At 57.0% G+C, this 57,671-nt stretch carries 45 protein-coding genes and 1 riboswitch (1 of these 46 running past the window's edge); of the genes, 29 read left to right on the forward strand and 16 right to left on the reverse strand.

The genetic code is table 11. The features are described 5' to 3' along the window. The first annotated feature begins 225 nt into the window (after positions 1-225). The 3 genes from ACQCLF_RS14655 (at position 226) to ACQCLF_RS14665 (ending at position 3,131) form a co-directional block, all read left to right on the forward strand. Positions 226-1,596 (forward strand): MFS transporter, encoded by a 1,371-nt coding sequence (locus ACQCLF_RS14655; protein WP_426988591.1) that lies wholly within the window; start codon positions 226-228, stop codon positions 1,594-1,596. Between the two features lie 63 nt (positions 1,597-1,659). After that, entirely contained in the window at positions 1,660-2,214 is a 555-nt protein-coding gene (gene ssb, locus ACQCLF_RS14660; protein WP_426988593.1) for a single-stranded DNA-binding protein, read from the forward strand. A gap of 44 nt (positions 2,215-2,258) precedes the next feature. Next, positions 2,259-3,131, forward strand: coding sequence for a sugar nucleotide-binding protein (locus ACQCLF_RS14665; protein ID WP_426988595.1), 873 nt, complete (start codon positions 2,259-2,261; stop codon positions 3,129-3,131). 74 nt (positions 3,132-3,205) lie between these two features. Here ACQCLF_RS14665 and fabB read toward each other — a convergent pair whose 3' ends face one another. From fabB to ACQCLF_RS14700, 7 genes are all read right to left on the reverse strand, one after another. Beyond that, positions 3,206-4,423 (reverse strand): beta-ketoacyl-ACP synthase I, encoded by a 1,218-nt coding sequence (fabB, locus tag ACQCLF_RS14670; protein ID WP_426988597.1) that lies wholly within the window; start codon positions 4,421-4,423, stop codon positions 3,206-3,208. Between the two features lie 137 nt (positions 4,424-4,560). After that, positions 4,561-5,085, reverse strand: a complete 525-nt coding sequence (gene fabA / locus ACQCLF_RS14675; RefSeq protein WP_426988599.1) for a 3-hydroxyacyl-[acyl-carrier-protein] dehydratase FabA — start codon at positions 5,083-5,085, stop codon at positions 4,561-4,563. Between the two features lie 121 nt (positions 5,086-5,206). Next, positions 5,207-6,169 (reverse strand): polyprenyl synthetase family protein, encoded by a 963-nt coding sequence (locus ACQCLF_RS14680; RefSeq protein ID WP_426988693.1) that lies wholly within the window; start codon positions 6,167-6,169, stop codon positions 5,207-5,209. A 220-nt stretch (positions 6,170-6,389) separates the two neighbouring features. Then, positions 6,390-7,463 (reverse strand): efflux RND transporter periplasmic adaptor subunit, encoded by a 1,074-nt coding sequence (locus ACQCLF_RS14685; protein WP_426988601.1) that lies wholly within the window; start codon positions 7,461-7,463, stop codon positions 6,390-6,392. 85 nt (positions 7,464-7,548) lie between these two features. After that, positions 7,549-8,799 (reverse strand): ABC transporter permease, encoded by a 1,251-nt coding sequence (locus ACQCLF_RS14690; RefSeq protein ID WP_426988603.1) that lies wholly within the window; start codon positions 8,797-8,799, stop codon positions 7,549-7,551. A 15-nt stretch (positions 8,800-8,814) separates the two neighbouring features. Next, positions 8,815-10,035: an ABC transporter permease gene (locus ACQCLF_RS14695; RefSeq protein WP_426988605.1), complete on the reverse strand. Its 1,221-nt coding sequence runs from the start codon at positions 10,033-10,035 to the stop codon at positions 8,815-8,817. Positions 10,036-10,069: 34 nt separating this feature from the next. Next, entirely contained in the window at positions 10,070-10,753 is a 684-nt protein-coding gene (locus ACQCLF_RS14700; protein WP_426988695.1) for an ABC transporter ATP-binding protein, read from the reverse strand. 361 nt (positions 10,754-11,114) lie between these two features. Here ACQCLF_RS14700 and ACQCLF_RS14705 point away from each other — a divergent pair, with 361 nt between their 5' ends. The 3 genes from ACQCLF_RS14705 to ACQCLF_RS14715 all read left to right on the forward strand — a co-directional run bounded on the left by ACQCLF_RS14705 (position 11,115) and on the right by ACQCLF_RS14715 (position 16,594). Then, entirely contained in the window at positions 11,115-12,785 is a 1,671-nt protein-coding gene (locus tag ACQCLF_RS14705; RefSeq protein ID WP_426988607.1) for a serine/threonine protein kinase, read from the forward strand. 133 nt (positions 12,786-12,918) lie between these two features. Next, positions 12,919-15,681 carry a TonB-dependent receptor domain-containing protein gene (locus tag ACQCLF_RS14710; RefSeq protein WP_426988609.1) on the forward strand — a complete coding sequence of 921 codons (2,763 nt, stop codon included), beginning with the start codon at positions 12,919-12,921 and terminating at the stop codon, positions 15,679-15,681. Positions 15,682-15,877: 196 nt separating this feature from the next. Further along, the gene (locus ACQCLF_RS14715; RefSeq protein WP_426988611.1) at positions 15,878-16,594 is read left to right on the forward strand and encodes a hypothetical protein; all 717 of its coding nucleotides are present in this window, start codon (positions 15,878-15,880) and stop codon (positions 16,592-16,594) included. A gap of 122 nt (positions 16,595-16,716) precedes the next feature. On the opposite strand, the gene ACQCLF_RS14720 is transcribed toward ACQCLF_RS14715, so the two are convergent. Both ACQCLF_RS14720 and ACQCLF_RS14725 read right to left on the reverse strand, forming a co-directional pair. Continuing rightward, the gene (locus tag ACQCLF_RS14720) at positions 16,717-18,009 is read right to left on the reverse strand and encodes an NAD(P)/FAD-dependent oxidoreductase (RefSeq protein WP_426988613.1); all 1,293 of its coding nucleotides are present in this window, start codon (positions 18,007-18,009) and stop codon (positions 16,717-16,719) included. Positions 18,010-18,020: 11 nt separating this feature from the next. Then, positions 18,021-19,013, reverse strand: coding sequence for a Gfo/Idh/MocA family protein (locus tag ACQCLF_RS14725; protein WP_426988615.1), 993 nt, complete (start codon positions 19,011-19,013; stop codon positions 18,021-18,023). Between the two features lie 332 nt (positions 19,014-19,345). Between ACQCLF_RS14725 and ACQCLF_RS14730 the strand changes: the two genes are divergently transcribed. The 6 genes from ACQCLF_RS14730 to ACQCLF_RS14755 all read left to right on the forward strand — a co-directional run bounded on the left by ACQCLF_RS14730 (position 19,346) and on the right by ACQCLF_RS14755 (position 27,180). After that, entirely contained in the window at positions 19,346-20,971 is a 1,626-nt protein-coding gene (locus ACQCLF_RS14730; protein WP_426988617.1) for a HAMP domain-containing methyl-accepting chemotaxis protein, read from the forward strand. Between the two features lie 48 nt (positions 20,972-21,019). After that, positions 21,020-21,126: riboswitch (TPP riboswitch) on the forward strand. 126 nt (positions 21,127-21,252) lie between these two features. Then, positions 21,253-23,370 carry a TonB-dependent receptor gene (locus ACQCLF_RS14735; protein ID WP_426988619.1) on the forward strand — a complete coding sequence of 706 codons (2,118 nt, stop codon included), beginning with the start codon at positions 21,253-21,255 and terminating at the stop codon, positions 23,368-23,370. Positions 23,371-23,423: 53 nt separating this feature from the next. Further along, entirely contained in the window at positions 23,424-23,678 is a 255-nt protein-coding gene (locus ACQCLF_RS14740) for a hypothetical protein (protein WP_426988621.1), read from the forward strand. A gap of 13 nt (positions 23,679-23,691) precedes the next feature. Beyond that, on the forward strand, positions 23,692-24,330 hold the full coding sequence (pnuC, locus tag ACQCLF_RS14745) for a nicotinamide riboside transporter PnuC (protein WP_426988623.1): 639 nt from the start codon (positions 23,692-23,694) through the stop codon (positions 24,328-24,330). A gap of 13 nt (positions 24,331-24,343) precedes the next feature. Continuing rightward, positions 24,344-25,081, forward strand: coding sequence for a phosphotransferase (locus ACQCLF_RS14750; RefSeq protein ID WP_426988625.1), 738 nt, complete (start codon positions 24,344-24,346; stop codon positions 25,079-25,081). Positions 25,082-25,191: 110 nt separating this feature from the next. Continuing rightward, positions 25,192-27,180, forward strand: a complete 1,989-nt coding sequence (locus ACQCLF_RS14755; RefSeq protein ID WP_426988627.1) for a PhoX family protein — start codon at positions 25,192-25,194, stop codon at positions 27,178-27,180. Between the two features lie 484 nt (positions 27,181-27,664). Here the strand turns inward: ACQCLF_RS14755 and ACQCLF_RS14760 are convergent, their stop codons facing one another. From ACQCLF_RS14760 to ACQCLF_RS14770, 3 genes are read right to left on the reverse strand one after another with little or no spacing between them, the layout of a single operon-like run. Beyond that, entirely contained in the window at positions 27,665-27,952 is a 288-nt protein-coding gene (locus ACQCLF_RS14760) for a YebG family protein (RefSeq protein WP_426988629.1), read from the reverse strand. 57 nt (positions 27,953-28,009) lie between these two features. After that, complete coding sequence (locus ACQCLF_RS14765) at positions 28,010-29,260, reverse strand: PepSY-associated TM helix domain-containing protein (protein WP_426988631.1); 1,251 nt, start codon at positions 29,258-29,260, stop codon at positions 28,010-28,012. Between the two features lies 1 nt (position 29,261). Further along, on the reverse strand, positions 29,262-31,361 hold the full coding sequence (locus ACQCLF_RS14770) for a TonB-dependent siderophore receptor (RefSeq protein WP_426988633.1): 2,100 nt from the start codon (positions 31,359-31,361) through the stop codon (positions 29,262-29,264). Positions 31,362-31,537: 176 nt separating this feature from the next. Here ACQCLF_RS14770 and murJ point away from each other — a divergent pair, with 176 nt between their 5' ends. The 7 genes from murJ (at position 31,538) to ispH (ending at position 40,864) form a co-directional block, all read left to right on the forward strand. Beyond that, positions 31,538-33,127, forward strand: a complete 1,590-nt coding sequence (gene murJ, locus ACQCLF_RS14775) for a murein biosynthesis integral membrane protein MurJ (RefSeq protein WP_426988635.1) — start codon at positions 31,538-31,540, stop codon at positions 33,125-33,127. A 51-nt stretch (positions 33,128-33,178) separates the two neighbouring features. Beyond that, positions 33,179-34,927 (forward strand): DUF342 domain-containing protein, encoded by a 1,749-nt coding sequence (locus tag ACQCLF_RS14780; protein WP_426988637.1) that lies wholly within the window; start codon positions 33,179-33,181, stop codon positions 34,925-34,927. A gap of 150 nt (positions 34,928-35,077) precedes the next feature. Further along, on the forward strand, positions 35,078-36,028 hold the full coding sequence (gene ribF / locus ACQCLF_RS14785) for a bifunctional riboflavin kinase/FAD synthetase (protein ID WP_426988639.1): 951 nt from the start codon (positions 35,078-35,080) through the stop codon (positions 36,026-36,028). Positions 36,029-36,116: 88 nt separating this feature from the next. Beyond that, positions 36,117-38,915 (forward strand): isoleucine--tRNA ligase, encoded by a 2,799-nt coding sequence (gene ileS / locus ACQCLF_RS14790; RefSeq protein WP_426988641.1) that lies wholly within the window; start codon positions 36,117-36,119, stop codon positions 38,913-38,915. Positions 38,916-38,962: 47 nt separating this feature from the next. Continuing rightward, the gene (lspA, locus tag ACQCLF_RS14795) at positions 38,963-39,448 is read left to right on the forward strand and encodes a signal peptidase II (RefSeq protein ID WP_426988643.1); all 486 of its coding nucleotides are present in this window, start codon (positions 38,963-38,965) and stop codon (positions 39,446-39,448) included. Continuing rightward, entirely contained in the window at positions 39,441-39,893 is a 453-nt protein-coding gene (locus ACQCLF_RS14800) for an FKBP-type peptidyl-prolyl cis-trans isomerase (RefSeq protein WP_426988645.1), read from the forward strand. Before lspA ends, ACQCLF_RS14800 begins: the two co-directional genes overlap by 8 nt. A gap of 38 nt (positions 39,894-39,931) precedes the next feature. Then, complete coding sequence (gene ispH, locus ACQCLF_RS14805; protein ID WP_426988647.1) at positions 39,932-40,864, forward strand: 4-hydroxy-3-methylbut-2-enyl diphosphate reductase; 933 nt, start codon at positions 39,932-39,934, stop codon at positions 40,862-40,864. A gap of 10 nt (positions 40,865-40,874) precedes the next feature. On the opposite strand, the gene ACQCLF_RS14810 is transcribed toward ispH, so the two are convergent. Further along, positions 40,875-41,405, reverse strand: a complete 531-nt coding sequence (locus tag ACQCLF_RS14810) for a GspH/FimT family pseudopilin (RefSeq protein ID WP_426988649.1) — start codon at positions 41,403-41,405, stop codon at positions 40,875-40,877. Positions 41,406-41,581: 176 nt separating this feature from the next. Here ACQCLF_RS14810 and ACQCLF_RS14815 point away from each other — a divergent pair, with 176 nt between their 5' ends. From ACQCLF_RS14815 to ACQCLF_RS14840, 6 genes are read left to right on the forward strand one after another with little or no spacing between them, the layout of a single operon-like run. After that, the gene (locus ACQCLF_RS14815) at positions 41,582-42,166 is read left to right on the forward strand and encodes a GspH/FimT family pseudopilin (protein WP_426988651.1); all 585 of its coding nucleotides are present in this window, start codon (positions 41,582-41,584) and stop codon (positions 42,164-42,166) included. Between the two features lie 31 nt (positions 42,167-42,197). After that, on the forward strand, positions 42,198-42,665 hold the full coding sequence (gene pilV, locus ACQCLF_RS14820) for a type IV pilus modification protein PilV (protein ID WP_426988653.1): 468 nt from the start codon (positions 42,198-42,200) through the stop codon (positions 42,663-42,665). 9 nt (positions 42,666-42,674) lie between these two features. After that, positions 42,675-43,730 (forward strand): PilW family protein, encoded by a 1,056-nt coding sequence (locus ACQCLF_RS14825; RefSeq protein WP_426988655.1) that lies wholly within the window; start codon positions 42,675-42,677, stop codon positions 43,728-43,730. Positions 43,731-43,741: 11 nt separating this feature from the next. After that, on the forward strand, positions 43,742-44,317 hold the full coding sequence (locus ACQCLF_RS14830) for a pilus assembly PilX family protein (RefSeq protein WP_426988657.1): 576 nt from the start codon (positions 43,742-43,744) through the stop codon (positions 44,315-44,317). 40 nt (positions 44,318-44,357) lie between these two features. Further along, positions 44,358-48,716: a pilus assembly protein gene (locus ACQCLF_RS14835; RefSeq protein ID WP_426988659.1), complete on the forward strand. Its 4,359-nt coding sequence runs from the start codon at positions 44,358-44,360 to the stop codon at positions 48,714-48,716. Between the two features lie 20 nt (positions 48,717-48,736). Further along, the gene (locus tag ACQCLF_RS14840) at positions 48,737-49,135 is read left to right on the forward strand and encodes a type IV pilin protein (protein ID WP_426988661.1); all 399 of its coding nucleotides are present in this window, start codon (positions 48,737-48,739) and stop codon (positions 49,133-49,135) included. A gap of 30 nt (positions 49,136-49,165) precedes the next feature. On the opposite strand, the gene ACQCLF_RS14845 is transcribed toward ACQCLF_RS14840, so the two are convergent. Both ACQCLF_RS14845 and ACQCLF_RS14850 read right to left on the reverse strand, forming a co-directional pair. Beyond that, the gene (locus ACQCLF_RS14845; protein WP_426988663.1) at positions 49,166-50,542 is read right to left on the reverse strand and encodes a sigma-54-dependent transcriptional regulator; all 1,377 of its coding nucleotides are present in this window, start codon (positions 50,540-50,542) and stop codon (positions 49,166-49,168) included. Positions 50,543-50,575: 33 nt separating this feature from the next. Next, the gene (locus ACQCLF_RS14850) at positions 50,576-52,192 is read right to left on the reverse strand and encodes a sensor histidine kinase (RefSeq protein WP_426988665.1); all 1,617 of its coding nucleotides are present in this window, start codon (positions 52,190-52,192) and stop codon (positions 50,576-50,578) included. A 121-nt stretch (positions 52,193-52,313) separates the two neighbouring features. Here ACQCLF_RS14850 and ACQCLF_RS14855 point away from each other — a divergent pair, with 121 nt between their 5' ends. Next, on the forward strand, positions 52,314-53,939 hold the full coding sequence (locus tag ACQCLF_RS14855) for an NAD+ synthase (RefSeq protein WP_426988667.1): 1,626 nt from the start codon (positions 52,314-52,316) through the stop codon (positions 53,937-53,939). A gap of 41 nt (positions 53,940-53,980) precedes the next feature. Here ACQCLF_RS14855 and ACQCLF_RS14860 read toward each other — a convergent pair whose 3' ends face one another. Further along, a complete protein-coding gene (locus ACQCLF_RS14860; protein WP_426988669.1) occupies positions 53,981-54,892 on the reverse strand; it encodes an outer membrane protein assembly factor BamD in 912 nt (303 codons plus the stop codon). A gap of 120 nt (positions 54,893-55,012) precedes the next feature. Between ACQCLF_RS14860 and rluD the strand changes: the two genes are divergently transcribed. From rluD to clpB, 3 genes are all read left to right on the forward strand, one after another. Then, the gene (rluD, locus tag ACQCLF_RS14865) at positions 55,013-55,960 is read left to right on the forward strand and encodes a 23S rRNA pseudouridine(1911/1915/1917) synthase RluD (protein ID WP_426988671.1); all 948 of its coding nucleotides are present in this window, start codon (positions 55,013-55,015) and stop codon (positions 55,958-55,960) included. 54 nt (positions 55,961-56,014) lie between these two features. After that, entirely contained in the window at positions 56,015-56,806 is a 792-nt protein-coding gene (gene pgeF / locus ACQCLF_RS14870; protein WP_426988673.1) for a peptidoglycan editing factor PgeF, read from the forward strand. 109 nt (positions 56,807-56,915) lie between these two features. Beyond that, positions 56,916-57,671 carry the 5' end (the start) of an ATP-dependent chaperone ClpB gene (gene clpB / locus ACQCLF_RS14875; RefSeq protein ID WP_426988675.1) on the forward strand. The gene runs 1,890 nt beyond the window's last position, so only the first 756 of its 2,646 coding nucleotides appear in the window; the start codon lies at positions 56,916-56,918; its stop codon lies beyond the right edge, outside the window.

Raw genomic sequence — 57,671 nt, forward strand, 5'->3', positions numbered from 1 at the left:
ACGACGCTCTTCCGATCTCTGGTGGTGTATGCCCTTTGGGGGCTCTTGGAGGCATGGATGCCGACATGAAGCCTACAGGGATGTATTTACGGCGGGTCTCCCGAATTCACACTGGGTCACAAGGCGGAGGTGGTGGAGAAAGACGAAGTTTCATGGGAAGAAAGCGGTAATCGTTCTATATGTTAGAATCCGCCTCCCACTTTCCCTACGCATCAGGAGCTTGCCTTGTCCATCGCCCAGGCCCCCTTCGAGCGCCGCACCGTGGCCTCCCTGGCCATGCTGTACGCCTTTCGTATGCTCGGCCTGTTCATGGTGTTGCCCGTTCTGACGCTTTACGGCGACAGTTACAGCGGAGCCAGCCCCCTGCTGCTCGGCCTCGCACTGGGAGCCTACGGTTTCAGTCAGGCGATCCTGCAAATTCCCTTTGGCGTTCTCTCCGATCGCATTGGTCGCAAGCCGGTAATCGCCGCGGGTTTGTTGGTGTTTACTATCGGCAGCGTGCTGGCGGCACAGGCCGACTCGGTGTACGAACTGATACTGGGGCGTCTGTTGCAAGGTGGTGGTGCCATAGCTGGTGCCGTGATGGCGCTGCTGGCCGATTTGACCTCTGAGGAAAACCGGACCAAGGCCATGGCTACCATTGGTGGGGCTATCGGTCTTTCCTTTTCTCTGGCGCTGGTGATCGGGCCGTTGCTGGCCTCCTGGGGTGGCTTGGCGGCGATTTTCTGGTTGACCGCCCTGTTGGGGTTGGTTGGGCTCTGGGTGCTGTGGAAGCTGGTGCCGAGCGTCAAGCGCCCGCCACGGCGTCGCCGCGAAGTGGGCGCCGTACCCGAGCTGATTCGTGACGTTCTGCGTGATCGCGAGTTACTGCGTTTGAATCTTGGCATTTTTGTTCTGCATTTTGTACTCATGGCGCTGTTTCTGGTCATGCCCGGGCGCTTGGAGGGGGATCTCGGAGTGACTCGCGACCATCACTGGTTTGTGTATTTGCCGCTGCTGGCAGGGGCATTTATTGCGATGTTGCCGTTCATCATCATCGGTGAAAAGCGGCGGCAAATGAAGCCAGTGTTTCTGCTGGCTGTCGGGTTGCTGGGCGTGTCGCTTTTGGCGCAGCTTTGGGCTCACTCCGTGGTGTGGGTACTGGCGACGCTGTTTCTCTTCTTTATGGCGTTCAACTTACTGGAGGCCAGCCTTCCATCGCTGGTGAGTAAAACGGCCCCGGCCGGGGCTAAGGGAACGGCGACCAGCATTTATTCCAGTTGTCAGTTCTTCGGCGCCTTCGCTGGTGGTTCCCTCGGTGGCTGGTTGCTGCAAAGCGGTGGGCCGGCGTTGGTGGCTGGGGTCTCCCTCGGGCTAGTGATGCTCTGGTGGCTGGTCGCCGCCGGTATGCGTCCACCCCGGTATCTGGCCAGCCTGTTGATGCCGTTGCAGGGGCGTGTGAGTGAGGAGTTCAGCGAGCGGCTTTATCAGGTGCCGGGTGTAGAAGAGGTGGTCGTGGTGGAAAGCGAGGGCACTGCCTACCTGAAAGTGGACTCCCAACGGGTGGATCGCAAGCAATTGACCGCCATTGCGGAGCAGTGTGTATTCCCCCGCTGACAGTCTCAGGCCGCTGGTGTATGCTGACGGCCATTTAACACGTTTTAATGCTAGGAGGCCAAAATGGCTCGCGGAATCAACAAAGTCATCCTGATCGGGAATCTGGGGGCCGACCCCGAAACCCGCTATATGCCCTCGGGGGGAGCCGTCACCAACGTCAATCTGGCGACCAGTGAGCAGTGGAAAGATCGTCAAACCGGTCAGCCCCAGGAGCGCACGGAGTGGCACCGGGTGGTGTTTTTCAATCGCCTGGCGGAAATCGCCGGGGAATATTTGAAAAAAGGCAGTAAGGTTTATGTGGAAGGATCGCTGCGCACCCGCAAATGGCAGGGGCAGGATGGTCAGGATCGCTATACCACGGAGATCGTAGGCAACGAGATGCAAATGCTCGACAGCCGCGGCGGTGAAAGCGGCGGTTTTGGTGGCGGTTATGGCAACCAGTCGGGTTCGTCAGATGATTACTCTTCCCCCCAAGGTAGTGCTCCTCAGGGTGGCAACTTTGGTGGTGGGCAGAACGCGCCGCAAGGCGGTGGTCAGGGTGGACAAAGTAATGCGCCTCGCGGTGGCCAACAGCCAGCGGGTGGCTTCGATAGTTTCGATGACGATATTCCCTTCTAGCCTCTTCATCGCTAGCCCATTCATCGAAAGGTGCATAACCCGGTTTGAAGCTGCTGTTAACTGATTCCTCTCACGCCTTGGGGCAAGCTCTGGAGCACGAACTGGAGCGGGAGCCCTTTGGGCTCATTTTGCCTCGCTCGGCGCAACTGACCTGGACTGACCCCGGAGAGGTTCGCGCGTATTTTGATCATCAGTCTCCAGGGTTGGTGATCAACACGCTCGGCTGGGCGGATAACCCGGATACAGCGCAATGTCGCTTGATTCGCGATGCGGCTCGCCTGCTGGCAGAAGTCTGCCATGAAAGAGCGCTGCCGATGATCCAGCTCTCCAGCTACCGGGTTTTTGGTGGCAATACCAAGAGCAGTCATTCGGAGAAAGATGTGCCAGCTCCCCAGAGCGAGGCCGGACAGGCCTGGTTTGATGCAGAGCAGGTGGTAGCGGAACGACTGAAGCAATACGTGACATTGCGGTTAAGCTGGGTGATCGACAGCCATGGCAATAATCGCCTTACCCGTTTGCTGGAGGGCTTGTTCTCCAGCGATACGGTATCCGTGAATGCGAGGCTGAAAGGTTGTCCCACGGCGCTCTCCGACGTGGCTCGTGTCGTGGTGGGCGTCATACGCCAAATCGATTGCGGGGCGGACAACTGGGGAGTCATGCACTATGCCAGTCGCGATGCCTGCACGGAGCAGGCGTTTGCAGAGCGAGTGCTGGAGGTCCTGGAGCAATTGGATGCCTGGCCGCCGCAGGCGAGGTTGGAGTCCACAGATTGCCTCTCTCAGGATGAACCCGTGAGTGCGGTATTGGGTATTCGGAAGCTGCGAGATGGATTTGGGGTTCAGGCTCGTTCGTGGGAGCCGTATCTGGTCCCGATGGTGCGCCAGTGGCTGCACCATCGGTCCAGTGAATCGCTCTAGTGAGTTAAAGAGAGCGGCGCTTGAAAAGGCTCTCGCCCCCTCTGCCTCTGTGGCGGCCAGCGGCCGATTGAGTTTCAGTCTTCCAGACGCTGGAACACGAGGCAGGCGTTGGTGCCGCCAAATCCGAAGCTGTTGGAGAGAATCCGGTTTAGCGTGACGTTATCCTGCCGCTCAATCGCAATGGGCAGCCCCTCTGCTTCGGAATCGAGCGCTTCGATATTGGCCGAGGCACAAATGAAGTTGTGCTGCATCATCAGGAGGCTGTAGATCGCTTCCTGAACGCCGGTCGCCCCTAGCGAGTGTCCTGTTAGAGACTTGGTGGAGCTGATGGTCGGCACGTTGTCCCGAAAGGTTGCCCGGATCGCTTTCAGCTCGGCCAGATCCCCAACGGGTGTGCTGGTGCCGTGCGAGTTGATGTAATCGATGGGGCCGTGCGTGGTGGCCAGCGCTTGCTGCATGCAGCGAATAGCGCCTTCGCCGGAGGGGGCCACCATGTCGTACCCATCGGAGTTGGCACCATAGCCAACCAGTTCGGCGTAGATTTTGGCGCCGCGCGCCTTGGCGTGTTCATACTCTTCCAGTACCAGGCAGCCACCGCCGCCGGCTATCACAAAGCCGTCTCGATGGGCATCGTAAGCCCGGGAGGCTTTCTCTGGTGTGTCGTTGTACTGCGTGGACAGAGCGCCCATCGCGTCAAACAGGCTGGTCAGCGTCCAGTGTTCTTCCTCGCCGCCACCGGCAAATACCACATCCTGTTTACCGAGCTGGATCTGCTCCATGGCGCTGCCGATGCAGTGAGCACTGGTGGCGCAGGCCGAGGAGATGGAGTAGTTGAGTCCTTTGATCTTGAACGGAGTGGCCAGACAGGCAGAGGTCGTGCTGCCCATGGTTTGGGTGACTCGGTAAGGTCCGACCCGCTTCAGGCCCTTTTCACGCAAGACATCCGCAGCCTCCACTAGGTTTTTGGAAGAAGCGCCACCGGAGCCCATGATAATGCCCGTGCGCTCGTTGGATACCTGTGACTCTTTCAGGCCGGAATCGGCAATTGCCTGCTCCATGGAAAGGTAAGCGAAAGCGGCGGCATCGCCCATGAAACGTAGAATCTTGCGGTCAATACGCTCTTTCAGGTCAATATTGACGGACCCAGCCACCTGGCTGCGGAAGCCGCGCTCGGCGTAACTGTCCTGAAAAGTGATCCCCGAACGTCCCGCGCGCAATGCCTCTAGAACGGTGGCGATTTCATTACCTAAGCACGACACAATGCCCATGCCGGTAACTACAACGCGTTTCATAGGCTACCTCTTATCTCTGTTTGTAGCGGAAGCTGTGAGCGCCATTATGCCACACAACCTGGCCCCAAGTGCCGGTCTTGGACCGGTTCTGGGGGGCAAAGTTTAACGCCAGTGGCATGGTTGGGACACCGCTTTAATTAAAAGGAATCGGTGTTCTGGAACAGCCCGACGCGCAAGTCGTTGGCAAAGTAGATGTCTTTGCCATCCACGGCGACGCGGCCATCGGCGATGCCCATAATCAACTTGCGTTCGATGACCCGCTTCAGGCTGATGTGGTAGGTCACTTTCTTGGCTGTTGGCAGAATCTGGCCCGTAAATTTCACTTCGCCACACCCCAGGGCTCGACCACGCCCGGGATTGCCCCGCCAGCCGAGGTAAAAGCCGACCAGTTGCCACATGGCATCCAGTCCCAGGCAGCCGGGCATAACCGGGTCACCCGGGAAGTGGCACTCAAAGAACCACAAGTCCGGAGCGATATCCAGTTCGGCGACGATTTCGCCTTTGTTGTATTCGCCGCCGTTTTCGCCGATATGGGCAATGCGGTCCAGCATCAGCATATTGGGCACGGGCAGCTGGGCGTTGCCGGGGCCAAACATACGGCCGTGGCCACATTCGAGCAGTTCTTCACGGCTATAGGCGTTCTTCTGGACAAAGGCGTTCATAATCTGGGCTCTGTTGCGGTCTGAGTCAGTCCCGTCGCGTGCCCGCTTTCCGGGCCGACGAAACGGCAAAGGTCGCCATTCTACCGTCTGTGGGGCGGTTGTCTAGGGGCTGTTATCAGCCTCAATGAGTGCGAGCGAGGGCAAAGTCGGCCACGTCTGCCATTGCCCGGGTGTAAGCGTTCTCCGGGAGCAAGGAAAGCCGCTCCCGGGCTTTGCTGACCTGAGCGCGTGCGGCCTGAAGGGTGTAGTCCAAAGCGCCAGTGGTTTCGACGATGGACAGAATCTCTTCCAATCGATTGGCATCACCGGCACGGATGGCGGTGGCGATCAACTCGGATTGTGCGGAGGTGCCATGCTGCATGGCGTGAATCAGCGGCAAAGTGGGCTTGCCCTCGGCGAGATCATCGCCAACGTTCTTGCCAAGTGCCTCGGCGTCACCTCTATAGTCCAGCGCGTCGTCTACCAGTTGGAACGCCGTCCCGACATGGTGTCCATAATCTCGCAATGCCTCGCGTTGCGCATCGCTGGCATCGCTGAGCAGTGCCGCCACTTCACAGGCTGAGGCAAATAAAATGGCGGTTTTCTTTTCAATGACCGAATAGTAATCGGCCTCGGTGACGGCGGGGTCCTTGGCATTGGCCAGTTGTTGTACCTCTCCTTCGGCAATCCGGTTCGTGGTCTCTGACAGCACCGACATGATATCCATGCGGCCAATGGCCACCATCATCTGAAATGCACGGGAGTAAAGAAAGTCGCCTACCAATACAGCCGGGGCGTTGCCCCATTGCGCATTGGCCGTAAGGCGGCCCCGGCGCCGCTCGGAAGTGTCAACGACATCGTCGTGGAGCAGCGTGGCGGTGTGGATAAATTCAATGATGGCGGCCAAGTCCAGGTGGTCCCGGCCTTTATAATTGAGGGCGCGGCAAGTGAGCAGAACCATCAATGGTCGAAGTCGCTTGCCGCCAGCGTCGATCAGATAATGTCCGATGTTTTCGACCAGTTCGACGTCGGAGTACAGCTGTTCGAGAATGCGCCGGTTAACGGCTTCGAAGTCGTCGGCGACGACCTGATGAAAAGGCAGCATGAGTGGTCTGGCTCTGTAATTCATTTCGGAAACGCATCCTAGCAGGCCGGGGGAGACTGTCAAGAATGTCGGCGATGGGGGCAGGGTGCCGCTGAGGGGGAGGTGGGGCGGTTGAAGACCCGCCGTGAATACATCCATGTAGGCTTCATGTCGGCATCCATGCCTCCAAGAGTCTTCAACCGCCCCACCTCCCCCTCAGCAGCACCCTGGCATCAGACGCCTATTGCTTTTTGAGCGTTTCGTCTTCGGTCAGGCCCTCAACAATCTCAATATTAATACCATCGGAAACGCCTGTGACCACTTTGCGCTTTTCGAACTGCTGTGGACCGGTTTCCACTTCCACATAGGTGCCATCTTCTTCAAATAACAGGTTTCCCTCGTTGATCGCCAGAACATCTTCGCGCTGATTCAAAATAATGTCGGCGTTTGCGCTGTAACCGGCCCGCAGGAAATCTCCCTTTTCGAGAGTGATGGCGGCGCGAATCTCAAAGTTAATGGTGCCTTGCTCTTCAATCCCTTTGGGCGATATGTACTCCAGCGTAGCGGGGAAGGTCTCGCTATCGAGTGCACCAATGTTCAGTATCAGGTCCATTCCCTCCCGCAATTTGCCGACTTCAGATTCGTCGACTTTACCTTCGAAAATCAGGTCGGTCATGTCAGCAATAATGGCGATGGTGGTGCCTTCGTTGAAGGTGTTGGACTCGATGACGAACACCCCTTCCTTGACCGGCACGTCCAGCACCATGCCCGAGGAGGTGGCACGCACACGGTTGGAGGTCTGGTCGGCGGTGGTCGTGGAGCCTTCGGTAATCAGTGAGACATTGTTCTCGGCGGAGCGCACGGCTTCCTTTTGCAGGTTGTAGGTCAACATGAACTGGTTGAAATCAGACTCTGAAATCAGTTTACGTTCGAACAGGCTGCGCTGCCGGGCCAGCTCCCGCTCGGCATTGAGCAGGTTCAGCCGGGCACTTTCCAATTGCGACTGCGCTTGGTTCAAGTGTTCCATATTCGGGATCAGGCGGATCAGCGCGATCAGGTCACCTTCACTGACTTGCTCTCCGCCCTCAAGGTACAGCTCCTCCACGACGCCCGGCACCTGGGATTTTACATTGACTTCCCGGCGTGGAACGATGGTGCCGATGGCTACCGTTTTCTGAGTAATATCGGTTCTGAGCGGCGTGTCTGTGCTAAATACCACGGGGCTTTCCTGAGACTTCTGGTACAAAAACCAGGTGGTGCCGACAAACAGCGCCAGAACCAGGATCAGAATGCCGAACGACAGCAGTTTTTTCATGGAATCTCCTTACGACCTAAAGTAAGCCGGCCATAGTATTTTGTGTTATCAGTATCTTGTGTTATCCGCCGTTGGCGGCGGCCGGTTATTCATCTTGTAGAGCAATAATTGGATCGACCCCGGCCGCTTTTTTGGCGGGCAGCCACGCCGCCAGCAGGCCCGACAGAATTAACACCGCGATGGCAATCATCGCTGTGCCGAAATCAATTTCGGGGTGACGGAAGGTGCCATTCCCCGGCAACAGGTTACTGATGGCCTCCAGTAAGGCGACGCCAGCGACCAGCCCGAGGTAGCCCGCCAGTGCCGTGATGACCAGAGCTTCCAGCACGATCATTCCGGTTATTGACGCGGGCGTTGCTCCCAGTGCTTTGCGCAGACCGATCTCTCGTGTTCGCTCGCGCACGACGATCAGCATGATATTGCCGACACCGATGGCACCCGCCAGAATGGTGCCAATCGCCACCAGCCAACTGAATACGCGAATACCAATAAACAGCCCCTGGATACGGTCAAAAAAGGATTGCATGTTCCAACTGCCAAATACCGCCCGGTCGTCCGGGTGCACCTGGTGGTAGCTTTGCAGTAACGCTCGAACTTTGTTCTCCACCGCCTCAGCGTGGTGCCCCGGTTTGGGGACAATCGTCAGGCTGCCCACCCAGCCCACCTGATTGAAGGCATAGCGCAGAGTCCGGTTGGGAATGAAAATGGAGAGTTCCTCATTGGCCGCATTGTCGCCGGTGAGCATGGATGTAAACGTGCCCACGACCAGAAAGTTGACGCCGTGGATATCAATATTCTGGCCGATGGGGTTTTCCCAGGGCGCGAAAAGCACCTCTTGCACCCCGTGGCCAATAATGGCGATTTTACGCTTCTGCTCGTGATCGTTCTGATTGATGAAACGACCGGACACATTGAGTGAGTGCAGGTGTTGGGTGCCTGGGTGTGAGCCCCGAACCGTAAAGGTGCCGCTGCTGCTGCCCCTGGAAATATATTGCTCATTCCCCCAGCCGCCCAGCCGGTTGAACCCGGCTACGAACGCGACCTCGTCAGAAAGCCTCGCTCGAACCAGTTCGGCATCAATGGGTTTGAGGGTGATTTGCCGTCCTTTGGAAAGCCCGGCATAGGGGATCTGGGTTGGTCGGGCTGACCATAAGAAAATGGAATTGGTCACTTCACCAAAATTGGAGGTCATCCCATTTTCCAGTCCGCGCCCGGCACCGAGCAGAATTACCAGCATGAAAATACCCCAAAACACCCCGAACGCTGTCAGTATGGTGCGTAATTTATGCTGCTTGAGCGTCGCTGCGATCTCCTGCCATTTTTCCCAATCAAACATAATCGTCATCGCCCGCTATTCAGCGCGCATCGCCTCCACCGGAGAGATGGCGGCGGCTTTCAGGGCAGGAGCCAGTCCCGCGAGCGTCCCTACGCCAATCAGCAGCGCAAGCGCTGTTAACGCCAACTGAAAGTCCACCTCTGGCTGCGCGAAGAACGTCATTTGCAGGTTGAGCGTACGCAGCACATAGCTCACCAGCTCCAGCAGGCCCACGCCCAGCACCAGGCCCGCGTAGCCGGCCAGGCCGGTGATCAGCACTGACTCCAGCAGCAAACCGCTGACGATTCCGATGGGGCGGGCACCCAGCGCCTTGCGCACACCGATTTCGCGAGTACGCTCCTTCACCGTAATAATCATGATGTTGCTGACGCCGACAATGCCGGCCGTGAGCGTCCCCAGGCCGACAAACCATAAAAAAGCGTTCAGCCCGGTGAATACCTGATTCAGGCCCTCGGCCTGTCGCGCTAGGTTGTTGATGCGAATGGCTTGCCGGTCATTGGGAGACACCTGGTGGCGGCGCTGCAGCAGCTCTTTTACACGTTCCTCCAGCGCGTAGCCATCTTCGCCGGGTGCCGGACGCAAAGCGATGGTACTGACGCGTTCCCCGCCGCCAAAGGTGGCCCCGAACGCGCTGCGGGGTAAATAGATACGCTCGGACATACGGCCTTCCCGCCCGCCATCGTAGAAGACGCCGACCACGGTAAACGTAATGCGGTTGATGCGAATGTCTTTCCCGAGGGCGGGCACTCCCATGGGAAACAGCGCGTCGCGCACCGTCGTGCCGATGGCGGCCACCTTGCGTCGCTCCTCTTCGTCGAGCTCATGCAGTTTGCGGCCATCGGGGAAATCGATATTGCCTTTAATCTGGAAATACTCGTCGGCTACGCCCAGCACATCGAAATTTGCCGCGCGATCGCCAAAGGTGATTTCTGCGCTCGCCTGCCGGAAGGCGCCCAGCGGTGTTTCGCTGGAGAGCACGCCCACACCGGGAATTTGCTGGCGAATGGCCCTCATATCGCTTTCTGTCAACACAATTTGCCGGTCTGGTCCCAGGCCGCGGTAGGGGATGGCGGTTTTGCCCGCGTGAACCCAGATGGTGTCCGTCAGATCGTGGATAAAGCTCCGCTCGGCGCCATGCTGCATGCCGCGACCTGCACCGAGCAGCAAGACCAGCATGAAAATCCCCCAGAAAACCCCAAAGGCGGTGAGGGCGGTGCGTAACTTGTTACGCCGCATCGTGAACAGGATTTCCTGGAAGGCGTCTATCATCTCAGGCCGGCTCGGCGGCCGGGTCCGCGATAATGCGACCATCGCGGAGCACGATGCGGCGCTGGGTTTGCGCGGCGATTTCCGGCTCGTGCGTCACGATGATCAGGGTGTTTCCCTGGCGATGCACGGAATGCAGCAGTTCCATGACCTCGTGGGTGGTAACGCTATCGAGGGCGCCGGTGGGCTCATCGGCCAGAATGACCTTCGGTTGCGTGACCAGGGCCCGAGCGATAGCAACGCGCTGCTTCTGGCCACCGGACAGTTCGTTCGGCATGTGATGAGCACGGTCGGCCAAGCCGACTCGCTCGAGATAGTGCCGAGCCTGCTCATTCCTCGCCTTGCGACCCACGCCTTGGTAGTACAGAGGCAACGCCACGTTTTCCAGGGCATTTTTGAAGGGCAGAAGGTTGAAAGACTGGAACACAAAACCAATCAGCTGGTTGCGGAACTGGGCGGCCCGCCGCTCGCTCAGCCGTTCCATGGGCTGATCCGCCAGGCGATAGTGACCTTCGTCGTAGCGGTCCAGCAAGCCGAGAATGTTCAGCAGGGTGGATTTGCCAGAACCGGAGGACCCCATGATGGATACCAGTTCCCCGGCGCGGATATGCAGGTCTATACCTTTGAGAACATGCAACCGCTGCTGGGCACTGCCGTAGTATTTATGGATATTATCGAGGTGAATCATCGCGTCTGGCATTGTGGAGTAATAGTTGTGGGCACCATTTTGCCTGTATTTGGTGCGTAACGCCATGGTCAAATGATTGACGCTAACCGCTGCGCTTCCCTCCTCGTCTCCCTACCTGAAAGTCAGTGTCCGCTCGCCTCGACTCCCCTTCCAACCGCCGACGATCAACAGGTCTTCCGGTCCGTCATAAAACCTTCATAAAAATGACGCTTAAGGTTCACAAATCTTGTTGAACATAGGCGCCACGAGAGAGAAGCAGGACGTTTCTCATGCCGGTGCCCGTGAGGCGGGAAAGCCTCCGGTGGCTTCGGCCTCAACCGTTTTTCCAAAAAAGCGATCCACACTTGGGAGTGCTCTGTTTATGAAAATCTTGAATCTGGTGAGCGTAACAGCTCTAACGGCGGTACTGGCCGCCTGTGGTGGTGGCGATATTGAGATCGACGCCCGCAACCAATCCAATACTGATAACTCGGTGGGCGATGGCAGCAATAACTCAGGCGGCGGTGGTAATGGCGGCGGCAATGGCGATAACAACCCCTGTGCGGCCTATAGCGAAGAAGGCACGGATTACCAGGGCACTTACGATGGGCAGCATTGTACCTATGGTTCCGACTTCGTCAGCCTGAGCAACCCCTATACGGGTGATGAAGAGCTGGTGTTTGCCGATCTGCCCAACGACGGCGCGCATATCTTTAACGACAGCCTGATGATTGGTCGTAATTATGACAACGACGCCGATATGGCGGAGGCCGGCATCACCCAGGGCGGGGACGGTTCGGTGCTGCGACTGGAAGCTGGCACTATCCTGGCGTTCCGTTCCAACGACGACTACTTCGTTATCAACCGCGGCTCTCAGGTATTCGCCGAAGGTTCTGCAACCGCACCCGTGACGGTAACCTCCACCTCTGATATCGATGGTGCTGTGGGTGCCGAAGATGTTCAGGAGTGGGGCGGTATGATCATCAACGGTTTCGGTGTGACCAACAAGTGTGGGTATACCGGCTCTGTTGACGGTGGCGACCTCGCGACTTCCGACTGTCATATTGCGGCGGAAGGTAAGGCCGGTGCCGGTCAGACTTTCTACGGTGGTGATAACAATGATGATAATTCCGGTGTTCTGAACTACTTCGTGCTGAAGCATTCCGGTGCGCAAGTGGCTCCGGATAATGAGCTGAACGGCATTTCGTTTAACGCTGTAGGTCGTGGCACAGAGGTGGACTACCTGCAAGTGTACTCAACCTATGATGATGGTATTGAGTTCTTTGGCGGTGCTGTCAACGTCAGCCACTTTGTCGGACTGTATGCCCAGGACGATACCATCGATATCGACGAGGCTTACTCGGGAACGATTGATTATGCGTTGGTTATCCAGGGCGAAGACAATGGTGACCACTGCATCGAGTCCGACGGTATCGGTAGCTGGGACGACCTTGATCAAGCGACGATTGCTGATTTCATCAGCCGCGGTCTGAACTCTCGTGCCACGGTTAAAAACCTGACCTGTATCGTATCGCCGAACGAGCTGGGAACGCACGCAGCTGGCCACGGCTGGCGTATTCGCGAGGCACATTTCCCTGTTATTCAGAACTCGATCCTCACTACGGCGTATATGGCCGACAGCAGCGAGGATAACTATTGTGTCCGAATTGACTCGGACGAAGGACTGCAGGCGGCGGAAGATGGCGACCTGGTGATTGAGCAATCTCTGATTGCCTGTCATGACCTGACAACCGGTAATGACCTGCCGGGCGGACAAACCCAGCTGCAATTCCTGCAAGCTAGCAACGATGTGGTTCAGACTGATGCCGCTGGAGAAGATCCCACCATGGCAGGCAATCCCGGCCTGCAGATCCTGAACGGCTTCTACTCTCTGCCAATCGGTGATGTGCAAATCAATGGGGGTGCGCCCACGATTACTCCGACCGAGAGTCGCGGCTTTGTCGGTGCGGTGACGGCTGATGATGATTGGACTGCTGGCTGGACTTACGGTCTGCATCAGGACAATCGCGGTCAACCGCTGTGGTTTGAGTAAGCACAGGCCCTGACCATCCCAATCGAAATACTCTTCGATTGCCGTAATGAAAAGGGCGCCGCCAGGCGCCCTTTTTTCTGACGGAATTGTTAAAGCCTAATTGTGTTAAAGCCTAATTGATAGGGCCGTTCATATGAACAGCAAATATTTTTCTCATCGCAGTGCTCTGGCAGGATTCAGCGTCAGTTTGCTCAGCGTACTGGTTAGCGCTTCTGTGCAGGCGCAGGATAACGATGAAAGCGAGCCGCCGGTGGTGGCACCGCCCGTTATGGAAGAGCTGCTGGTGACGGGGGGGCGTTTGATGAGCGGAGCGGAAAGCCTGGCCGTGGAACGCCAGGAGGCTGCGGTCGCTACGGATCTGCTTGGGGCTGACCAAATCAGTCGTATCGGGGATTCCACCGTGGCGCTGGCGCTCACTCGTGTCCCCGGTGTAACACTGGTGGACGACAAGTTTGTGTTTGTCCGAGGGCTGGGTGAGCGGTACTCAAGCACCACGTTGAACGGTGCCATGGTGCCCTCGCCGGATTTGTCACGCAACGTGCTGCCGCTGGACATCATTCCCACCTCCATTGTGGATTCGCTGGCGATTCAAAAAGTGCCATCGGCGGACAAGCCTGCGGCGTTTGGCGGGGGCAGCGTGGATATTCGCACTACGGGGATTCCCGATGAGCTGCTGTTTTCCCTGGAGCTTGGGACGGGTACCAATACGGCATCGTCCGACTTTCTCACCTATTCCGGCGGCGGTGATGATCGCTGGGGCAGCGATGATGGCACTCGTGCCTTGTCGGCTGAGCTGAACGGTGCGCTGGATAATTACCGGGGTAACCTCAATGCCGCCAATATGCATCGCCTGGGTGACTTTGCCTCCTTGTCTGATGCCCGGGCGGCGAACCGTGAGCTGGCCTCGACGCTGAACCGGGACATTTCCCCCCGTGAAACATCGGGTGACCCGGACATCAAGGCCGAAATCAACCTGGGGAACAACTTTGAACTGTCCAACGGCATGGAGCTGGGCTTTCTGGCGGGTGCGGCCTACGATAGTGGCTGGCGTAATCGGGATGTGATCCAGAGAGCCTTTTTGAATCCCCAGGAACAGGTAACGTTTGAAGACGAAACCATCTATTCCGTAGATATTACCGGCAACCTCAGTTTCGGTCTGCGCCTCAACTCGGAGAACACCATTGAAACCACCAGTTTGTGGCTGAGGAACACCGATGATGAAGTCTCCGTGCGGAATTATTTCAATGCAAACCGGTTCCTGAGTGATGGTCGCGGATTCCGCGCTACAGAGCTGCGCTACGAAGAGCGTGAAATGGAAGTTCACCAGATCCACGGTGAGCACGAACTGGGCTGGGAAACTCTGGATACCCTGGGGCTGGAGGACACGCTGGGCTTTCTGCGAGGCCTGACGTTTAACTGGTATATCTCGGAGAGTGAAGCCACCACGGACTTGCCCAATGAAGTTAATGCGCTGGGCAGTACGACCACGGACCCGAATACCGGTGAAGTGCTGTCCAGCTCGTTCGATGGGGCCAACTCCAGGGCGGTCAGCTATCGTTTTTCTGATCTCCAGGATAACGTCGACAGCAATGGCTTTTCGGTGACCATGCCCATTACTACTGACAGCTGGGATATCAAACTCACTGGTGGTATGGACTACTGGCAAAAATCCCGGGCCTATCGCCAGTACGAGTTTTACCTTGGCAGTACTTCCCTGGGGAACAGCGACCCGCTCTTCACCCAGGAACTGAGCGATATCCTTGCCAATGAAAACATTCTGAATCCGGATAACGGTTTCCAAGTTACCAACAGCCAGGACAACGCCAACAGCTATATTGCGGCAAATAAGGTCAATGCGGCCTTTGGTCAGTTGGATGTGACCTGGGATTATACCTGGCGCCTGGTGGTGGGAAGTCGATGGGAAGATTACCAGCAGGTCAATTTGCCGTGGGAGCCGGTGAAGTATGACGGCAGCCAGTTCCCCGGCATGGACAGCACCAACCCGGAAGTTATCGCAGATTATTTCCAGAATGTGACCTACGCCGATGACGAAGTCTTTAACTCCGTCGCGCTGACCTGGATGCTGCAGGACTTCTGGGCGGAAGACTTCCAATTGCGTGCCAGTTTTGGTGAGACCACCGTGCGCCCGGACCTGCGGGAAATTTCCAGCGCCAGCTACTTCGATCCGATCACCGATATTGTCGTAAATGGTAACCCGAATGTGGTGCCGTCACAGATCGATAACTACGATCTGCGCGCCGAGTGGTTCTTCTCGGGAGGCGATAACTTTACGCTGTCTTTATTTTACAAGGACATCGTGAACCCGATCGAGATGTTTGAGGGAGCCGCGACCGACGACAATATTCGGGCGGAAATTCATAATGGTGACAGTGCCGAGCTGTATGGCCTGGAAGTGGAGTTCCTGAAACAGTTGGGCAGCTTGTCGCCCATGCTGGACCCGTTCTTTGTGCAAGGGAACTTCACCTTTATGGATCAGGAGCTGGTGGCGGGGAACAATGCTGATGCCCCCACCAACCCGGTGCGGCCGATGCAGGGTGCCTCCGATGTGGTGAGTAACCTGATCCTGGGATTTGATTCACCCGACAGCATGCACTCGGCGACGCTTTCCTACAACTCCTTTAGCGAGCGGTTGTTCTTCGCCGGGCGAAATGGGGCACCCGATAGTTACGAGCAGCCTTTCCATTCATTGGATTTTACCTACTCTTTCTATCCCGATGACCACTTCACCGTGAAGTTCAAAGTCAAAAACCTGCTTGACGAGAACCTCACTTTGGAGCGTACCAATACGCGTTCGGATGGCTCCTCTCAGGATATCGAGGTCTATCACCAGGAGCGTGGTCAGGAATTGAGCTTGAGTGTGCAATACCGCTTTTAACGGGCGCTGACACCTTTTCACAGCTTCTTGCCGCCCTCAGGGGCGGCTTTTTTTTTGAATTTTTCTTCAATTGTCACAATAAATTAATAAAAACCTGATAGGGGCAATGCTAACCTCTGTGTCATAGGAGTTCGGAAATGCGCCATCCGTCTTGAGAACCACTCTTCCGTGCCAATGAGAAAAAGAGGATAAGAGCATGAAAAATGTCGTAGTCAGCGTTTTGATTGCGCTGGGCCTGGGTTCAGTGGGCAGCGCAGTGGCCGAGCAATACCAGCCTGCGGGTTTTGGGGAAAATGTCCTGCCTTATCTGGAAGCGGCGGTCGAAAGCCCCGCGCTGGATGACAACACACCGGTAGCCGCCGTTTATTGTCAGGCGGACGTCGGCGCCGATGGTCTCACGCGCAATGTATCCTGTTATGAGCGAGAAGGATTCAGAACCTTGCGTGATCAGGTAGAGGAAGCCATGGCGGGTCGTCGTATGATACCGGCGAAAATCGACGGTAAGCCAGTCCCTGTTCGAATGGTGTTCCGTGTGGTCTATGCGGACCGGTCGGGTCAGCCGCCGGTTATGTTGTTGCCGAACCTCGGACACATGCAGGGCGACTTTGGGTATCAATACTCAGCGCCTCAAGAGCGTCTGGATGATACCAACTGGTACGGTTTGTATCGTCGTGATACACGGAGCAGTGGCCAGCCCTTTTTCAGTGATGAGGGCGAGCTGACGCGAGTATTGGCGTGGGTCACCGAAAGCGGCAGAGTGGTGACCGCCCACGGGCTGGAGACGCACAGCGGGTACAAACGCGATGCGCGTGCCGTGGAAAAAGCGCTCGAAAGCTCACGGTTTATCCCCGGCATGGCCAATGGCGAAGCAAAACGCATGCGTTATGTGGCGGTATTGCATTACCCGCAGTAAAGCATCTACCTGTTGATCTTTGTTCATAATTCCGCGCGCCGATCCGCCGGCTGCCTGAGGGCAGCCGGTTTTCCTTGATCTTCAGATTCTCTTGGGAGCAGGGGCGAGGGGTAATAGGCCTGTCAGTGAAGTTTCAGGCGCGGCCGCAGCCAGCGGTTGATTTTCCCGGAAAGCATCAGCAAGCCGGTTTTTATAAGGCCGTGTACGGCCATCTGATGCATGCGGTACAGCGAGATATAAACCATCCGCGCCATACGCCCTTCAATAAACAAGCTGCCCCCAGTCAGGTTGCCCATCAAACTTCCCACGGTCGAATAATTGGCCAGGGAAATGAGTGAGCCGTGATCACGGTACTGATAGGCCTTGAGCGGCTTTCCTTTGATGGAGGCCGTCAGGTTGTGGTAGCACACATCGGCCATCTGATGGGCGGACTGTGCGCGTGGAGGCACTCGTTTCCCGTCTTCCTGAATACATTCTGCACAATCCCCAATCGCAAAAATGTGCTTGTCTTCAGTCGTTTGAAGTTGCCGGTTAACCTTGATCTGATTGATACGATTGGTCTCCAGTCCGCCGATTCCGGCCATAAAGTCCGGAACTTTAATGCCTGCTGCCCAGACCATCAGGTCTGCTTCGACCAGGTCGCCATCCTTGGTGTGCAGGCCATCCTTGCTGGCCGAAGTAATCATCGTATTGGTGCGCACCTTTACCCCGATGCGGGAGAGTTCCCGGGTGGCGGCCGCCGAAATACGCTCGGGCAGTGCCGGAAGAATACGGTCACCAGCCTCCAGCAGGGTAACGTGCAGGTGCTCGTTGGTGACGGCATTGAAGCCGTAGTTGTGAAATTCAGTGACGGCATGGTGCAGTTCGGCCGAGAGCTCAACTCCGGTGGCGCCGCCGCCGACAATGGCAATGCGCACATGGTCTGACTCCTCCCGCACGCGTTGAATACGCAGGAAACGGTTCAGCAGCTTGTTGCGAAAACGCTGGGCCTGCTTCGGACTGTCAAGAAAGATGCAGTGGTCGGAGACTCCAGGGGTGTTGAAATCGTTGGAGACCGATCCCAGGGCAATCACCAAATAGTCGTAGTCAATGCGTGTGGAAGGAATAAATTCCACACCTTCATCGTCCATCACGGGGGCCAATACGACTTGTCGCTGGGCCCGGTCAATATCCATCAGGCTGCCGATTCGGAAATGGAAGCCGTTGGCATAGGCGTGGGCGCGATAGCTGACTGCGTCATTGCCTTCATCCATGGTGCCCACGGCGAGTTCATGCAGCAGTGGTTTCCACAAATGTGTCGGGTTGCGGTCTACAAGAATGACCTCGGCCTTTTTCCGGCGACCGAGCTTTCGTCCCAGCTTGGTCACCAGCTCCAAACCTCCCGCTCCGCCACCGACTACGACGATTTTCTGCATGGTGTTGTACCTCAATCCAAAGTTACCCAGCGACCCTCTTCCTGGCTGTTGAACAGGGCATCAATAACGCGCATGTTGGCCTCGGCATCCCACAAGGGTGTCGGGCTGGGGGTGCCATCCTGAATACTTTGTGCGAACGCATCCACCATCAATTGGTATTGTTCGTGCTCGGGGAAGGTAAAGGTTTCTACCTTCCCATTGATGATGCGTGTTACCCGGTTCTCCCATCCCAGTTCCGGGTTGAAGGGGCGCTCCAGGCGTACCAGCCCCTTTTCGCCGTGCAACTCAGCCCATTGTGTGTGTTCGGTTTTGGTCGTGACCGTGAAAGAGGCCGTACCATCCGGAAATTCCATGATGGCAGAGGTCAGGCAATCGACATTGTAGCCCGCCAGCGGTTGTACGCTGCCGATCACACGGACCGGCTCGGCACCATAGACAAAGCGTGCCGACGATATGCCATAGCAGCCGATATCCATAAGGCCGCCACCGCCGATTTCCGGCAGGTTGCGGATATTGTCTTCGTCGCGGTTGTTGTAGCTGAAAAACGCCGCATAGTGGCGTATCTGCCCCAGCACACCCTGTTCGAGCCACTGCTGAATCATGGCCCACTGGGGGTGGAAGCGGTACATGAAGGCTTCCATGACTTTCAGTGTGGGGTTGGCTTTGGCCGCCCGTTTCAGCGCCTGCAGGTCATCGGTGTCCAGGCTGATGGGTTTTTCACAGAGCACATGCTTCCCCGCCTCCAAAGCCTTGACACTCATGGGCACGTGCAAATGGTTAGGCAGAGGGTTGTAGATGGCATCGATGTCCGGGTCGGCCAACAATTGTTCGTAGCTGCCGTAGGACTTGGCAATTCCCAGCTCATCGGCAAACGCCCGGGCGTTGTCGGCGGAACGTGAGGCGACGGCGACCAACTCGCCACGCTCGGAGGCCTGAATGGCGGGAAGGACTTTCTTCCGACCGATATTAGCCGTGCTGAGCACGCCCCAGCGGATCTTTCGCATAGTGAACTCCGTTGATTCTCTGGCAATGGGTTCTTTGGTAAGGAGATGCCGTGATCGGGCCCGAAAGGCTGATCGGAAACGTTAGTGTACACCAGAGCAGGCATCGGGCCTCAACTTTCCAGGCCGCGCGCCGATAAACCGTCTGTGTCATACGAAAATAAGATATTTTGGCACTCAAGTGCATTGTCGTATAGACGGATGTGAGGGGTACCGGCTGGCAAGCGCATACAACGGAAGTTGCTGCGGGAGGTGCGATCATTCCCGACCGGGAACCAGTGATCGACTGGATCAGCAGCAGGGAATCACATGAGCCTGACATTGGAGAGGCGGCTATGTTTTTACGTGCGTTAAATATCGGACCACGGTTGGCCGTGGCTTTTGGGGTATTGATCGTCTTTTTAGTCGGTCTGGGTGGGGGATCACTGTATGGCATGAGCCGCATGGAGGGCGCCTCTAACGACATCAACCGAAACTGGTTGCCCAGTATTCGGGCAGTGGGGGATTTGGGGACCAGTGTGATGCGCTACCGGGTCTTTGTGTTGCGGGTGGCCGGCGACCGTGACCCGCTCAGGTTCGAACACAATGTGCAACGAATGGAGGAGGTGCGGGCCAGGGTTACCGAGGCTCAGGCTTATTATGAGCCGCTTCCGAGGTCTCCGGAGGAGGAGCGTCTATACCAGACATTCAAAACCGCCCAGGAGCGCTACAATCAAGGCGCCGAACGAGTGGTACAACTGTCGGAGGTCGGCGATTTCGATCAGGCCATGAGCGTTATCAATGGCGAACTCAGCTCGGCAGCGGATGAAATGGCCGAAGTACTGCTGCAACTGGCAGAATTCAATCAGGAGGCCTCGCGCACGGCGGCTGGTGTAGCCGACCAGACGTTTAAAGACAGTCGGTTATTGATTTTGATATTGCTGGGCGGCGCGGTTCTTCTGGCCGCCTTGATGGCGTTGATGATCAGCCGCAGCGTCGTGCGTCCGTTGAGCACGGCATTGAGCGCGGCACAAACCATCGCCGGCGGTGACCTGACGAGTAATATTGAGTCCGCAGGCCGGGATGAGCCAGCCCGATTGCTTGAGGCGCTGGCGGTGATGCGGGAAAACCTGCGCAGTGCGATCAGCCAGATTTCCAACTCATCCACTCAGCTGGCGTCGGCCACCGAGGAACTCAGCTCAGTCGCAGAGGACGCTTCTCGCAGTCTTCAGGAGCAGACGGATGAGGTGCAACAAGCGGCCAGCGCGGTGAATGAAATGACGGCGGCTGTGGAAGATGTCGCGCGCAATGCGACAGAAACCTCTGAAGCCTCGGTCACCTCGGCGGAGGATGCGGAAACCGGTCGTGCCCGCGTGGTGGAAACCGTGGAAGCGATTCAGCATATGACCGCCGAGATCAAGCGCACCTCCAGCTCGGTGAATGAATTGGCGGACCAGGCGAGTGATATTGGCAAGGTTATGGATGTCATTGTCGCGATTGCCGAACAAACCAATTTACTGGCGCTGAACGCGGCCATTGAAGCGGCACGTGCGGGCGAGGCGGGTCGAGGGTTCGCCGTGGTGGCGGATGAAGTTCGGGCGCTGGCACATCGCACGCAAAGCTCCACCAAAGAGATCGGCAGTATCGTCACCAGCATCCAGTCGGGCACCAAAACCGCCGTGTCGTCGATGGAAGAAAGCTGGGACCGTGCGACCGCGACTCTGGATATTGCCAAAGCGGCCGGGGAAGCACTGGAGCGAATCGCCAATGGTATTACCCGAATCAGTGATCGCAACCAGGTAATTGCCAGCGCTTCCGAAGAGCAGGCCACGGTGGCGAGGGAGGTTGATCGCAACTTACTGAAAATCAGCGATATCGCCACCCGTTCGGCGGCGGGCGCCAACCAGACCAGTGCGTCGGCGGAAGAGCTGTCCAAACTGGCGGTGGAGCTCAATACGCTGGTGAGTCGTTTTCAGCTTTAGGCAGAGACAGTTAAGCCTTGGTGAACGGGAGCAAACGCGTTAGAATCCGCCCATTCCTCGGGGAGGCCCCTGGCCTGAGACGTTTCGGTGACGAAGCGGACCCGTTGAACCTGATCCGGTTAATGCCGGCGTAGGGATAGGAAGAGGAACCCCCGCCAGTGTCCCACACTGGCTCGCTCGCGAAGCCTGGCAGTATCTGCTGCCAGCGTCGACAACAAGCGTTCCAATACTCCCGCTCGCATACCGGGTCTCCATTGATCAAATACTTGGAGACTCTACTCATGACCAAAACACCCTTGACGCTGACCGCATTGGCCGCCGCGATGCTGGCGGGCCTTGTTCAGGCACAGAATGCGCCGTCCACCGTGGAAGATATATTGGTAACAGCGGATTTCAGGCCTACGGGCCTGCTGGACCTGGCGGCCAGTACCACCGTAATTGACGCTGAAACCATTGAGCAGCGCAGCGCTGTACACTTGGCGGAAGTGTTGAATACGGCTCCGAACGTTAATTTCTCCACCGGTGCCTCCCGGGGGCGCTTTTTCCAGATTCGCGGGATCGGTGAGCGCAGCCAGTTCGTGGAGCCGATCAACCCCTCCGTGGGGCTGATCGTCGATGGCATTGATATGACCGGCATTGGCGGCGGTGCGACTACGCTGGATATTCAACAGGTAGAAGTACTGCGTGGCCCCCAGGGCACCTTATACGGCGCCAATGCCATGGCGGGGCTGATCAACATGGTCTCTGGAAATCCCACGGAGGTGACCGAGGGCCAGGTGTCCGTCGGTGTGGCGGAATACAGTACGCGCACCGCGAGTGCGGTGGTCAGCGGTCCGCTGTCCGATACGCTCGGATACAGACTGGCCGTGGGCACGACACTCAGTGATGGCTATCAGGACAATGCCTGGCTAAACACCGACGACAACGCCAGCATTGATGAACAGACCGTGAGAGGCAAAATCCGCTGGCAGCCCAGCGAGCGATTGACGCTGGATGTGACCGGCCTGTACCTGGACATCGACAACGGTTACGACGGCTTCTCCCTCGATAACACCCGCACGACCTTATCCGACCAGCCCGGTCACGATCGCCAGCAAACCCAGGCCGGTTCGGTCAAAGTGCAGTGGCAAGCCTCGTCCGCCTATGACCTGGTGGCCCTGCTGAGCCATGCGCGCTCTGATCTGGAGTATGGGTACGATGAGGACTGGGCCTATCCCTCCATCTGTGAAGATTTCGAGTGTGTCGACGAAGGCTTTAACTCCTTCGATAACTACGTGCGGGACAACGACAATACCACCGTGGATCTGCGCCTGGTTTCCAACAGTGCCGAGGGTGAGCTGGACTGGGTCGCGGGTGCCTATTACCGCGACCAGAACGAGGATCTGTTACGCCAGTACACCTACCTGTCAGAGGGTTTTTCCAGTGAGTTCAGCACCGAAAGCCGCGCCCTGTATGGCCAGTTGGGGATACCCTTGGCCGAGCGCTGGACGCTGGTGTCCGGTCTGAGGTATGAATCGCGCGACGCGGACTATGCGGACAGCGATGGTTCTGTGTTCAACCCGTCGGAAGATATGTGGGGCGGAAAGCTTGCACTGGAATATCGGGATGCGAGGGGCCAGCTCTGGTATGGATTGGCCTCCCGGGGATTCAAGGCCGGTGGTTTCAACAGTAGCCAGACGCTGCCGGTCAATGACCGCGAATTCGACACCGAAACCCTGTGGAACTATGAACTGGGTTGGAAGGGCGATGCCTTCGATGGCGCCTTGCAAACCCGCATCGCACTGTTTTACCAGGACCGCGACGATGTGCAGACCAAACAATCCCGGGTCGCTCCCATTGCCGGTGAAGAGTGTCCCTGTAACTTCACCGATTACACCACCAATGCCGCCGCGGGCAACGCTCGGGGCCTGGAGCTGGAAGTCAACGCCCAGATTAATTCGATGACCCGCGTCTTCGCCAGCCTGGGTTTGATTGACAGCGAGTTTGATAACTTCCAAAGTTTTGTGCACGCCGATGCTGACCCCGAGAACGGTGTGCCCTACGATTTGAGTGGCCACGACATGCCTCATGCCCCGAGTTATCAGTTTGCGGTGGGTACCCACTTGCAGTTGACGGAGCACTGGTACGCACGAGTAGAAGTGGAAGGTAAAGACGGCTTCTACTTTTCCAGCCGTCACGAAGCGCAATCCGATGCGTACGAGCTGCTCAACCTGCGGGTGGGTTACCAGGCTGACCGCTGGGAAGTGGCCCTGTGGGGGCGTAACCTGACCGATGAAACTGTGGAGACTCGCGGCTTTGGGGCGTTCGGCAACGATCCGCGCGATGGTTACGCCACCAAACCCTATTACCAGTTTGGCGAGCCGCGTATTGTGGGTCTGGATGCAACGTTACGATTCTGACGTAACGCCAGGCGCACGCGCCGACACTGATGAAGATGGCCGAGGTTAACCGTATGAAGCTTTCTGTGGAAATCAGTATGTATCCCTTCAATGGCGATTATATTCCGCCGATCCAAGGGTTTATCGACTGGCTCAACCGCCAGGACGGATTGCGCATCCAGACCGTGCCGACCTGCACCATTGTGACGGGCGATTACGAGCGCGTGATGGATGTGTTGCGAGACGGATTGAAGTACAGCTACGAGCAGTTTGGTAAAGCGGTGTTTGTGGCCAAATTCCTGCCCGACTACGAAGCGCTGAATTCATGAGAGCGCTGAGTTGATGACGGACATTGCACTGCAAATCACCGACACCTGGGCTCAGTGGTGGGGGTGGGAACTGGTTGCGGTCATACTCGCCGTTGGGTATCTGGTTCTGGCCGTCCGGCAGAATCCGCTGTGCTGGTACTGTGGTTTTGCCAGCACGGCGATTTATACCCTGTTGTACTGGAATGTCAGCCTGTTAATGGAGGCGGGCTTGAACGTGTACTACATGGTTATGGCGGCTTATGGCTGGTGGCAGTGGAGACACGGTGGTAAAGGTGACACTGAGTTGCCCGTGCGCACCTGGCCCTGGTATCAGCACCTGGCCGTTATTGTGTCCGTGCTCGTGGTCAGCGCCGCCACGGGTACCTGGCTGACGTACTTTACCGAAGCCGCCTGGCCCTATGTCGATTCGTTTACGACCTGGGCGGCGGTCGTCACAACGTTTATGGTGGCCCGCAAAGTGCTCGAAAACTGGTTGTACTGGATGGTCATCAATAGTACCGCCATCGTGGTACTGGTGGACCGGGAGCTGTACCTGACGGCGCTGTTAATGGGCAGCTATCTCGTGATCTCCGTGTTTGGGTGGCGCGCCTGGTATCGTGATTACCGCTACCGTGATTACCAGCATCGGGAAAAGGCTGCCCAGCGTGTGTAACCGTTGTCCTCTTTTGCAAGCTGCGCTTGATACCTGGCCGGATTGGGAGTTGCCCCTGACCGCTCGCCCGGAAGTGGTGGCACGAGTGCCGGGTGGGCGAACCAATCGCAGCTATCAACTGCGCGCCCCGGGCCTGCGCTTTGATTTATTGCTGCGGCTAAATAACCCTCGTGCCGAACAGTTGGGTATTCGTCGGGAGAGCGAAGCGGTGATTCTGGAAACGGTAGCTTCGGCGGGCTTGAGCCGAGGTGCCTGTTATTGGTCCCCGGCGCACGACTTTACCGTCTTTCGCCATGTGAATGCCCGCACCTGGAGTGCCAGGGACTTCCAGAGTGAGACACAACGCCGTCGACTGCTGGAAGCGCTGGGGGTCGTCCACCAGCTCCGGCCGGACACGCCACGCCGTCGCTATACGGACTATTTGGATCATTATTGGCGACAGTTGGAGGCGGCCGGGGCGTTGGAGGCATCGCTGAAGAAACAATGGGCCGATTTTCGCCCGGCGCTGCGCGAATTTGACGAGAGCGACTGGGTGCCCGTCTTGACCCATCACGATCTGATTCCGGAAAACATTCTGGAAAACGAGGATCGGCTGTATCTGATCGACTGGGAATATGCTGCCGTCGGACACCCGGATATTGATCGCTGGTGTCTGGATCCAACGCTGGTGCGGCATCCCTTTATTCCGGAGCTGGCGCGTTGGACCAATGATTTATGGGAGCGGGTATTGGCTTTACATGCACGTTCCTGAGGCGCCTGTCCGCCCCAGTTGGCAAGCTGCCCCGGGAATGTCATTACCCTGTCATGAAAGTGTTTGAGCATCCCCGGTCAAATGGCTGGTAAATAGTGAGGTAGCCCACGATGGTTAATGTGAATCCGATTCCGGGTGCACCGGACATTGACGATGTGCCGGTGAACCCGTCCTCTCGCCAAGACCTGAACCGGGTCGGTCAGTCCCGTCGGCGTGTGCTCAAAGGCGGTCTGGGGTTGTTGGCAGGCCATCTGGCCGCGCCAGTGCTGACGGCGTGCTCCACCGGGGCTGGAGTTCGGGCTCCGTTTATGGACAGTCCACGCCCGCTGATTGGCTTTCAGTCGGTGCCGGTCGAGCAGGATCCGAACTTTGATGGCGTCAGAGTGGCGGAAGGTTATACCGCCCGCCCGTTTTTCAGTTGGGGGGATGCTGTGGAAGAAGGCGCAGCGCCCTGGCATACCAACGCCGATAATACCTGGGAAGAGCAGGCGCGACAGGCGGGTCAGAACCACGATGGCATGCACTACTTCCCCTTCCCGGACGCTCCCGATCAGCATGGTTTGTTGGTGATCAATCACGAATACATCAACGACACCTTGCACCCCGATGGACCCACCGTCACGCTCGATGGCGAGGGGCGTAAAATCCGTCCGGCCGATGAGGTGCGCAAAGAACAGGCTGCACACGGGCTGAGCATCATTGAAATCCGTAAAGGCGATGATGGGCAATGGCAGCGCGTTTTTCCTTCACGGTATAACCGTCGCCTGACGGCGTACACGCCCATGACCATCAGTGGCCCCTGCGCTGGCGCTGACGCCATGAAAACCATGGACGACCCGGCGGGGCGGGAAGTGCTGGGCACACTGAATAACTGCTCCATGGGGGTGACACCCTGGGGGACCTATCTGATTGCCGAAGAAAACTGGAAAAATTATTTTGCCAATCGCGATGCGGACGATCACCAGCAGCGCCGTGAGCACCACCGCTACGGTATTGCGGCGGGTGCCAACAGCCATTACAACTTCTGGGAAAGCGCCGACCCGCGCTTTGATGTCACGCCGCAACCGGATCAGCCGCACCATGGCTACGTGAACGAACCCAACCGTTTTGGCTGGCTGGTGGAAGTGGACCCGTTTGATCCGAGTGCCAAGCCGATCAAACGCACGGCCTTTGGCCGTCTGGTCCGTGAAGGGGCCACTTGCTATGTACACGATGACGGACACATGGCGTTTTACTCCGGGGACGATACGCGCGGCGAGTACGTCTATAAATTCGTGCCCGAAGGGCGTTTTGATCCCGATAACCCCCGGGCCAACCGAAACCTGCTCGATAAGGGCACCGTTTACGTGGCCATTTATCGCGAAGGCGGAGAGGGCGAATGGAAGCCGCTGGTGTGGGGAGAGCCGGGCCTGACGGAGGCCGATGGGTTTCGCGATCAGGCGGACGTGTTGATCAATTTGCGCAGTGCCGCCGATGCGGTGGGAGCCACCCCGATGGACCGGCCCGAATGGACGGCCGTGAATCCGCACACCGGGGACGGTTATGTCTCCCTGACGAACAACCTGGAGCGGGCGGTGAACCCGGCGCAACCGCTGAATCCGGCGAACCCGCGGCCGATCAACGCGCACGGCCAGATTTTGCGTTGGCGGGAAGACGAGTCGCACCCGGCGGCGCGACGTTTCCACTGGGAACTGTTTTTACTGGCGGGAGAAACACCACCGGCTGGGGAGTCCTACAAAACCTACCATCGCTACGGCACCATACAAGGTGATGTATTTGCCTGTCCCGATGGCCTGTGGTTTGATCGGGAAGGTCGGCTCTGGATTGAGACCGATTTCAATGACAGTAATGCGGTGTACGACGCAATGGGGATGAACCAGCTGCTGTGCGCCGATCCGGTCACTCGCGAAGTGCGTCGCTTCTTGAACGGCCCGGTGGGCTGTGAGATTACCGGTATCACTGGCACGCCAGATGGCAAGACCCTCTGGATTAATGTGCAGCACCCGGCGCGGAGCTATCCGGCCAGCGATGGCAAAACCCGCCCGCGTTCAACCACGGTAGTGATTACCAAGGATGATGGCGGCGTGATCGGCACCTGACTGGTCGGCACCAGCGTGTCGAGAGTACCGTGGTAGACAAAAAACGGCGGCGCCCTGTCCGAAATATGCGTCACCGGGGAGGCGCTGGCGTAAGCCTCCGCCGTGAACCGTCATGACGGTCGGATGAGGCCCTTTCGAGAAAGGCGTGTATATGTCGGCTTTCAAGGGTTTAGGCCAGTCGGCGGGGGTGAAGACCACATCCCGTGTTACCCGCCATTCGTGGTCTGGCAAAGGGTACGTCCTGTCTGGCGCGTTTGTGTGAGAGACGCAGCCGCTTAGCACGGCGCTAAACAGGGAAAAGACCAACGCTTTCATTAGGGCTCCGATAATAAAGTCGTTACTCGCCAGATTTGATGTGACGGGTATCTCGCCATGGATACGGAGCGCGTGCGGTGTTGGATGTCAGGGCGTCGCGGGACGGGCAGGAAATATTGAGTCATCGGCTCGTCCTTGAGGCCGTGAGCCTCCCTCAACGAACACCTGGTTACTGATGGGCCGCCAGTGGAGTGACATTTTCTTCCTGGTCCGTGTCAGAGGCTTCCAGCAACACTTCCGGCTTGCCTTTGCAGGCTTTGGCCAGCTGGTCGCTGCGTTCGGCCAGTAGAAGACCGATGGCCTCGCTGTAAGCTTCGCTAATGCCGTCCACCTTGGCCTCGATTAACTGGGTAATATTGGCGGCCAACTCCAGCATTTTATCGTGCGCTTCCGCGGCTTTTTTATCGTCGAACATCTTGCCATCCCGATCACATTTCCAAACGGCGACTACAGCCATGGTTACCTCCTGGGTCATTACTGTTTTTTTATACAGTATTGGTCTGTCGGTGAAATGTCAACTCCAAAGGGCGAGACCGGTCAGTACAAAGCACGCCGCGATCAGGCCAGCCTGCAGCCAGCCTAGCGTTTGCCCACGCCAGATCACGCCCCAGCGGGAGCGAGGACGTTGTGGACGACGCGCTGATTGGGGCGCGTCCCCTGATGGTCGGCGCTTGCCGGGTGCGCCGCAAAGGCGCAGGGCATAAATCCAGACACCGCTGGCGCTGAGCAGGCACAGCATTGCGCCGAACACAAACCAGAGAAATCGCGTGAACTGACCGCCAAAGGTGCCGAAGTGCAGGGGATCAGCGGCCTCGGCGATACGCTGATGAGCGCTTAACTGTTCGCCGCGAAGGCGGTCGAGTATGTCACCGCTGGCCGGATCTACCAGCAACAGATTGGCCCGGGGCCTGACCAGAAGTGCACGGTCCTGGCCTTGGATAATCAGCGGTTTGTTGTCTCCCAGAAAGCGCACACTGTCCACCCGGTATCCTGGCCACTGGGCGAGTGCGCGCTCGAGGTTACGACTGAGTGTATCGGCATCGGTGGGCATCGCACGGGTTTCCGGGATTTGCACCAGGGCGCCAGCACTGGAGGGGGCACTGCCGCCCCAACGCTCGACCAGATACCACAACCCGGTCAGGCCTATGACCAGGATGAACGGCAGGCTCCAGACACCGAGCCAGCGATGCAAGTCGCCCCACCAGCGGCGCGGTGGGGCTCCCTTTTTGGGTATTTTGGAAAAACCTTTCCACCAGCGTTTGAAAATGGGGAAGGCGGAAATCATCGACAGCAACAGGGGAATGCTGAGCAGGCTGACAATGGTGATCCCCCATTGCAGCGGCAACATCAAATGCCGGTGTGCCTGGCGAAGAAAACGATGGACGTTAAACCAGCCCGCCGTGCCCTGCACCTCTCCGGTATAAGGGTTAATGTACAGGCGCTGTAAGCCACCTTCTTCATCGTTCGCCAGTACTTCCGCCGCCATATAGCCGGGAGGGTTGGCGTAAAGGTAGGTGGGCGTCCAGTCCGGCCGGTACTGAATGGCCGCAGCGATCAGCGTGCCTACGGGCTGGTGCTCTGCCCCGGCCGGCGCGTCCACGCGCATGCCGGGTGTAAACAGCCAGTCGATTTCATAGGCGTACACCGCCAGGGTGCCGGTGAGACTGACGAAAAAGAGCAGCAGGCTCAGCTTCAGCCCCACCCAGGAGTGGAGGCTGAACCAGCGGCGGCGCCCGCTTTTTTTATCCGTCCCCGTTCGGGCCACCTCAGAATTCCCGGGTCAGGCTGACAATGACGCGGCGAGGTTCGCCGGGAAAGTGGCCGGTGCGGAAAATAAAACCACTTTCCGCGTAGGTTTTATCAAAGAGGTTTTTCACATTCACTTGCAGTTTCCACTGGTCTATCTGGCTCTGCCAACTGGCGTCGAAAACGGTGTAGTCGGGCACAGGAGCGCCATCGATACTGATTTGCTTCCCTTTGTATTCGGCCCCGAATGCAATAGCGGAGTTGATCGACAGGAAATCGTACCGTGTCCACAGCCCCAGTTGGTGGTCGGGGGTATTGGCAAACTCGCCGTTGGTGGCGTTGGTAATGCCATCGCTGTCTTCCAGGACTTTGGTTCGGTTATAGCCGTAGTTTAAGGTCATGGTCCAGTGGCGTAGCAAATCGGCACTCAAGTCCAGCTCGGCACCGCGACTGCGGACTCGTCCGAGGGCACTTTGCCTTTCTCCATCAGGATCGGTGGGATCCGCTTGCAATACGTTGCTGCGTTCGATCTCATACGCCGCCACATTCAGCCTGGCTCTTCCTCCGAATAGTTCCAATTTTGCACCGATTTCAAATTGTTCACTTTCTTCGGGCTCGAATGGGCCGCCTGTTCGTGAGGTTTGCTGAGAAATATCTTGTGGAACAAACCCTTCGCTGACGCTGGCGTACAGATTGAGTTGTTCGTTAATATGATACACAGTGCCCAGGCGGTAGGTTAACGCGTCGTCGCTGAATGTTTCAGCAGTGCTGCTCTCATTATCAAAGTGTGTGTAACGCAGGCTTGCCAGGAAGTCCCAGCTGTCGGACGCGCGAATTAAATCCTGAATGTAAATGCCTGACTGTGTCTGGGAACTCGTGTCGTCGTTTTCCCATGGTCTGTCGAGAGCGTATTGGGAACGATGCGTCTGACCATATATTGGATTGTAAAGGCTCAGGGGTGGAACCACGCCGCCTTCTTCACTTTCAATCGGGTCGCCGCGCTTGGCTTTGAAGTTGTCCTTTTGGTCAAACACCTCCGCTCCGACAAGAAATTCATGTTCCACGCCTCCGGTATGGAACTGGGTGAGAAGGTTAGCGTAAGCGGACAGGCCTTCGTTATCTCTAATTTGGTAGCGGAATTGTCGGCTCATCATGTCCTCGACGCCATCACCGTTGGAGTCATACAGGCCGCGAGGCTCGTGGTAGTTCTGCTTTTCCTGATTGTCGTACCACCGGGCGGCCATATCGAGACTCCACTGGTCGTTGAATCGGTGTTGCAGGCGACCGTACAGAATATCCGCTTCCAGAGAAAGAAAGTCGGTGGGTTCGTTGTGGTTCCAGGCGGTGTCTACCAGAAAGTGTCCGCTCTGATCGATGGGCACGCCGCGCAGTCGATTACCGCCAAGGGTCTGGTCGACAAAAGAGTACTTGATCTGTGCTCTGGTATCGCTGGAGGGTTCCCACACGAGTCCGATATCGCCCTGATCATTGTCGTTGGTGGTATTGGTTCTGAACGGATCTTCGGTTTCCTTCAGCATGGCCACCCGGTAACCGAGATCACTGCCTCCGAAGGCTCCCGTTGCTTCGAAGTTGACACCGGTCAGGTTGTAATTGCCCGCGAGTATCTGGGCCTGGGCGCGGTTCTCTAGAGAGGCCTGGCTGGTGTTGTAGTTGATCAGCCCGCCGGGTTGGCCGGCACCGTACACGGCACCGCTGGGGCCTTTAAGGACTTCCACTTGCTCGATGCCGAACAGTCGCGGAACGGTGAAGCCTGCATAGGGGTCGCCGCGCAGGCCGTCATAGAGCACTTCATCCTGCCGGAAGCCGCGAAAGGTAACCCCGGAGTAGCTGAAGAAGCTGACGCCGCTGATGCTGCGGTACAGGTCGCGTGCGTCCCGGGCGCCCTGATCCAGAATCAGTTCCTTGTTGAGCACCTGAACGGAGGCTGGCACTCGTGTGAGGTCGGCACTCAAACGAGTAGAGACGGAAGACTCGGACACCTGGTAAATCGTCTGGGCCCGGCCGGTCACCAGAACTTCATCGGCGACGGGTGAGGGGGATTGTGCCCAGCTGTGGCTGGCGGCCAGCAGGGCAGTGGATATCAAAGACTTCTTAAACATTGATTGTTCCTCTGCTTAACAAATTGTTGCTAATGATAATATTTATCATTTTGCTTTTCAATAAAATGTGCCATGCTCAAATGCCACGCCGGATCAGGGGGCTGATCGCTAAGGCTGTATCTCGACGCGGGGAGTGTGGATAATGCGGCTGTTGTATTGATTGGCTGGGAAGGACTGTGACCGAACCCGAACACTCAACGGCGCCAAAAGCGCCAAGCCTCCTGCGCTCCGGATCTTTGGTGAGTGCCTTTACGATGTTGTCCCGGATACTGGGGCTGGTGCGGGATATGGTGTTTGCCCGGGTAATCGGCGCCGGTGCAGGCGCTGACGCGTTTTTCGTGGCGTTCAAGATCCCGAACTTCATGCGTCGCCTGTTTGCGGAGGGGGCGTTCGCGCAGGCGTTTGTGCCGGTGCTGTCCGAGTACCGGCAGAAAGGGTCCCAGGAGGCCGTTAAGGCGCTGGTGGATCGGGTGGCGGGTTGTCTGGGATCGGTGCTGGTCTCGGTCACGCTGCTGGCGGTGGTTGGGGCGCCCGTGCTGACGGCGTTGTTTGCACCGGGTTTCTGGCTGCAAGACCCGGACAAGTACGCACTCACCGTGGATATGGTGAGAGTGACCTTCCCTTACTTGTTGCTGATTTCCCTCACCGGTTTCGCCGGTGCCATTCTGAACAGCTATGACCGGTTCGCCATTCCGGCGTTTACGCCCGTACTGCTCAACCTCAGCCTGATTCTGGCGGCCCTGATGGCGACCCGCTGGGTGGAAACGCCGGCTTACGCGCTGGCGTGGGGAGTGACGGTGGCCGGGATTGTACAGTTGCTGTTTCAACTGCCCTTCCTGAAGCGCATTCACCTGCTTCCCGCCCCGCGAATAGACTGGAAAGATCCCGGTGTAAAGCGGATTTTATGGTTGATGGCGCCCGCGCTGTTTGGGGTGTCGGTCAGTCAAATTAATCTGCTGCTGGATACTGTGCTCGCTTCGTTTCTGCCAACGGGCAGCGTCTCCTGGCTCTATTATTCGGATCGTCTCGTCGAGCTGCCGCTGGGGGTATTCGGTGTAGCGCTGGCGACGGTGATCACACCGAGCCTGTCGCGTCAGCACGCGGCTGAAGATCCGGCGTCCTTTAGCCGGACACTGGACTGGGCGATGCGCAGTGTATTGGTGCTGGCGTTGCCTGCCAGCCTGGCGCTGGTGATATTGGCGGAACCCATCCTTTTAACGTTGTTTCAGTACGGCGAGACGACGGTACAGGATATGGGAATGGCCGCCCTGAGTTTGCGGGCCTATGCGCTGGGGTTGTTGGCTTTTATGCTGATCAAAGTGTTGGCGCCGGGCTATTTCGCAAGGCAGGACATGAAAACGCCCGTGCGCATCGGAATCTACGCCATGGTGGCGAATATGGGCCTGAACCTCTTGTTCGTGGTGCCGCTGTACGTCTGGTTCAATATTGGCCATGTGGGGCTGGCGTTGGCGACCGCTGTATCGGCGTACCTGAACGCCTTTCTGCTGTACCGTGGGCTGCGTCGGCGCGGCATTTATCAGGGTGAACCTGGCTGGGGGCGACGGTTGCTGCGCCTGGGGGTGGCCAACCTTGTGATGGTGCTGGTGTTGCTGGGCGTGCTTTTCCTGTGGTCCGGTTGGTACGACTGGCACTGGTGGCAGCGTGGCTGGCGGCTGGTGGTGGTCTGCGCAGCGGGGCTGGCAGCTTACGCGGTGTCGTTGCGATTGGTGGGGATACGGTTCAGTGAGTTTCGGCCACATCGCTAACCGGTGTAACAAAAACCGACACTCGCCCGATTGTGTGCTACGATTGTTGATATGGGCGACAATAATATCTCGAAACCATCTGGTGCGTCCTCTCACTCTGAGGGTTCGCCATCCCGTCAAGAGGCGCCGTCTTCCAGCGGCTCAGCCTCCGGGGCTGATCGCGCCCCGACTTCCCACTGCTCTTCCTGCTCGGTGTCTTTGCGTTTCGATGAAACGTCGGCGCTGGTTTACGGGCGACTGACGCCTTCGGCACACGCTCCGGCGCTGACGCTCGAAGCACTGCGTGATCATCTCTCAAAAGCGGGATATGGAGCGTTTTACGCCCCCGATGAGGCACTGGAGCCAATGGTTCTTAGAGCCAACCAGGGTGAGGCAGGTGAGTGGGTACTGGCCGAGCGCCGGAATGCTCGCGTCCATTGGGAGGTTAGCGGTGATCGGCAGGAAGTCTCTATGACGCTGGAACCTGCCTGGGGTGGAGAGTCGATGACGGTTGAGGCTTTAGTGGCCGCGCTGGAAGCCCAGGGAATAGCTTCCAAATGCGTGCTCACCGATGCCCTACAGAGTGCCGTTCAGTCTGGAGAGGCTTCGGCGGTAACGATAGCGCGCGGTCGGCCTCCCCGGCCGGGGCAGGATGCCCGGTTTGAGGTGCTGGTGACCAGTGCGGAAAATCTCGCCTTGCGGGAAGACGAAAAAGGCCGGGTGGATTTGCAGCACTTGCACGATTTTGTCGTCGTGGAGCCCGGCGCGCCGCTGCTGCGTCGTATTCCCGCGACAGAAGGTGAGCCTGGGGTGGATGTTTACGGCCAGTCTATCCAGCCCCAGGCGGGCAAGAATGCGAGCTTTGGTACGCCGGGGCATGGCGCTGAGCGGTCAGCCAGCGAGCCTAATTTGCTGGTGTCTTCCATCCGGGGCCACCCGGTTTTCAGTGCCTGCACGGTCCGGGTGGATCCCACGTTGCGCTTGAAATCCGTGGGCGTGTCGTCAGGAAATGTGGAATTTGACGGCTCGGTCGAGGTGGCTGGTGATGTGGGCAGCGGCTTTTCGGTTCGGGCCACGGGCGACATTTGCGTTCGTGGTATGGTCGAGAGCGCGTCGCTTCGCGCCGGGGGCAGCATCACGGTGTTGGGGGGTGTAGCGGGAGAAGAGGTCGCCGGGCCGAGGGAGGGCACCCACGAGCTGAAAGCGCGATTGTGGGCCAGAGGCGATATCCGCGTAAAGTTTGTGAATCTGGCGCAGTTGAAGGCAGGCGCTGACTTGCATGTGCGAGAGTATATTTTGCAGAGCCGCGTCAATGCCGGACGCGATGTGCTGGTGGGTCAGCCTTCGGGCCGTGGGGCGCTCATTGGTGGGAGTACCCAGGCGGTGCGCGGTGTGGTGGTCAACCAGTTAGGGAGTGAAGCCGGGGTGTCCACTGACGTTACGGTTGGCGTGGTGGATCATAAGCGGCGGCTGCGCGGTGCGCTGGACGCCGAAATGGACCTGTGCAGACAAAACCTGCGGAAACTGGAGACCATGCAGAAGCGAATGGCCCAGGGAGAGATGGCGCCCCCGAACGAGGACACTCGGCGGCGCCTGGATCATACCCGAAACGTGCTTCAGCGTCGCCGCGAGCGCCTGGCGCGCATCAGTGAGCGGCTGAAACGGCGCTATCATGACAAGGAAGCCGCTCGTATTCACATCCGACAGCGTCAGTATGGCAATACACTGCTGACGGTCGAGGGGGTTTCTCGCCGCTTCTCCGCCGAGCAAGGTGCCGGTCACTGGCAGCGTGCGGGTTCGGAGCTTGTTCTGCAGGGTTGAGCACCTTGTTGTAGCTGTACCTGTATCTGCCTTCCGGGCACGCCTGTCCTGGTGTTTTTTCCCGCTATTGCGCCTCTTACCCCCGACTGCCGGCTCCTGTATACTCACGCGTTTCTTGATGTTGACTGAGCGAGGCACGCGGGCATTACTGTGAAACCAGCCCCCAGAGAGTTCATTCGCGGGCTTCACAACCTGCGCCCCCGTCACCGGGGCTGTGTGGCGACGATTGGCACCTTCGATGGTGTGCATTTGGGCCACCGGGCGATTCTGCGCCAGTTGACCGATGCGGCTGAACAGTATGGCCTCCCTCCGGTAGCGATCATATTCGAGCCCCAGCCGCATGAATACTTTGCACGCGAGCAGGCACCCGCGCGATTAATGCGGTTGCGCGAAAAAGTGCAGGCGCTGTTCGTCGCCGGAGTGCAACGCGTTGTGTGTCTGCGGTTTGAAGCCGCATTGCAGCGCCTGACGGCCCGGGAATTTATCGATTGTGTACTCGTTCAAGGGCTGGGCATTCGCCACTTGGTGGTTGGGGATGACTTTCGCTTCGGATGTGATCGGTCGGGTGACTTTCAGTTGCTGAAAGCGGTTGGACGGGAGGAGGGCTTCACGGTAACGGATACCTGCACGCTGGAGATCGGCGGGGGGCGCGTTAGTAGCACCCGCATCCGGGAGGCGCTCGAAGCCGGCGATTTTACGTTGGCCGAACGCCTTCTCGGCCACCCCTACCGTATTACCGGGCGCGTGGGTTATGGCAAGCAGTTGGGCCGGCAACTGGGGGTGCCCACGGCCAATGTGCATTTGCGACGTTTCCGTTCTCCGTTGCACGGTGTCTTTGCCATCACCGCCCTGCGGGCCGACGGCAGCACCTGCTCCGGTGTCGCCAACGTCGGTGTGCGTCCCACGGTCAACGGCAGCACCCGGCCGCTGCTCGAGGTTCACCTGCTGGATTTCGATGGCGATCTGTACGGCGAACATATTGAAGTGCAGTTTCATCGCAAACTGCGGGAAGAGCGAAAGTTTGAATCGGTTGACGCGCTGCGCGAACAGCTTCAGCGTGATATCAAAAGCGCGAGGCAGTTTTTCGAGAGTATGGAATAGAGTGTGGAGTAAAGACACGGCGACCACTGAACCGCTACTACTGAACTGCTACTACTGAAAGAGCCCAGAACTGACAAACCAGACGATTATGAGTGATTACAAAGCAACCCTGAATCTGCCCCAGACCGCATTCGCCATGAAGGCGAATCTGGCTCAGCGCGAACCTGAAATGCTCAAGCGCTGGCAAAAAGACGGTCTATATCAACGCATTCGCCAAGCCCGTGCAGGGCGGGATACCTTTATCCTGCACGATGGTCCCCCGTACGCCAACGGCGATATTCACATTGGTCACTCCGTTAATAAAATCCTCAAAGACATCATCGTCAAAAGCAAAACGCTGAGTGGTTTTGACGCGCCCTATGTGCCCGGATGGGACTGCCATGGGCTGCCGATTGAGCACAACGTTGAGAAAAAGCACGGCAAGGCCGGCGCCAAGCTGGATTTCAAAGCGTTTCGGCAGAAGTGCCGGGAGTACGCGGCGCGCCAGGTGGAAGGCCAGAAAGCCGACTTTATCCGGCTAGGGGTTCTCGGTGAGTGGGACAACCCGTACCTCACGATGGATTACCGGTTTGAGGCCGATATCATTCGTGCCCTAGGAAAAATTGCAGAGCAAGGTCACCTGCATAAAGGGTTCAAGCCGGTCTATTGGAGTGTGGTGGGTGGCTCGGCGTTGGCCGAAGCGGAAGTGGAGTATCAGGAAAAGACTTCCTTCTCCATTGATGTGAAGTTCGCCTTTACCGACCAGCATGCGCTGGCCCATGCGATACCGGATTTGAGTGGCGAGGGCGATGTGTCGCTCGTGATTTGGACCACCACGCCCTGGACCTTACCGGCGAACCAGGCCGTGAGCGTCAACGCCGAACTGCCGTATGTGGTCGTGCAGGTGGGGAGCGAACGACTGCTGGTGGCAGAGGCGCTGGTGGAGTCGGTCATGCAACGAGCCGGTGTCAGTGAGTACGCCGTTGTCGGTCATGTGGCAGGGCGTGCCCTGGAAAATCTCCAGCTCCAGCATCCGTTCTATGCCCGCCAGGTGCCCGTGATTCTGGGCGATCATGTGACGACCGATGCAGGTACGGGCTGTGTTCATACGGCACCGGACCACGGTGTGGATGACTTCCAGGTAGGGCAAAAGTACGGCATTGGTACCCTGAATTACATCGACGACAATGGCCTGTACCGGGACGATGTTGAGATGTTCGCTGGCGAACACGTCTACAAAGTGGATGAGAAAGTGGTGGCGCTTCTGGAAGAGAAGCAGGCTCTGCTGGCTCAGGGGAAAATCACGCACAGTTACCCGCATTGCTGGCGTACCAAAACGCCGTTGATCTTCCGTGCCACGCCCCAGTGGTTTGTGAGCATGACCAAGAATCAGTTGAGGGACCAGGTCACCGACGCGGTGGAGCAGGTGCAATGGGTGCCGGACTGGGGGCGTGCGCGTATCGACTCGATGTTGGCCTCTTCGCCCGATTGGTGTATTTCCCGTCAGCGTACCTGGGGTGTGCCCATTGCCCTGTTTGTCCATAAGCAAACCGGCGATCTGCACCCGAAAACGATGGAACTGATTGAGTCGGTGGCGAAAAAAGTGGAGCAGGAAGGAATGGATGCCTGGTTTGATCTGGACCCTTCAGAGCTGCTTGGCGACGACGCGGACCGCTACCAAAAAGTGACGGATACGCTGGATGTGTGGTTTGATTCGGGTGTGACCCACTTTGCGGTGCTGAGCCAGCGTGACTACCTGCGCTATCCGGCCGATTTGTACCTTGAGGGATCGGACCAGCACCGGGGCTGGTTCCAGTCTTCTCTGAAAACCGCGATGGCTATGAACGGCACGCCGCCCTACAAAACGGTGTTGACGCACGGTTTTACGGTGGATGCCCAGGGGCGCAAAATGTCCAAGTCCATCGGCAACGTGATTCCTCCGCAAAAAGTCATGAAAGAGCTGGGTGCGGACGTGCTGCGCCTGTGGGTGGCGGCCACCGACTTCAGTGGCGAGATGAGCGTCTCTGATGAAATTCTCAAGCGCACGGCTGACTCCTATCGCCGTATTCGCAACACCACCCGTTTTATGTTGGCCAACCTCAACGGCTTTGAGCCAGCCGAGCACGCCGTTGCACCGGAGCAGATGATTGAGCTGGATCGCTGGATTGTCGGTCGGGCGGCGGAACTGCAACGCGACATTATCAACGCTTACGATCAATACCAGTTCCACCTCATCTACCAAAAGTTGCACAACTTTTGTGTGGTCGATCTGGGCGGCTTTTATCTCGATATTATCAAGGATCGCCAGTACACCACGCCGGCGGACAGCCTCGCCCGCCGCTCTGCGCAAACGGCCCTCTACCATGTGGTGGAAGCAATGGTGCGGTGGATCGCGCCCATTCTGAGCTTTACGGCGGATGAAATCTGGCCGCTGCTCCCGGGGGAACATCCGGGACCCGTCTTTGCGGCTGAATGGTATTCACTGCCAGTCGTCGACGGGGCCTTGTTCAGTGCCGAAGAGTGGCAGTGCATTGCAGACGTGAAAGACGCGGTGAACAAAGTGTTGGAAACGCAGCGGGTGCAAGGAAACATCGGTGGTTCTCTGGGCGCCGAGGTCACCCTGTTTGCCGATGGTGATCTGCACCGGATTCTTGAAAAACTTGGTGATGAACTGCGTTTTGTATTGATCACCTCGACTGCTGAGGTCCGCTCTCTGGATGAGGCTACCGAGGCCGAGTTAACCGATGTGAGTGGCCTTAAGGTGGCCGTGGAAAAATCCCGCGATCAAAAGTGTGAACGCTGCTGGCACCACCGTGCGGATGTGGGCAGTGATGAAAAGCATCCCACATTGTGTGGTCGCTGCGTGACGAATGTGGACGGACCGGGCGAGGAGCGTTATTACGCTTGACCGGGGCTCTTCGATAAACTTTTATGGAACTGAATACGACAATGCCAATGACTTTTCCCCGCCAGGCCTGGCGCTGGTACGCCGTCGCGGTGGCGGTATTATTGCTGGATCAGATAACCAAGCACTGGGTGTCGGCGTCGTTGACGTACGGTGACCCGGTAGTGTTCACCCCGTTTTTTAATTTCACATTGTTGCATAACCCTGGTGCGGCCTTCAGCTTTTTAAGTGAGGCGGGTGGCTGGCAACGGTGGTTTTTTACGGCGGTGGCGGCGCTGGTCAGCGTGGTGATTGTTGTCTGGATTGCACGGGTCGCGCAGCGGCGCTGGGAAGCGCTGGCCTTGGCGCTGATTCTCGGTGGCGCGATTGGGAATTTATACGACCGCGTTCTGTTGGGACACGTCGTGGACTTTATCGTAGTTCATTACAAGGAATACTATTGGCCAGCGTTCAATATTGCCGATTCCGCGATCACGGTCGGTGCGGCATTGTTGATTATCGACATGTTGTTCCACAAGGATAAACGCCATGACTGAGCAACTGCCAATCGGGCCGGGCACCACCGTGACTCTGCATTTTGCGCTGAGCCTGCGCGATGGTCGGGAAATCGATTCGAACTTTGAGGGTGAGCCAGCCTCTTTCACCGTGGGTGACGGCAGCCTGCTTCCCGGTTTTGAAAAGGCGATGTTTGGCCTTAAATCGGGTGATAAAGAGCAATTTGTTATCCCCCCGGAGGATGGGTTTGGTGAGCACAACCCGGCGAATATGCAGGACATTCCACGCGATCAATTTGGCCCTGAGATTGAGCTCAAAGAAGGGTTAATGCTGTCCTTTGCCGACGCCCAGAAGGCGGAGTTGCCGGGTGTGGTTCGCCAGTTTGACGAAGAGAGCGTCGTGATTGACTTTAATCACCCGCTGGCGGGGCGGGATATCGTGTTCGATGTGGCCATTTTGAACGTGGAGCCGGCTCAGGTACACTGACCTCAACATTTCCAGATACTTCCAGGTGCGTCACGTCTATGCAGATCAAACTCGCCAATCCCCGTGGTTTTTGCGCTGGCGTTGATCGGGCGATTGACATCGTCAATCGTGCGCTGGATGTATTCGGTGCCCCGATCTACGTTCGACACGAGGTGGTTCACAATAAATTTGTGGTGGACACCTTGCGCGAGCGCGGAGCGGTTTTCGTGGAGGAGTTGAGCCAGGTGCCGGATGACGTCATTGTCATCTTCAGTGCGCACGGGGTGTCCCGAGCGGTTCAGCAGGAAGCCCAAACCCGCGGGTTGCAGGTGTTCGATGCCACCTGTCCTCTGGTGACCAAGGTGCATATTGAGGTCGCGCGTTACAGCCGCGAGGGGCGGGAATGCATCCTCATCGGGCACGCCGGGCACCCGGAAGTGGAAGGCACCATGGGTCAGTATGATACCAGCAATGGGGGTGCCATTTATCTGGTGGAGAACGAGGCGGATGTCGCGGCATTGACCGTGCGCAATCCTGAGCATTTGGCCTATGTGACCCAAACCACCCTGTCCATGGATGATACAGCCAGGGTGATCGATACGTTGCGTGATCGGTTTCCCGCCATTCTCGGCCCCCGTAAGGATGATATTTGCTACGCCACGACCAATCGGCAGGATGCCGTCCGGCAACTGGCACTTGAGTGTGATTTGGTGCTCGTGGTGGGTTCCCGCAACAGTTCTAATTCCAATCGTCTGAGGGAGCTGGCGGAACGTTGTGGAACCGAGGCCTATCTTGTGGATGGCCCGGACTGCATTCGCCGTGAGTGGCTGGATGGCAAAACCTGCGTAGGAATCACAGCAGGGGCCTCAGCGCCGGAGGTGTTGGTGGAAGAGGTGGTTCTGAAGCTTAAAGGGTGGGGCGCCCAGTCGGAAGAAGAAACCGCTGGCATTCCGGAAAACATCAGCTTCAGCCTGCCCCGGGAGTTGCGATAACGCCTGCGGTTCACGGCCCCGCACGGCAGTCGTCCGCCCCAATGCGCCGTAATCGAAGCCTCCCCATTCTGGCCAGCGTCAAGGCATAGCCAACGGCATTGTCTTGAGTGCAGATATGCAGTGTTCCCGCCTGAAATCCGCCCCTGGCGGTACCCGAAGCAAACCGGCCCGCGCCACTTCCCACATAGGAAATATAGGATTGAACCGGTTTGTTGGCCTGCACCGTGAAAGACCGCGCCGGTGTGGCGGAGTGATGAAACACCAGAGCCTCGTCGGCCTCTCGCGCGCCATTGTGGTTGCGGTCCTCAAACATTTCCCAGCCGGAATTCCACCCGTCAATCGCCCGTAATGTTGCCCGGCCATTGCTCAGTATGGCTCTTTGGCGCGTGGTGACGATGGCTTCCTGTAAAGAGTGCGCAAAGGTATGCGCATTCAACCGCGCGAGCAGGTGGTTCATTTGGGGAAGCCCGGTCGAGAGTATCAGGGCGAGAACGACCAATGTGACGATCAATTCGAGAAGGGTAAAGCCGCGTTGTGGCATGATTTTCTTCCTTGAGATTATGACGCCCGCAGAGGGGCGCCGTTCGTTCATCCATGATGACCACATATCGCCAGAGGCAGAGAGCACCTCTGTGCCACGTGGTATGGTAATTACCATAAAGTGGTTGTGAATGGGCGTCCAGTGTCGGATCGATATTCTGAGAAATGGTTAGTGTTATGGCGTTATCCCTTTTACTCCGTAGATCGGTATCCCGTGCCCCGGCATCGGGACAGCGTGGTTTCACGTTAATCGAATTGCTGGTGACGCTCGTGGTTCTGGCTGTGGTTCTGGGTATCGCGATTCCCAATATGAATACCCTGCTTCGCAACAATCGCTCCCTGGCGTTTGGCGATGAGTTTATCGGTGCTTTGAATTTCACTCGAAGCGAGGCGGCCAAACGCGGCGCCCTGGTGTCCCTGTGCGCAGCCAACGACACGCAGACCGCTTGTGGTAATGACTGGAGTAATGGGTGGTTGGCGGTCGTGGACAGTGCCGATGAAACGTCAGGCTCGGTCACCATTGCCGATGCCGATACCGATGTATTACGGGTGTGGGAGCCGGCGGGAGAGGGGCTGGAACTCAATGTTTCCCGAGGCTCGGGCGTCGATTTTGTGCGCTTCACTGGGGGCGGCGGTCTGTCCCGCGATAGTGACCAACCGATTCAGGTGACGGCCCAGCACAGTGACTGCTCGGGAGATTCGGTGCGTTCGATTCGCGTTTCCCCGGCCGGCTCTGTACGTGCGATAAAAACCAGCTGTTAATGCTCCGTAACAGCTTTTGAGGCGATAGATCATGACATCACTGACGGTAGCGCCCCCTGGTAAAAGTCAGCGGGGCGCTGGTCTCATCGAAGTGCTGGTAACGGTGTTAATTCTGGCAACCTCCTTGCTGGCCATGGGGGCGCTCCAGAACCGTTCTTTGCAGTTCAATCACAGTGCCTACTTGCGTTCCCAGGCCAATGTCATGGCTTATGACATGCTGGATCGCATTCGGATCAATCGGGACAACCTGTCCCAGTACTCTCATGATGTGGGCGACTCAGCGCCTTCCGGCGGATCGCTCGCGGCGTCGGATATGAGCGACTGGCTTGACAGTGTGGGATCGATACTGCCGGGCGGAGACGGTGGGATCAGCTGTGATAATGGCACCAGTGTGTGCACGATTACTCTGCGCTGGGTTGACGATGACCGGCTCGCCGATGAGGTCGGAGAAAACGATGCGCAAGAAACCACCACGTTCACTTACTCATCCAGGATTTAAACAGTGGCAATGAGTGCAGCAAGATACAAACAGCGCGGCTTGTCTCTGGTCGAGTTGATGATATCAATGACCTTGGGCATCGTGTTGATGACCGGGGTGGTGCAAATGTTTTTGACCAGCCGGGTGACCTACGGCACACAGCAAGCCATCTCCCAGGTTCAGGAAAGTGGTCGCATGGCCATGGATTTTCTGGCTGAAGACGTGCGCATGGCCGGTTACTTTGGTTGCACCAGCCGCAACCCCAATGTGAGCTCCGGGCTGGAGGCCTCCAGCGACTACCTTTACGACTTTACTCAGGTCGTATCCGCCTATCCCTCGACGGCATCGCTCACTGGCGTCAACAACGTGTCGGAGGATACCGATATCCTGGTGATTCGCCGGGCTTCAAGCGGAAGTGTACATCTGGTGGACTCCCACAACTCGGGGTCTAATGCAAACCTCAGGATTAACCAGGAGCCGGAAAATGATTGCCTGCTGGAAGGTCAGTTATGCGATGACAGTATCGCCATTATTTCGGATTGCTCGCAAGGTCGCATTTTTCGCGCGGTGAATGTGCAGGCGTCATCTGGTGGTGGGGCGCAAGGTATGGTGGTACACAGTGCCGGTGGCTCGTCCCCTTCCAATAGTGACCCACAGTTAGGCGGGCAATCGTTTGGAGAAGGGTCCGAGGTGATGGCGCTTAATTCTATTGTGTATTTTGTGGCGCCCAGCGCTTTTCCGTCTGCGGGGCTGGAAGTTCGCAGCCTATGGAGAAAGGTGGGTGAACGCGATGCGGTGGAAATGATTGAAGGTGTCGAGCGCTTGCGGGCGCAGTTTGGTGTGGATACCAATGGTGATGCAGAGCTTGATACCTACAAGTGGCGAGAGGAAATGAGCAGTGCGGATTGGCAGGACGTCATGGCCGTGCGTATACACCTTTTGCTCAACAGCATTGACGGCAATGTTTTGGATGAGCCACAGCCCATTACTTTTGCGGGTACGTCATTGACAGGGAGCGATGTGACGGATCGACGACTACGACAGATATTTACCAGCACAGTGGGCATTCGTGCCCGCCTGGAATGAGGAACGGCATAATGCACTATGACAATCGTGGCAGCATGGCCCTTGGTGCCTCGCAGCGGGGAGCGGTGCTTATTATCGGCCTGATTATGTTACTGCTGATGACCATTGTTGGCCTGGCGGCTATCCGCGGCAGCGGCCTTCAGGAAATGATGGCCGGTAACATGCGCGAACGAACGTTAGCGTTTCAGGCGGCTGAAGCGGGCTTGCGTGAAGGGGAGACCGAGCTGATTAACTTGGCCCCTGAAGACTTTGATGATCAAGTGAATGGTTTATACCCGGATCTCGGGGTGGTCAGTACAAACCCTTTTCAGCAGTCGCTCAGTGAGTGGTCCGCTGAGCAGTGGGGGGCTCGCGGGTTGCAGACGTCATTATCTCTGGAAGGTCCTGTTTCCGGGCCTCCGATTTATGTGGTGGAACATATGACCGCATTGGCTCAGCAAGTGGCGGAGAACACCGGTAGTGGTATCGATATAGGAAGCTTGGAATCCACCGGGTTGGAACTGGATTTTTATCGCGTTTCAGCCCGTGGTGAGAGTGCCTCGGGGACAGCCACTGCGATTGTGCAGTCAACCTACCGAGTAAAATGATCCGGACCGGTATAGACAAGTTTTGACTGAGGGGGTGGCGATGATAACAAACCGTAACTGGAGAACGTTGAGGCGTGCATTGGCGTTGGGTGTTTTATCATTCGTAACGTCCAGCGCGGCACTTGCTGTCAATATAGCTAATGACCCCTTGTTTCTTGAGCAACCGGTGCGTCCTATTGTGATGCTCAATATGTCCAATGATCATCAGCTTTTTTTTAAAGCTTATGATGACTACAGCGATTTGACGGGTGACGGAAGAGCTGATACGAGTTACGTGCATAATCATTCGTACTATGGCTATTTCGACAGTCAAAAGTGCTACACCTACAGCACACAAAGAAACTATTTTGTCCCCGCACGGTTTGCTGACCAGAATAATTATTGCAATGCAGGTAGTAGCAGTGGTGAGTGGAGCGGTAATTTTCTGAACTGGGCGTCCATGACCCGAATGGATACCGTGAGGAAAATTCTGTACGGTGGGCTGCGCTCAACGGATACCGCTAATACCACTGTTCTGGAGCGTGCCATGCTTCCGCAGGATGCCCACTCGTTTGCCAAGTATTATAACGGGTCGGACCTGGGGCAGTTGACTCCCTTTGGTGGAGCCGAAGATGCCAGTGGCAATGATGTCACCTCCGGCGGTTCGTCCATGAACTCCGGCATCACGATTTGTAACACCACAGAGCCCGGCAATAGAAACCAATTGTCACAAGATGTTACGGCACCGCCGTTAATGAGAGTGGCACGGGGCAATTTTTCATTGTGGGCAAGCAATGAACGCTGGCAGTGCCGCTGGCGCAACAATGTCGGAGGGGATCAGGGGAAGAACGACAATAATTTCTCCTACAGCGGTATTAATGCGCACTCGGAAAGCCCTTACACCAGTCGTCGCCTAGGAGGGCGTGATTTGCACGTGCGTGTTAGTGTTTGTGTCAACAACCTTATCGACGAGACAAACAACGAGAACTGCAGTGGCTATGATAATGGGCTTCAAAAACCTGCCGGGCTATTGCAGGAGTACGGTGAGGACGGCTCAATTTTGTTTGGCCTGATGACTGGTTCATACAGTAAAAATAAATCCGGAGGTGTGCTCCGGCGCAATGTGGGTGATCTCAGTAACGAAGTCAATAGCGATGGAACCTTTGTCAATCCAGGCTCAAACAACGACTTGGACGATGGCATTATTAATACGCTGGACTCACTTAGAATCTACGGATACCGGTTTGATGACGGAACCTACCACAGAAACTCGCATGGAATTGACCCAAACGGAAGTGATGGCTGCCTATGGTCGCGCAGTTCTTTTGTCGATGGGCAGTGTTCAAACTGGGGGAATCCCCAGTCGGAAATTTATCTGGAGTCTCTGAAATATCTCGCGGGACTTGACGCTACGTCGGCTTATAACGGGGATGACTCTGATTATATAGACGGGTTGGAATCGGTAAGCTGGACTCGTCCGCTCAGTAATGACAATTACTGTGCGCCTCTGAATATCATCCAGTTCAATGCGTCCACTACCTCATTTGATGGGGATCTCGCCAGCGATGCCGCCTCAGGATTTGGATTGGAAAGTATTGACGCGGTTACCAATGAGGTGGGTCAAAGTGAAGGGCTGCACGGCAACAGTTATTTCGTGGGCGCGATTGCGGGAGCAACCGGGCAGCAGGCTAATCAGCTTTGTACTCCGAAGACGGTGAATAATCTCTCCACGGTCCGTGGTACTTGTCCCGACGCTCCAAGATTGGATGGCTCCTATAAAATGGCGGGGCTTGCCTACCATGCTCGAAGCACCGGTATAACCTTGCAGGGTGTAACCAGTGCGAGCTCGGCGAGCACGGTAAGAACCTATGGTGTAGCGCTGGCGCCTGCGGTGCCCCAGATCAACATTCCTGTGCCTAGTTCTTCCGATAGGGAAATCACTCTTCTTCCTGCTTGTCGTAACAATAACAACACACTGGACTCTCCAGCTAATTGTGCCATTGTGGACTTTAAAGTGGTCAGCCAAGAGGAAGAAAGCACAAACGGTACAGTGACTGCAAGAACAGGTCAGCTTTATGTAAATTGGGAAGACAGTGAGCAGGGCGGTGACTTTGATCAGGACATGTGGGGTGTGATTGAGTATCGGGTGACCTCGGACGAGGTGAGTGTGACCACTCAGGTCATCGCGCAGTCTACCGGCGATCCCATGGGCTTTGGGTATGTTATTGGTGGTACAACTCAAGACGGGTTTCATGTCCAGTCTGGTGTAAATAATTTTACCTATACCTCGGTGTATCAAGACCGTTTCAGCTGTTCTGGTAATGTCGGATCGCGCTGCAGTTGCAGGATAAACTACGGAGGGACAACAGGTCCTTGTAACTACAGTAATGCAGATGCACAGGCCCGCACCCAGACGTTCAGTATCGGTCCTTCCAGCGCCGAACTTTTACAGTCGCCTTTATTCTATGCCGCCAAGTGGGGCGGGTACCCCGAGAGTGTGGGCGAGGGAGAGGTAAGCGAATGGTCACCTGAAAATGAAACGTACTTCTTTGCCACCGATCCAGGTCAATTGCAGGATGCGTTGCGAAACGCTTTTGCCCGAGTGGCTGCGGGTGTCGGGTCTGCTTCTGCCGTGGCGACCAATACGACTAACCTGCAAGAAGGCGCTTTTGTTTTTCAGGCCAGGTTCAATAGTGAGAATTGGAGTGGTGAGCTGTTGGCTTTTCCGGTAGACGACAATGGAAATATTAGCGACGTGGTCAGTCATTCCACTAATGAGACTATGATGACGGGTGTCAGCAGACCTCTGAGAAGAATCATTAGTGTAGATGAAAACGGTAATCAGATACCGTTTGAGTGGGAGTCGCTGAGTGCCTCTCAACAGGCGTTGCTAAATGCTGAAGATGGAATGGGAGAAGCACGCTTGAACTGGCTCTGGGGCGTGGAAAGCACCACCAGCGGGTTACGTCAGCGGCAGGGGTTGCTTTTGGGTGATATTGTTAATTCAAGCCCAGAATATCTCGGTGGTGAAAATAGAGGCTATTCGAGACTGGAGGGTAGTCAAGGCAGCAGCTACGCGCAATATTTGCAGGATACCAAGCGTCAACAGCCGGAGACGTTATTTGTTGGGGCAAATGATGGGATGCTGCACGCGTTTGATGTCGAAAATAATGTGTTCGACGAACTGTTTGCGTATGTGCCGGGTGGCGTGTATGACAAACTTGCCGCCCTTTCCGCTCCAAACTACGGACGCCAAGAAAATCCGCACCAATATACGGTGGACGGACAAATGGCGGTCGGGGATGTTTATCTCGATGGCTCTTGGAGAAGTGTTGTCGTTGGCAGTCTGGGGGCGGGCGGGAAAGGCGTGTTTGCTTTGGACGTCACTGACCGGTCCAACCCCGAAGTGCTGTTTGAACTAAGTGGCGGTGATTTGCCTGCGCTGGGTCATGTCATGGGGAAACCTCTGATTGCCCGAATGGCAAATGGCCGTTGGGCTGTGGTGTTCGGAAACGGATACAATAGCAGTGACGGAACGTCGCAGCTTCTTGTTGTAGAGTTTGAGCGTCCGGGCTCCCCCCATGTGATTAACACGGAAGCGGGGCAGGGACTTTCGGGCGTAGCTTTGTTGGGAAATGCATATGGTCAAGTTCAAGCTGCCTATGCTGGCGACTTGCAAGGTAATTTATGGAAGTTTGACCTCAGTGCGAGTAATCCCAACCAGTGGGAAGAGCCACTGGGAGAGCCAATGTTTGTGGCAAAAGATGATGGTGGGGCTCGCCAGCCTATTTTTGGAGCTCCGACCCTGGGCCGAAACGACGAGAAGAACAATGTGATCATGGTGTACTTCGGCACCGGTAAGTATTTTGAGAAAAATGACAACAATGTCACAAACAATGATCCCAGTGCTCATAGCTTTTACGCGATTGCCGATAAGGGAGAAGCTTACGGCTCTGATCGAGAGACTTTCCTGCATGAAAAGACCTTGGTGGATGGTCAAACGACACGAAGTGTGTCGGGAGAATCTGATGTGGATTGGACAACCGATGACGGCTGGTTTCTGGATTTTAATACTCGGCTGGGTGAAAGAGTCATTGCAAAACCGCTGCTTTTGTATGATCGGTTGATTTTCGCCACGATTATCCCGTCCTCGACGCCTTGCCAGTTTGGCGGGCAAAGCTGGTTGATGGAGCTCAAGGCAGTGGGTAATCGCTTCGTGAATAGCAGTGTTCTTGATAATGATGGAACGAATGGCAATACGTTGACGGATGCGTTGATTTTGGGGGACCCCACGCACAGTATTTTGAACTCTGAAGCGGGCAAGCTCCTTTATAGTTCATCAGACGGGGATCTCGGAGAACAAGATACCAACATTCCAGCGGGGGCCTTAGGGCGGCAGTCCTGGCGTCAACTGAGGTAATACGGTTTCAGGAAATGACTATGAGAAGATTTCAAAAAGGGTTCACGCTATTAGAAATGATGGTTGTCGTAGCGATCGTGGGCATTATCGCCGCGCTGGCTTATACCTCCTACACCAACCAGATTATGCGCAGTAACCGGGCCGATGCGCAAACGGCGCTGAACGATGCCAGCCAGAGGTTGCAGCGCTGTTATACCTCATACACCACCTTTACGAGTGGCGACTGCACGATTTATGGCAATCTCTCGGCCGGTTATGACTCGACGGAAGGGTTTTACAAGATAGAAGTCGGTAACGCATCGGCCACTACGTACACGTTGACGGCGACAGCCATTGCAGCGCCACAAACTAACGACACTGATTGCCAGACCATTACACTGGAGCACACCGGCACACGTTCTCCAGAGGCCTGCTGGTAAATGGGCTTGCTGGTGGGAGAAGAAGGGCGACTAATCGTCGTCCAGGCCGAGCTTTTGGAGTCGATAACGCAGTGAGCGAAAACTGATGCCCAGTTGCTTTGCGGCCTGGGTTTTGTTCCATTTGGCACGCTCGAGAGCATGGCATAAAACGTCTTTTTCGATGTCCTGAAGGTAATGATCCAACGAGGGGTAGTCGGCGCAGCGGGCGACGTGACTTTGAGCGGGTTCTGTTGACGCGGAGTAGGTATCGCCAGGCGCATTGGTTCCGTCGGGCAAGTGCAGATCTTCCAGGTTAATCGTCTGGCTGTCACACAGTGTAAACGCTCGCTCAAGAATGTTTTCGAGCTCTCTCACGTTGCCAGGAAAGTCGTACTCGCAAAGCCGGTTCATCGCGGGCTGGTTGAGGCGAGGTGTAGGGCAGTCGGCCTCTTTGGCCAGCTTTTCCAGGATGTGTCGGGCGAGCATGGCGATATCCTCGCGCCGCTCCCGTAATGGCGGGACTCGCAGTTGAATGACGTTCAGGCGATAAAACAGATCCTGTCGGAAGCGGCCATCACGTACTTCCGTTTCCAGTGCTTTATGAGTGGCACACAAAATACGGACATCAGTTTTGATTTCGTTTTGTCCTCCCACCGGTCGAACCGCTTTTTCCTGAATGGCGCGCAGTAGCTTAACCTGCATATCCAGCGGCAAGTCGGCCACCTCATCCAAAAATAGTGTGCCTCCCTGTGCGGTTTGAAATAGCCCGGCTTTGTCCTGATGAGCGCCAGTAAAACTGCCCTTTTTATGTCCAAAGAACTCACTTTCCATGAGCTCCTTGGGAATTGCCCCACAGTTAACCGCCACAAAGGGTGCTTCGGCTCGTGGTCCCAATTTGTGAATAGAGCGAGCCACCAACTCTTTGCCGACGCCGGACTCTCCGGAGATGTAGATCGGCGCCTGGGAGCGAGCCAACTTTTGAATGCTGGCGATCAATTCCTGAATGGCTTTGGATTGACCAATGATAGGACAGTCCGAGGGGAGCGGCATTGGCGGCAGCTGTCCCGATTGAATCGCGGTGGTGACCAGCTGTCGTAATACACTCAGGTCTACTGGCTTGGACAAAAAATCGAATGCGCCGGCTTTCATCGCGTCGATAGCGGTATCGATGCTGCCATGCGCGGTAATCACCGCAACCGGCAGTCGGGGTTTGTTATGCTGGATATACTCCACCAGCTCCAGCCCGTTGCCGTCCGGTAGACGCATGTCGGTCAGGCACAGGTCGTAATTTTGGGTCTTCAGTTGTAGCTTGGCGTCCCCCAGGTTTGCCACCGTGTCGGACACAATGCCCATCCGATTCAGCGTGATACTCAGCAGCTCGCGGATATCGGGTTCATCGTCAATGATTAGTACGCGCTGGTTCCCCATGGTCAACCTTTGTGAGTCTTCGGTGAGCAGAGTTTAAAAGGCTCGGTCCGGGTGCGGGAGCTGAATATGGAAGCAGCTTCGACCCTCGTCGGTGCACTCATAGTGTATTAAAGCTTGGTTGGCTTCGCAAAGCTCCTTGCAGATATATAAGCCCAGGCCGGAGCCAGTGCTCTCTGTGGTAAAAAAGGGCTCGAAGATATGCCGGGCGTGCTCCTCGGCGATCCCGTCTCCTCCGTCGATAACACGAATGAACGGTTGTTGTTTTCGGGGTTCAACACCCGCCTCCAGCCACACGTCCGCACGTCCGGCTGCCAGTGAGTGACGAATGCCGTTATCACACAGGTTAGTCAGTACCTGATGAAGCTGGCCGTGGTCAAACTTGGCCGGGATCTGAGGCTGCCCCAGAGTCAGTGTTACGTTGTGACGGTCGGGTTGAGTCGAATGGTATTCCTGAAGAAACCGAGCGAGCCATTGGCCCAACTCCAGGGGCTCGGGGTGGGCGTTCTTGCGGCGTGAAAGCTGCAAAACGTTTTCAATAATTTGATTCACCCGTCGGCTATGATTATCGATGATTTGCAATAAGCGCTGATCGCCGCTGCCTAGCTCGCTGGATTCGCCGAGCAACTGACTGGCGTGGCTGATGGCGCCCAGAGGGTTGCGAACCTCATGGGCAATACTGGCCGTGAGTCGTCCCAAAGACGCAAGCTTGAGTTGCTGAGCCTGCTGGGTGATCAGACGATTGTCCTCGACGAAGACCAAAATCTCCGAGTCACTTTGCGGGGTTAGTGGAGCGAAATTGATTTTCAATTCATTGCGGGTGAGCGCGTCCATCGCCACGATGGAACCGGAGTGGTTCTGCTGGCGCCACTGATTGTACGCGTGTTGCAGCAACGGTACGCTGGACAAATGTTGGGCGCCGTGTTCGGAGCGGGGGAAATCAGAGCCAAGCAAGTCAAAAGCGGCGCGGTTCGACAGCTCAATCGACTGGCTCTTTCCCAGCACCAGAATGCCGGTGCGCATACGCTCCACGATCAATTGGGCCAGGCGCTGTAGGTGCTCGGCCTGCCGGGCCTGATTGAGCGCTTCTTCATTGCTGCTTCGGATTTTGTGTGCCAGATACTGAAAGCTCAATGCCGTCACGAACAGCAGTGCTCCCAGTGTACCGGCTGAAAAGAGTGCCTGGTTGTTGATCGAAAGCAGCCATAATCGCGCCAGACTTTCGCCAATGACCGCGATGCTGGCCAGCGCGGCCAACAGAATCGCCAGCCGGGACGGCAGCAGCATGCCCGCCGCGGCGATTACCACCAACTGCAAGTAGCCCAAACCGCTCATGGCACCGCCGCTGGTGAACATCATGAGTGCCAGCGCCGCCACGTCAATGCCGAGCAATATGAATGACTGACGGTCAGAAGGCTGAAAGCGGGCCCGCCACAGTAGGCCCAGAGTGATCAGGTTCAGGGCTGTGTAGCCCACGGCGGTGTACAGGAAAATGTCCGGTTGCTCATTGCCGAGAATGGTGGGGGCAAGATTGCCCTGAAACATCAGCAGTAAAATGCTGCCCAGCAGCGTCCGGTAATAAGTGTACACACGCAGCAAGTCATAGTTGCTGTCACGCTGTGTGCGGTCAATAGCGGAATCCGGTCTTGCCATGGGTAAAGAGGGCCTTGGCTGAGGGTGGGCGATGCCCAGGATTATCATTTTGCGTCGCTCCGCCAATTCGCGGACAATACGCCTTCTATCCGACACAGTGTATCAGGGTGCAAACACCTTTATGGCAACTTTGAATATTGCGCTGGCCCAGATCAATCCTCTGGTGGGCGACATTCCCGGCAACACCGACAGGATTTTGACCGAGGCCAGCCGAGCCGAAGCGGCAGGCGCGGATGCGATCCTGTTTCCCGAATTGACGTTGTCCGGTTATCCACCGGAAGACCTGCTCTTGCGGCCCAGCCTTTCTCTGCGTATAGACCGGGCTCTCGACCGGCTGCAGCAGGCCGGACTGGGCATTACGATAATACTGGGGTACCCCCGGGTGGTAGCTGGCCGGGTGTTCAACATGGCGGGTGTTATCCGCCGTGGCGAGTTGATTTGTGAATACGCCAAACAATGCCTGCCAAACTATCAGGTGTTTGACGAGGTTCGCTATTTTGTCCCCGGGGATACCGCTTGTGTGTTTGACCTCAGCGGAGTGCCGACAGCGCTGACCATTTGCGAGGATATTTGGCATCCGGGGCCCATGGAGCAGGCCCGGGAAGCGGGGGCGAAGTTGATGCTGAACTTGAACGCATCACCCTTCCACCGCGGCAAGCCCATGGAGCGGGAGCAGTTGCTGGCCGAGCGTGCCCGGCAAGGTGATATGCCCATTGTCTACGTGAACCAGATAGGTGGGCAGGACGAGCTGGTGTTTGATGGCGGCTCCGTGGCGGTTAATCGAGAAGGGAGGTTGTGCCGACGCCTGCCCGCCTGGGAGGAGGCCGTGGAGCATTTGCAGTTGCAGTGGTGCGAAAGCACGCTCGATCTAGCCCCTCAAGCGCTGGCACCTGCCCAGGAGGACCTGGAGTCGGTCTATCAGGCGTTGGTGACGGGAACGCGTGATTACGTGAATAAAAACGGTTTCAAAGGGGTCGTGCTGGGGTTGTCCGGTGGTATCGACTCGGCGTTGACGCTGGCGGTGGCCGTGGACGCTTTGGGCGCGGAACGGGTGACAGCCATTATGATGCCATTTCGCTACACCTCTGAAATGAGCCGCACGGATGCGGCCGATCAGGCTCAGAGAATGGGTGTGCAGTACCACTCCTTGAGCATTGAGCCGATGTACGAATCATTTATGTCGACTCTTGGGCCGGTGTTTGAGGGTTGCCCTCGGGATATTACCGAGGAAAATCTTCAAGCCCGCTGTCGCGGGGTGTTGCTGATGGCGTGGTCCAACAAAAAAGGGGACCTTGTCCTGACCACGGGTAATAAGAGTGAGTTGGCGGTCGGTTATTCCACGTTATACGGGGACATGGCGGGGGGCTTTGATGTTCTGAAGGATGTGCCTAAAACCCTGGTGTTCCAATTGGCACGACACCGTAACCTCCGGTCAGAGGTTATTCCGCCGAATGTGATTACCCGCCCGCCCTCGGCAGAGCTGGCGCCTGACCAGAAAGACGAGGACAGTCTGCCGCCGTACGATCAACTGGACCAGATACTGGCCCTCTACGTGGAGCAAGATTGCAGCGCAGAGGCGATTATCGCGCGGGGCTTTCCCCGTTCAGATGTCGAGCGAGTGCTTCGATTGGTGGATCTCAACGAATACAAACGTCGTCAGGCCCCGGTCGGGGTTCGGATTACGCAGAGAGGGTTTGGGCGGGACCGCCGTTACCCCATTACGTCCGGGTGGCGGGCTGGCGAGTAGCGAGAGCAAACAACGGGGCCACGTTGGCGGCCCCGACACAGTTAGGCGTCGCGAGGCGGTGGCGGCACATCCTGATATTCCGGGTTGTACCGCTCACGGCTGTCAAAACCAGGCGGCTCGCCCTTATCGAACAGTCCAAAGGTCGCCAGACTGATCCAGCTGCGCTCGCCTGAGTCCGCTGCGTATTGGTAGTCAAACGTCCCGTTGCTGTTCAGAGCAGGGTGATCGGGGTAATTCAGCTTCAATATTTCCAGCATCTGATTCGACAGTTCCGGCATGTCCAGCAAATGGTAGCCCTGGACCATCACCGCCAGTGCATCCGGCATCGCGGGTGATGAGTTGAAATTCTCCAGCACATAGCGGCCCCGGTTAGTGGCCGCGACGTAGGCGCCGCGCTTGAAGTAGTAGTTGGCGACGTGAATTTCGTAGCGGGCCAGCAGGTTGCGCAGGTACAGCATGCGCCGCTTGGCATCGGAGGCGTAGATGCTGTCTGGATAGCGGCTGAGCAACTGGGCAAAATGATCCAGGGATTCGCGGGCCGCCCCCGGATCGCGCTGCGTCAGGTCGGTGGGCAGAACCCGTTCAAACATGCCCCGTCCTTCGGTGAACGAGCTTAGCCCCTTCATGTAGTAGGCATAATCCACATTGCGATGTTGTGGATGCAGGCGGATAAAACGGTCAGCGGTGGCGGACACCATGGCGGCGTCGCCGGAGCGGAAGTACGCGTAGATCAGCTCCAGTTGGGCCTGTTCGGCGTAGGTGCCAAACGGGAAGTTCTCCTCCAGCGCCTGCAGGTTGCTAATGGCCGTTTCCCACTGGCTGCGACGCATTTGTGATTGCGCGGCGTCATAAAGGTCGGCCTCGCTGGTATACTCCGGTTCCCGGTCTTTATTGGCGCAGGCGGACAGGAAAAGGATCAGGCCGCCGAGCAGCAGGACTTGCAGGATACGCATAAGGTTAGGACTCATTAACACAGTTCAATTGACAGCCAACTATTAAAACACACCGCGTGCGGATACCAAAGCGCCCTCAAGGGGCCCCGAGGGGCGCACGCTTGGAGGAATACGCAACTCATGGCGGACTTATTGCAACAAAGCGCCCGTGTACCCGCTGATATGAGCGGCATGCGCTTCGACCAGGCCGCGTCCGGGTTGTTCCCGACGTTTTCGCGGGCTCGGCTGCAAGCCTGGATTCGCGATGGGCAGCTCACCCTCAATGGTCGCCAGGCCAAGGCCAAGGATCGTCTGCTCGGCGGTGAAGAATTGCGGCTGGAGGCTGAACTTGAGCCGCAGGGCGACTGGGAGCCAGAGGCCATTGCGCTGGATATTGTCTACGAAGACGAAGATTTGCTGGTCATCAATAAACCGGCTGGTCTGGTTGTGCATCCGGCAGCAGGCAATCGCTCGGGCACCTTGCTCAACGCGCTGTTGCATCACTGCCCGGGGCTGGAGAACTTACCTCGTGGGGGGATCGTGCATCGGCTCGATAAAGACACCACTGGACTGATGGTGGTGGCCAAAACCCTCGGCGCTCACGCCGACCTGATTGAGCAATTGCAGGAGCGTACGGTTAGCCGCGAATACGAGGCGGTGGCGATTGGTACTATGACAGGCGGTGGCACGGTCAATGCCCGTATCGGTCGCCATCCGCGCCAGCGCACGCAAATGGCCGTTGTCGAAACCGGCGGGAGATCCGCCGTGACGCATTACCGGCTGGTCGAACGGTTTGCGGCGCACACCCATATCCGTGTAAAGCTCGAAACGGGCCGAACCCACCAGATTCGGGTTCATATGGCGCATGTTCGTCATCCACTGGTAGGGGATGCCACCTATGGAGGGCGCTTTAAAATCCCCAAGGGCGCCAGCGATACCTTGATTGAAGCGCTGAAGCGTTTTCCGCGTCAGGCGTTGCACGCGGCGACACTGGGGCTGGAGCACCCGGCCAGCGGGGATTATTGCGAGTGGTCGGTCCCTCTGCCCGAGGATTTTCAGCAACTGTTGGCCACCTTGCGAGCCGGGTGATTGAATCCGGGGGGCGGTGGCCTTTCCTGAGTGCGTAAAATAGAAGGAGATATCATGTCCGGTTCTCATCTGATCTCCCCCGACTGGCCAGCCCCGTCATGTGTGAGCGCTGTTATAACCACCCGGGAAGGGGGGGTGAGCCAAGAGCCCTGGGCGTCATGGAATCTCGCCGGGCATGTGGGCGACCGGCCGGAGGCTGTCGCGGAAAACCGGAGGCGGCTCCAGGAGGCGCTCGCCTTGCCACACCCTCCGCAGTGGCTCGAACAGATTCACGGCACTTCTATTGTCGAGGCGAGTGTTGTAGATGCTGGTCTTGCAGAAGCGGGCGCTGCGGGGCGGGTATTAACGGCTGATGGCTGCCATACCCGCCAGCCAGGGTTGGCCTGCGCCGTATTGACCGCCGACTGCCTCCCAGTCTTGTTTTGTAATAAAAAGGGAACCCATGTGGCCGCTGTGCATGCCGGCTGGAGAGGGTTGGCCAAAGGCATACTGGCCTCGGCGGTGGCACGTTTTCAAGAACCCTCGGCGGAGTTAATGGCCTACCTTGGGCCGGCGCTTTCCCAGCCACATTTCGAAGTGGGCGTGGAGGTACTGGAAGCCTTCTTCGAAAGTGCCCGCAATGAGGTGCACAATGAGGCGATTGCCAGCGCTTTTCAGCCCGGAGGTCGACCACTGCACTTTCAGGCCGATTTGTTCGCGCTCGCCCGAGCGGAGCTGGCGGCTCTGGGCGTCACCTCAGTGTATGGGGGCCATGAGTGTACCTTTATCGATAAGGCGCGTTTCTACTCCTACCGTCGCGACGGCACCACCGGGCGTATGGCCAGCTTGATCTGGATCAACCCCTGACGCATTGAACGCTTTTCCCGAAGTGCTCCCGACTTGCTTTTTTTCCGACTGCCCCCATTTTTTGACCATACTGTACGAAACAGCCCGGTAACAAGTTGAGGCAATAGACATGCGAATTGATCGACTCACCAATCAACTGCAAACGGCCCTGTCCGATGCCCAGTCACTCGCGGTGGGGCGGGACCACAGTCAACTGGAAACTTTTCACCTGCTTCAGGCCCTGTTGGATCAGCAGGGTGGAACGGCGCGCTCATTGCTGGCTCAGTCCGGTTTTAATATGACCGGACTGCGCAACGAGCTGGCGAAGAAGCTCGAAAACCTGCCCAAAGTACAAAACCCGACCGGGGATGTGAGTATGTCCCAGGAGTTGGGACGTTTGTTGAACCTGGCCGACCGGCGGGCTCAGAAAGCGGGCGACAAATTTGTGTCCAGTGAATCAGTGCTGTTGGCAGCCATGCTCGATGGCGAAAGCCAGTTGGGTGCATTGCTGAAATCGTTCGGTGATGCCAAAAGCCTGGAGCAGACTGTGGAGAAAGTACGTGGCGGTGAAACCGTCGATAATGTCGACGCCGAAGGGAATCGTCAGGCGCTGGAAAAGTACACGCTTGATCTGACGGCTCGAGCCGAAGCGGGCAAGCTCGACCCGGTGATTGGCCGGGACGACGAAATCCGGCGCACGATTCAGGTGCTGCAACGTCGCACCAAAAACAACCCGGTGCTGATCGGCGAGCCCGGCGTGGGGAAAACCGCCATTGTGGAAGGTCTGGCGCAGCGCATTGTCAATGGCGAGGTGCCCGAAGGCTTGAAAAACAAACGCCTACTGTCTCTCGATTTGGGTAGTCTGCTGGCAGGCGCCAAGTTCCGA

The sequence above is a fragment of the Marinimicrobium sp. ARAG 43.8 genome (assembly GCF_050113635.1).
GTDB lineage: Bacteria > Pseudomonadota > Gammaproteobacteria > Pseudomonadales > Cellvibrionaceae > Marinimicrobium.

Excerpts from the sequence above, each read along its gene's own strand:
- ssb (WP_426988593.1), top strand. The coding sequence starts at position 1,660 with ATGGCTCGCGGAATCAACAAAGTCATCCTGATCGGGAATCTGGGGGCC.
- fabB (WP_426988597.1), bottom strand. The coding sequence starts at position 4,423 with ATGAAACGCGTTGTAGTTACCGGCATGGGCATTGTGTCGTGCTTAGGT.
- fabA (WP_426988599.1), bottom strand. The coding sequence starts at position 5,085 with ATGAACGCCTTTGTCCAGAAGAACGCCTATAGCCGTGAAGAACTGCTC.
- ACQCLF_RS14680 (WP_426988693.1), bottom strand. The coding sequence starts at position 6,169 with ATGCTGCCTTTTCATCAGGTCGTCGCCGACGACTTCGAAGCCGTTAAC.
- ACQCLF_RS14685 (WP_426988601.1), bottom strand. The coding sequence starts at position 7,463 with ATGAAAAAACTGCTGTCGTTCGGCATTCTGATCCTGGTTCTGGCGCTG.
- ACQCLF_RS14690 (WP_426988603.1), bottom strand. The coding sequence starts at position 8,799 with ATGTTTGATTGGGAAAAATGGCAGGAGATCGCAGCGACGCTCAAGCAG.
- ACQCLF_RS14695 (WP_426988605.1), bottom strand. The coding sequence starts at position 10,035 with ATGCGGCGTAACAAGTTACGCACCGCCCTCACCGCCTTTGGGGTTTTC.
- ACQCLF_RS14700 (WP_426988695.1), bottom strand. The coding sequence starts at position 10,753 with ATGATTCACCTCGATAATATCCATAAATACTACGGCAGTGCCCAGCAG.
- ACQCLF_RS14705 (WP_426988607.1), top strand. The coding sequence starts at position 11,115 with ATGAAAATCTTGAATCTGGTGAGCGTAACAGCTCTAACGGCGGTACTG.
- ACQCLF_RS14710 (WP_426988609.1), top strand. The coding sequence starts at position 12,919 with ATGAACAGCAAATATTTTTCTCATCGCAGTGCTCTGGCAGGATTCAGC.
- ACQCLF_RS14715 (WP_426988611.1), top strand. The coding sequence starts at position 15,878 with ATGAAAAATGTCGTAGTCAGCGTTTTGATTGCGCTGGGCCTGGGTTCA.
- ACQCLF_RS14720 (WP_426988613.1), bottom strand. The coding sequence starts at position 18,009 with ATGCAGAAAATCGTCGTAGTCGGTGGCGGAGCGGGAGGTTTGGAGCTG.
- ACQCLF_RS14725 (WP_426988615.1), bottom strand. The coding sequence starts at position 19,013 with ATGCGAAAGATCCGCTGGGGCGTGCTCAGCACGGCTAATATCGGTCGG.
- ACQCLF_RS14730 (WP_426988617.1), top strand. The coding sequence starts at position 19,346 with ATGTTTTTACGTGCGTTAAATATCGGACCACGGTTGGCCGTGGCTTTT.
- ACQCLF_RS14735 (WP_426988619.1), top strand. The coding sequence starts at position 21,253 with ATGACCAAAACACCCTTGACGCTGACCGCATTGGCCGCCGCGATGCTG.
- ACQCLF_RS14740 (WP_426988621.1), top strand. The coding sequence starts at position 23,424 with ATGAAGCTTTCTGTGGAAATCAGTATGTATCCCTTCAATGGCGATTAT.
- pnuC (WP_426988623.1), top strand. The coding sequence starts at position 23,692 with ATGACGGACATTGCACTGCAAATCACCGACACCTGGGCTCAGTGGTGG.
- ACQCLF_RS14755 (WP_426988627.1), top strand. The coding sequence starts at position 25,192 with ATGGTTAATGTGAATCCGATTCCGGGTGCACCGGACATTGACGATGTG.
- ACQCLF_RS14760 (WP_426988629.1), bottom strand. The coding sequence starts at position 27,952 with ATGGCTGTAGTCGCCGTTTGGAAATGTGATCGGGATGGCAAGATGTTC.
- ACQCLF_RS14770 (WP_426988633.1), bottom strand. The coding sequence starts at position 31,361 with ATGTTTAAGAAGTCTTTGATATCCACTGCCCTGCTGGCCGCCAGCCAC.
- ACQCLF_RS14780 (WP_426988637.1), top strand. The coding sequence starts at position 33,179 with ATGGGCGACAATAATATCTCGAAACCATCTGGTGCGTCCTCTCACTCT.
- ileS (WP_426988641.1), top strand. The coding sequence starts at position 36,117 with ATGAGTGATTACAAAGCAACCCTGAATCTGCCCCAGACCGCATTCGCC.
- lspA (WP_426988643.1), top strand. The coding sequence starts at position 38,963 with ATGACTTTTCCCCGCCAGGCCTGGCGCTGGTACGCCGTCGCGGTGGCG.
- ACQCLF_RS14800 (WP_426988645.1), top strand. The coding sequence starts at position 39,441 with ATGACTGAGCAACTGCCAATCGGGCCGGGCACCACCGTGACTCTGCAT.
- ispH (WP_426988647.1), top strand. The coding sequence starts at position 39,932 with ATGCAGATCAAACTCGCCAATCCCCGTGGTTTTTGCGCTGGCGTTGAT.
- ACQCLF_RS14810 (WP_426988649.1), bottom strand. The coding sequence starts at position 41,405 with ATGCCACAACGCGGCTTTACCCTTCTCGAATTGATCGTCACATTGGTC.
- ACQCLF_RS14815 (WP_426988651.1), top strand. The coding sequence starts at position 41,582 with ATGGCGTTATCCCTTTTACTCCGTAGATCGGTATCCCGTGCCCCGGCA.
- pilV (WP_426988653.1), top strand. The coding sequence starts at position 42,198 with ATGACATCACTGACGGTAGCGCCCCCTGGTAAAAGTCAGCGGGGCGCT.
- ACQCLF_RS14825 (WP_426988655.1), top strand. The coding sequence starts at position 42,675 with ATGAGTGCAGCAAGATACAAACAGCGCGGCTTGTCTCTGGTCGAGTTG.
- ACQCLF_RS14830 (WP_426988657.1), top strand. The coding sequence starts at position 43,742 with ATGCACTATGACAATCGTGGCAGCATGGCCCTTGGTGCCTCGCAGCGG.
- ACQCLF_RS14835 (WP_426988659.1), top strand. The coding sequence starts at position 44,358 with ATGATAACAAACCGTAACTGGAGAACGTTGAGGCGTGCATTGGCGTTG.
- ACQCLF_RS14840 (WP_426988661.1), top strand. The coding sequence starts at position 48,737 with ATGAGAAGATTTCAAAAAGGGTTCACGCTATTAGAAATGATGGTTGTC.
- ACQCLF_RS14845 (WP_426988663.1), bottom strand. The coding sequence starts at position 50,542 with ATGGGGAACCAGCGCGTACTAATCATTGACGATGAACCCGATATCCGC.
- ACQCLF_RS14850 (WP_426988665.1), bottom strand. The coding sequence starts at position 52,192 with ATGGCAAGACCGGATTCCGCTATTGACCGCACACAGCGTGACAGCAAC.
- ACQCLF_RS14855 (WP_426988667.1), top strand. The coding sequence starts at position 52,314 with ATGGCAACTTTGAATATTGCGCTGGCCCAGATCAATCCTCTGGTGGGC.
- ACQCLF_RS14860 (WP_426988669.1), bottom strand. The coding sequence starts at position 54,892 with ATGCGTATCCTGCAAGTCCTGCTGCTCGGCGGCCTGATCCTTTTCCTG.
- rluD (WP_426988671.1), top strand. The coding sequence starts at position 55,013 with ATGGCGGACTTATTGCAACAAAGCGCCCGTGTACCCGCTGATATGAGC.
- pgeF (WP_426988673.1), top strand. The coding sequence starts at position 56,015 with ATGTCCGGTTCTCATCTGATCTCCCCCGACTGGCCAGCCCCGTCATGT.